The sequence below is a fragment of the Schlegelella aquatica genome (assembly GCF_026013905.1).
In the GTDB taxonomy this organism is placed as follows: Bacteria; Pseudomonadota; Gammaproteobacteria; order Burkholderiales; family Burkholderiaceae_C; genus Caldimonas; species Caldimonas aquatica.
Genome location: NZ_CP110257.1, coordinates 2,130,001 through 2,184,861, shown reverse-complemented (window position 1 = coordinate 2,184,861; position 54,861 = coordinate 2,130,001). Strand labels below are relative to the sequence as shown.

The window sequence follows — 54,861 nt, the reverse complement described above, 5'->3', positions numbered from 1 at the left end:
CGGCGCGGCTGCACATGACACAGCCGCCCCTCACGATGGCGATTCGCCAGCTGGAATCCCTGCTCGGGGTGCCACTGTTCTTGCGCACGCGGCGCTCGGTGCGCTTGACCGCGGCCGGCGAGGCCCTGCTCCCTCGTGCTCGTCGCTTGCTGGCCGAGGCCGAGGCCCTGGCGCCTTTGGCCCGCGCCGCCGCGCAGGGCGCGCTCGGTCGGCTGCGGCTGGGCTTCGTGTCCACCATCGGATTCGGCCCTCTGCCGGGCTGGCTGAAGTCGTTCCGGGAGGCGAACCCCGGCGTCGAGCTGGCCCTGCAGGAGGCCACGTTGGACGTGCAACTGCAAGCGTTTGCCGCCGGTACGCTCGATGCGGGCTTCGTGCTGCACGCGCCGGGCGCCGTGCCGCTCGGCTTCCAGGCGCTCAGCGTGCTGCGTGAGCCGCTGGTGCTGGCCGTGGCGCGCGACCACCCGCTCGCGGGGCGGCCGCGGCTGGCATTGCGCCAGGTCCTCGGCGAACCGCTCGTGATCTTTCCGAGGGAGATCACCCCCTCCCTTTATGATGCGGTGCTTTCGCTTTACAGCGCCCGGCGCATCGCGCCGCGGATCGCGCAGGAAGCCATCCAGATGCAGACCATCGTCAACCTCGTGTCGGCGGGCATGGGCGTTGCGTGGGTGCCCGAATCCGTCACGCGTCTGCAAAGGCCGGGCGTCACGTACCGGCCCATGCGAGCCGCGGCGCTGGCGTGCGAGACGAGCCTCATTTGGACGGCCTCGCCCGCCCCGGTGGTCCAACGCTTCGTGGACCACGTGCGGGCGCATGTCTGACATTCGACGACCAAGGATCTCCGATGCTCGTGCATCCCCAGTTCGACCCCATCGCCCTGCGGCTCGGCCCGGTGGCCGTGCATTGGTACGGCCTGATGTATCTGGTCGGCTTCGGGCTGTTCATCTGGCTGGCCGGCAAGCGGGTGCGGCAGCCGTGGTACGCACAGGCAGGATGGACGCGCCGTGACGTGGAGGACTTGCTGTTCTTCGGCGTGGTCGGCGTCATCCTCGGCGGCCGGCTCGGCTACGTCCTCTTCTACAAGCCCGAGTACTACCTCGCGCATCCGCTGGAGGTGTTCGCGGTCTGGAAGGGGGGGATGGCCTTTCACGGAGGGCTGCTGGGGGTGCTCGTGGCGATGGGCGTTTACGCCTGGAAGCGGCAGCGCCGCTACTTCGAAGTCACCGACCTGATCGCCCCCTGCATTCCGACGGGGCTTGCGGCCGGTCGCCTGGGCAACTTCATCAACGGAGAGCTGTGGGGACGACCGGCGGACCCGTCGCTGCCGTGGGCGATGATCTTCCCGCAATCCGGCACCGATGTCCCCCGTCACCCGTCTCCCTTGTACCAGTTCGCCCTCGAAGGGCTGCTGCTGTTCGCGCTGCTGTGGTGGTATGCCCGCAAGCCGAGAGCCACGGGGCAGGTCTCGGGCGCGTTCCTCGTCGGCTACGGCGTCTTGCGGTTCGCGGCAGAGTACTTCCGGGAGCCGGACGACTTCCTCGGCCTGCTCGCGCTGAACATGAGCATGGGGCAATGGTTGAGCCTGCCGATGGTCGTGATCGGCGCGCTCATCTGGTGGCAGGCCGCTCGGCGTGAAGATGCGCTGCGCGTGCCGTCCTGAGCCGGGTGGCCGAGCTCGCATCGGAGCGCCGCTTCGGCATCGCGGCCCGCGGGCGCGGGCCGCCGGGGGGGAATCGATCAGGAGCGGCGGATGTCGGGGGTGCCCAGCGCACGGCGCAGCCAGGGCCAGGCGAACGCGCTGCGCAAGAGGGTCGGTGCCTGAGCGTCGCTGAGACGCTCCTGCAGCACGCCCCGGTGGTCGAGTTCGGCGAGGAACTGTCGCACGAGCTCTCGGCTCAAGCCGCTGTTGCGCACGAGCTGCGAGAAGGGCACGAAGCCTTGCGACATCTGATGCAGCATGCGCTGATAGGCAGTGCGCTGATAGCTCGCGGGCAGTTCGGGCCACCCTGAAAGCTTGTATTCCTTCATTGTTCCAACGACTCGTCCTGAAGTGCGAAGGCAGGAACGCCAGCACTCTTGTGGTTGTTTTTCCCACCGGGCTGCGCAGGCTACCCGCTCCCGCAGCCCCTGCCTAGAGGATTGGCGCTGAGTCTCGTGCAAACCCCGAGATAAAAATGTGACAAAACGCAGCGTCTGCGCATTGCGGGGCTGCGGGCTCTGTCCAGGCGGCCCCGTGTGGTGCGGGCGATACACTCTCGCCATGTTGATCCTCGGTGTCGAGTCTTCGTGTGACGAGTCGGGCGTGGCGCTGGTCGAGGCCCGCGGGGAGGGTGTCCCGCGCCTGCTGGCGCACGCGCTCCACAGCCAGATCGAGATGCATCAGGCCTATGGGGGCGTCGTACCCGAACTGGCGTCGCGCGACCACATACGCCGTTTGGTGCCACTCGCGCGAGAAGTCCTTGCCCGTGCGGGTTGCGCGGCCAGCCAGATCGACGTCGTCGCCTACACCCGCGGCCCAGGGCTGGCCGGTGCGCTGCTGGTCGGCGCCGGCTTGGCGTGCGCGCTGGCGGCAGCCCTCGACCGGCCGGTGCTCGGCGTGCACCACCTCGAGGGCCATCTGCTGTCGCCCTTTCTCGGCGCCGATCCGCCGGAGTTCCCGTTCGTCGCGTTGCTCGTGTCCGGCGGGCACACCCAGTTGATGCGCGTCGACGGGGTGGGCCGGTACGAGACGCTCGGTGAGACGATCGACGATGCGGCGGGTGAGGCATTCGACAAGTGCGCCAAACTCCTGGGCCTGGGCTATCCCGGTGGCCCTCAGTTGGCGCGCCTGGCCGAGTTCGGCGACCCGGACGCCTTCGATCTGCCCCGGCCGCTGCTGCACAACGGCACGCTGGACTTCTCTTTCGCCGGCCTCAAGACCGCGGTGCTCACGCAGGTCAAGCGCCTCGGCCCGAATGTTTGCGAGCAGGACCGCGCAAATCTCGCGGCCGCCACGCAAGCGGCCATCGTCGAGGTGCTGGTGAAGAAGTCGCTGACCGCCCTGCGCCAGACCGGTCTGCGGCGCCTCGTGGTCGCGGGTGGGGTCGGGGCCAACAAGCTCTTGCGCGAGCAGCTCAACCGAGCCTGCGAGCGGCGCGGTGTCCGAGTGCACTACCCGGAGCTTGCCTTGTGCACCGACAACGGCGCCATGATCGCCCTGGCCGCCGCCATGCGGCTCCAGGCAGGGCAGGCCCAGGCGAGCAGGGACTACGCATTCGACGTGTGGCCCCGGTGGGCGCTCGAGGCGGCCTGACTCCCTACAATCGCGCCTTCGGCGGCGCGGCCGCCTGCGTTCCGCCCCACGCGCCGTCGGCTCCTGCGCTCTTTTTTTCTTCCCATCGACAGCCGGGTCGCGCCCTTGCGCGCCGCGCTGGTCGGTCGATCTCAGGGTCGTAGGTCTCATGCAGCTTCTTTCTCATACGTGGTGTGCCGCGTCGCGGTCCGTGGCTCGGCGGTACGTCGTGGGTCTCGTGGTCGCGCTGCTGGCAAGCCTCGTGGGCGCCAGCGCCGCGGCTTCCCCCGCCCGCGCTGCTCGGGTCGAGCCGATCCGCCTTGCCCTGATCGAGGGGCTGTCGGGCAGTTTCGGCAACGCCGGCGAGGCGGTGTTTCGCAACCTGGTGTGGGCGGCCGAGCGCATCAACGCCCGCGGTGGTGTGCGACTGCCGGACGGCGCCCGTCCGCTGGAGGTGCTGCGTTTCGACAGCAAGGGCACGCCGGAGGAGGCGCTCGCGATGCTGCGTGCGGCCGTCGACCAGCGCATCGCCTTCGTGCTCCAGGGCAACAGCTCCGCCACGGCGGCCGCCCTCGTCGACGCCATCAACAAGCACAACGAGCGCGAGCCGGGGCGGCGGGTGCTGTTCCTGAACTATGCGGCGGTCGACCCCGTCCTCACGAACGAGAAGTGCAGCTTCTGGCACTTCCGGTTCGACGCCCATGCCGACATGCGCCTGGCCGCGCTGATCGACGTCCTGGCAGAAGACCGCTCGGTAGGCAAGGTCTATTTGATCGGGCAGGACTACAGCTTCGGCCAGCACGTCGTGCGCAAGAGCCGGGAACTCCTCACGCAGCGCCGCCCGGAGATGCAGATCGTCGGAGAGGAGCTGCATCCCCTGGGCCGCGTCAAGGACTTCCTGCCTTACGTGGCCAAGATCAAGGCGAGTGGTGCACAGGCAGTGGTCACCGGCAACTGGGGCAACGACCTGACTTTGCTGGTCAAGGCGGCGCGCGAGGCGGGGCTCGAAGCCCGGTTCTATACCTTCTATGGCAACGCGTTGGGCGTGCCCGCAGCCCTGGGGGAGGCCGGGGTGGGCAAGGTCCTGGCGGTGGCCGAATGGCACCCGAATGTCGGCACCCCGAGTTCCGATGCGTTCTACCTGGCTTTCCGTCAGCGCTTTCCCCAGCCGGCGGATGACTATCTGCACATGCGGATGCAGGCGATGATGGAGATGCTCGCGCAGGCGATGGAGCGCGCCGGCTCTGCCGAGCCGCTCGCCGTGGCGCGGGCGCTGGAAGGCGCTCGACTCGACGCCAAGCCGTTGCAGGGGGTGCACCAGGGGCTCATGCGCGCGGCCGACCACCAGTTCATCCAGCCCCTCTACGTGAGCGTCATGCAGCGGGCCGGCTCGGCCGGCGTGCGCTTCGACAACGAGGGTTCGGGCTACGGCTTTCGCACCGTGCGCTTCCTGCCTGCGGCCGCCACGCAGCCCCCCGCACGCTGCCAGATGCGCCGTCCATGATCTACGTGGCGGTTTCCGAGGGCCGGGCGCCGTTTGTCCTATAATCCCCGGGCTTTGCTGGTCGAGGCACCGTCCGAGGGGCGGCGTTCCTCGCGCTGGCCAAGCCAAGCACGGCACCGGTCGGTTTCACCGGTGACCGCAAGTCGAACCGAAGCCGCTCGCCTGCAGCGCCGTGTCGCCCGCAGGCGGTGGCTTCCATTCAGGAAGCTCACCATGTCCATCGCCGACATCAACAAGGCCGAGATCATCAAGGCCAACGCGCGCGGGGCCAACGACACCGGCTCCCCGGAAGTCCAGGTTGCTCTGCTGACTGCTCGCATCAACGAGCTGACGCCGCACTTCCAGCAGCACAAGAAGGACCATCACGGTCGCCGTGGCCTGCTGAAGATGGTCAACCGCCGCAAGCGCCTGCTGGCCTACCTGAAGGACAAGGACGCGGACCGCTACACCGCGCTGATCCAGAAGCTGGGCCTGCGCAAGTAAGGTCGAACGCATGACGAGGAGCCTGTGTGGATCGTCCTGCACAGGCTCTTTGTTTTTTGGAGCAAGGCCAGCCGCGAGCGTTGCTGTGTCATTCCAGGGGGGTTGCCGCGCAGCCCCGCTGGAATGGCATCCCGCTCGGCGACCGAGCTCCAGGGCCGGCGCGCCGCCTGAAGGGCGCGCGACACACTGGAGACATCCATGAGCATCTTCAACAAAGTCACCAAGACCTTCCAATGGGGTCAGCACACCGTCACGATGGAAACGGGCGAGATCGCCCGCCAGGCCACCGGTGCGGTGCTCGTGAACATCGATGAGACGGTCGTCCTCGCCACCGTGGTGGCGGCCAAGGAGGCCAAGCCCGGCCAGGACTTCTTCCCCCTGACCGTCGACTACATCGAGAAGACCTACGCCGCAGGCAAGATCCCCGGCAGCTTCTTCAAGCGCGAAGGCAAGCCCAGCGAGTACGAGACGCTGACTTCTCGCCTGATCGACCGCCCGATCCGCCCGCTCTTCCCGGACGGCTTCTACAACGAGGTGCAGGTCGTCGTGCACGTGCTGTCGCTCAATCCCGAGGTGCCGAGCGACATCCCGGCGATGATCGCCACCAGCGCCGCGCTGGCGATCTCGGGCATCCCGTTCAACGGCCCGATCGGTGCCGCGCGCGTGGGCTACATCAACGGCGAGTACGTGCTCAACCCCGGCAAGACGCAGTTGACCCAGTCGCGCCTCGACCTGGTCGTGGCTGGCACCGAGGCGGCCGTCCTGATGGTGGAGTCCGAGGCCGACCAGTTGCCCGAGGACGTGATGCTCGGCGCGGTGGTGTTCGGCCATGAGCAAGGCAAGATCGCCATCGAGGCGATCCACGAGCTGGTGCGCGAGGCCGGCAAGCCCGAGTGGGATTGGCAGCCGCCCGCCAAGGACGAGGCCTTCATCGCCAAGATCAACGAGCTGGCCGAAGGCAAGCTGCGCGCCGCCTACCAGATCCGCTCCAAGCAGGCACGCACCCAGGCGGTGCGCCAAGCGTATGCCGACGTCAAGGCCGTGCTCACCGCCGAAGGGGCCGAATTCGACGAGGCCAAGCTCGACGGCCTGTTGTTCGAGCTGGAAGCGCGCATCGTGCGCAGCCAGATCCTGGCGGGCGAGCCGCGCATCGACGGCCGCGACACGCGCACCGTGCGCCCGATCGAGATCCGCACCGGCCTCTTGCCCCGCACGCACGGCTCGGCGCTCTTCACCCGCGGCGAGACGCAGGCGCTGGTCGTCGCCACTCTCGGCACCGACCGCGACGCGCAGATCATCGACGCGCTGTCGGGCGAGTACGCGGACCGCTTCATGCTCCACTACAACATGCCTCCGTTCGCCACCGGCGAGACGGGGCGCGTGGGCAGCCCCAAGCGTCGCGAGATCGGTCACGGCCGCCTGGCCAAGCGCGCGCTGATTCCGGTGCTGCCGGCCAAGGACGAGTTCGCCTATTCGATCCGCGTGGTCTCCGAGATCACCGAGTCCAACGGCTCGTCGTCGATGGCCTCGGTGTGCGGCGGCTGCCTCGCCCTGATGGACGCCGGCGTGCCGCTCAAGGCGCACGTGGCCGGCGTGGCGATGGGCCTCATCAAGGAAGGCAACCGCTTCGCGGTGCTGACCGACATCCTGGGTGACGAGGACCACCTCGGCGACATGGACTTCAAGGTGGCCGGCACCACCACCGGCGTGACCGCCCTGCAGATGGACATCAAGATCCAGGGCATCACGAAGGAGATCATGCAGGTCGCCCTCGCGCAGGCCAAGGAAGCGCGCCTGCACATCCTCGGCAAGATGCAAGAGGCGATCAGCGGCTCGCGCACCGACGTGTCGCAGTACGCGCCGCGCCTGTACACGATGAAGATCAACCCGGAGAAGATCCGCGACGTGATCGGCAAGGGCGGGGCGACGATCCGCGCACTGACCGAGGAGACCGGCACGACGATCGACATCGCCGAAGACGGCACCATCACCATCGCCTCCACCGACGTCGCGATGGCCGACCTGGCCAAGAAGCGCATCGAGGAGATCACCGCCGACGTCGAGGTGGGCAAGATCTACGAGGGCGCGGTCACCAAGATCCTCGACTTCGGCGCGCTGGTGAACCTGCTGCCGGGGCGCGACGGCCTGCTGCACATCAGCCAGATCGCCAACGAGCGCGTGAACAAGGTCACCGACTACCTGCAGGAAGGCCAGATCGTGCGCGTGAAGGTGCTCGAGACCGACGAGAAGGGCCGCGTCAAGCTGTCGATGAAGGCCATTGCCGAGCGCCCCATCGCGCCCGCTGCCGAGCAGCAAGAGCAGCAAGAGCAGCAGTGAGCGAGTGATCGCGCGGCGTCCTGTGGGCGCCGCGCGCTCCAGAAGGATCACCGATGCGAGCCATCGAGATCACACAGTACGGCGGGCCGGAGGTGCTGCGGCCTTGTGAGCGGCCCGACCCCGCGCCCGGCGCGGGCGAGGTGCTGATCCGCGTGCGCGCCAGCGGCGTGAACCGGCCGGACGTGCTGCAGCGCAAGGGGCACTACCCCGTGCCACCCGGCGCCTCGGACATCCCGGGCTTGGAGGTCGCCGGCGAGATCGTCGCGGGCGATGCTGCGGCAATGGCCGAAGCCGGCTTCAAGCTCGGCGATCGCGTCTGCGCGCTGGTGCAAGGCGGCGGCTACGCGCAGCTGTGCGTCGCCCCCGTGGGGCAGTGCCTGCCCGTGCCCGCCGGCTGGACGGACGTCGAGGCCGCCGGCTTGCCCGAGACCTTCTTCACCGTGTGGTCCAACGTGTTCGATCGCGGGCGCCTGCAGCCGGACGAGACGCTGCTGGTGCAAGGAGGCACGAGCGGCATCGGCGTCACGGCGATCCAGTTGGCCAAGGCCTTCGGTGCCACCGTCATCGCCACGGCGGGCAGCGACGAGAAGTGCAGTGCCTGCCTCAAGCTGGGCGCGGACCACGCCATCAACTACCGCACGCAGGACTTCTCCGCCGAGACGCGCCGCCTGACCGCCGAACGCGGCGCGGACGTGATCCTCGACATGGTCGCGGGCCCCTATGTGCCGCGCGAGCTGGAATGCCTGGCGGACGATGGCCGGCTGGTCATCATCGCACTGCAAGGCGGTGCCCGGGCCGAGGTGGATCTCGCCTCGCTGATGCGCAGGCGCCTGACGATCACCGGCTCGACCTTGCGGCCGCGCCCCGTGGCCTTCAAGCAGGCGATCGCCCGCGCGCTGCGCGAGCGGGTCTGGCCTTTGCTCGAGGCGCGGCGCGTGCAGCCGGTGATCTTCCGCACCTTCAAGCCGGAGGAGGCGGCGCAGGCCCATGCGCTGATGGAGTCCAACCAACACATCGGCAAGCTGCTGCTGGTGTGGTGACCCGAACAGAACAACCCCAGCCTATTCGAACTCGCATGTCTGAACGTCGCTCCCTCGTCGTCGGAAACTGGAAGATGCATGGCAGCCGGGCCGCCAACGCCGGGTTGCTCGCCGGCTTGCGCGCCGCCGAGCCTTACGCCTGCGAGGTGGGGGTGTGCGCGCCGTTTCCCTATCTGGCCGATTGCGTCGAGGCGTTGCGCGGCACGTCGATCGGCACCGGCGCGCAGGACTGCTCGGTCCACGAGCAGGGCGCCTATACGGGTGAAGTGTCGGCGGCGATGCTGGCCGACGTGGGGTGCCGCTACGTCATCGTGGGGCATTCCGAGCGCCGCGCCTACCATGCCGAGTCGGATCAACTGGTGGCCCTGAAAGCGCGTGCCGCGCTGGGGCACGGGCTGGTGCCGATCGTGTGCGTCGGCGAGACGCTTGCCGAGCGCGAGGCGGGCGAGACCGAGGCCGTCGTCCGCCGTCAACTGGGCGCGGTCATCGACCTCCTCGGGGCCGACCTCGTGCGCATCGTCGTGGCGTACGAGCCGGTATGGGCGATCGGGACGGGCCGCACCGCCACCCCCGAGCAGGCGCAGGCCGTCCACGCCGCGATGAGGGCGCAACTGCGCGAGGCGGCGTCTTCGGCGCAAGGCGTGCGCATCCTCTACGGGGGCAGCGTGAAGCCCGACAACGCGGCCTCGCTGTTCGCTCAACCCGACATCGACGGTGGCCTGATCGGGGGCGCGTCTCTCAAGGCGGCGGACTTCATCGCCATCTGCCGCGCCGCAGCCTGAAGCCCCTCGACCCTTCATCCATACGTATTCCTTCGGAGATCTTCGATGCAGTTTCTGACGACCCTGATCCTCGTGGTGCAGATGCTCACCGCGCTGGCCATGATCGGCCTGGTGCTGATCCAGCACGGCAAGGGTGCCGACATGGGCGCCTCCTTCGGCAGCGGCGCTTCTGGCAGCCTCTTCGGCGCGACGGGCAGCGCCAACTTCCTTTCACGCACCACCGCTGTGTGCGCGACGATCTTCTTCGTGTGCACGCTGGCCCTGGCTTACCTGTCGTATTCCCGCTCGGCTGCTCCCGAAGGCGGTGCGAGCGTGCTGGAACGCGCAGCCCAGCCTGCGCCTGCCGCCTCGGGTGCCGCCCAGATCCCGGCTGCGCCTGCGGCTCCGGCCCAGCCCCCGGCCTCCGGCGCGGCTCAGATTCCCACGCAGTGAGGCTCGAGCCAGTTTTTGATTGAGATAAGGGTTTTTTCGAGTTAGAATTCAAGGCTGCTCGGTAAGCAAGACCCTCACGCAAACCGAGTGCCCCGGCCTGAGGGGCGGCTCCTGGGAGCGAGTTCTCCTTGAGCCATCTCAGCAGGTCCGTGATGCCGACGTGGTGGAATTGGTAGACACGCTATCTTGAGGGGGTAGTGGCGAAAGCTGTGCGAGTTCGAGTCTCGCCGTCGGCACCAAGGATTTCGATTCATCGGTGCGGCCGTCTCCGGGGGTCGCATCGGGCGCCCTGAAAGTGGTCTGAAGGGGCAACCGCAAGGGAAAAGTGGGCGTGCTGGGCAGCGGTGTGTTTCCGCTGAAGACAGCGCGCTTTATTTTTGCCCGGGCGAGCCGGATCTCTGTAGTCTTTCGCGCAGCCAACCCACTCGAGCCACGCGTTCAAGAACATGAGCCTCGACCAGTACCTCCCCGTCATCCTCTTCATCCTGGTCGGCGCTGCGGTCGGCGTCGCGCCCCAGGTGCTCGGCTTCATCCTCGGTCCGCGCAAGCCGGATCCGGAGAAGAACTCGCCCTATGAGTGCGGCTTCGAGGCGTTCGAAGACGCGCGCATGAAGTTCGACGTGCGTTACTACCTCGTGGCGATCCTGTTCATCCTGTTCGACCTCGAGATCGCCTTTCTCTTTCCGTGGGCCGTGGCCCTGCGCGAGATCGGTCCGGCGGGCTTCTGGGCCATGATGATTTTCCTGGGCATTCTCGTCGTGGGCTTCGTCTACGAGTGGAAGAAGGGTGCCCTGGACTGGGAATGACGCGAGGAGCACCGCGATGAGCATGGAAGGCGTTCTCAAGCAAGGTTTCATCACAACCTCGGTCGACAAGCTCGTCAACTGGTCGAAGACCGGGTCGCTGTGGCCGATGACCTTCGGCCTGGCCTGCTGTGCCGTCGAGATGATGCACGCCGGCGCGTCGCGCTATGACATCGACCGTTTCGGCATGCTGTTCCGTCCGAGCCCGCGGCAATCGGACCTGATGATCGTCGCCGGCACGCTGTGCAACAAGATGGCGCCGGCGCTGCGCAAGGTCTATGACCAGATGGCCGAGCCGCGCTGGGTGATCTCGATGGGCTCGTGCGCCAACGGCGGCGGCTACTACCACTACAGCTACTCGGTCGTGCGTGGCTGCGACCGCATCGTGCCGGTCGATGTGTACGTGCCCGGCTGCCCGCCCACCGCCGAGGCGCTGCTCTACGGCATCTTGCAGCTGCAAGCCAAGATCCGCCGCGAAAACACGATCGCCCGCTGAGGAAGGGTTCATGAGCAAGATCGACACCCTGCAGACCCGGCTGCAGTCCGTGCTGGGCGACAAGCTCAAGAGCGTCAAGCTGGCCAAAGGCGAGCTGACGGCCACGGTGGCTGCCGGCGACTATCTCGAGGTGATGCGCACGCTGCGCGATCACCCCGAACTGGCCTTCGAACAGATGATCGACCTGTGCGGGGTGGACTACTCCACCTACGGAGACGGTCGCTACGAGGGGCCCCGCTACGCGGTGGTGGTGCACCTGCTGTCCGTGAGCCAGAACTGGCGCCTGCGGGTGCGCTGCTTCTGCCCCGACGACGAGTGGCCCGTGATGCCGTCGATCAACGACCTCTGGAATGCCGCCAACTGGTACGAGCGTGAAGCCTTCGACCTGTTCGGCATCATCTTCGAGGGCCACCTGGACCTGCGCCGCATCCTCACCGATTACGGCTTCATCGGCCACCCGTTCCGCAAGGACTTCCCGATCACCGGTCACGTGGAGATGCGCTACGACCCCGAGCAGAAGCGCGTGATCTACCAGCCCGTGACGATCGAGCCGCGCGAGATCACGCCGCGCGTGATCCGCGAAGAGAACTACGGCGGCCTGCACTGAAGCCGAGGCGACGATGGCAGAGATCAAGAACTACACCCTCAACTTCGGTCCGCAGCACCCGGCTGCTCACGGCGTGCTGCGTCTGGTGCTCGAGCTCGACGGCGAGGTGATCCAGCGCGCCGACCCGCACATCGGCCTGCTGCACCGGGCCACCGAGAAGCTCGCCGAGACCCGCACCTACATCCAGTCGCTGCCGTACATGGACCGTCTCGATTACGTGTCCATGATGTGCAACGAGCACGCGTACTGCCTCGCGATCGAGCGCCTGCTCGGCATCGAAGTGCCCATCCGCGCGCAGTACATCCGGGTGATGTTCGCCGAGATCACGCGCCTCTTGAACCACCTGCTGTGGCTCGGTGCGCACGGTCTGGACTGCGGCGCGATGAACATGCTCATCTACTGCTTCCGCGAGCGCGAGGACCTCTTCGACATGTACGAGGCGGTGTCCGGTGCGCGGATGCATGCAGCCTACTTCCGCCCGGGCGGCGTGTACCGCGACTTGCCGGACTCGATGCCGCAGTACAAGGTCTCGAAGATCCGCAACGCCAAGGCGCTGGCCAAGCTCAACGAGAACCGTCAGGGCTCGCTGCTCGATTTCATCGAGGACTTCACCAACCGGTTCCCGAAGCACGTCGACGAGTACGAGACGCTGCTCACCGACAACCGCATCTGGAAGCAGCGCACGGTGGGCATCGGTGTCGTGACCCCCGAGCGCGCGCTCAACCTGGGCTTCACCGGACCGATGCTGCGCGGCTCGGGCATCGCCTGGGATCTGCGCAAGAAGCAGCCGTACGACGTGTACGACCGAGTGGAGTTCGACGTGCCGGTGGGCACCAACGGCGACTGCTACGACCGCTATCTCGTGCGCGTCGAGGAGATGCGCCAGTCCAACCGGATCATCAAGCAGTGCGTGGACTGGCTGCGCAAGAACCCCGGCCCGGTCATCACCGACAACCACAAGGTGGCGCCGCCCTCGCGCGTGCAGATGAAGTCCAACATGGAAGAGCTGATCCATCACTTCAAGCTCTTCACGGAGGGCTTCCACGTGCCGGAGGGCGAAGCCTACGCGGCCGTCGAACATCCCAAGGGCGAGTTCGGCATCTACATCGTCAGCGACGGCGCGAACAAGCCGTACCGCCTGAAGATCCGCGCCCCCGGCTTCGCGCACCTGGCTGCGATGGACGAGATGTCCCGCGGCCACATGATCGCCGACGCCGTCGCCATCATCGGCACCATGGACATCGTGTTCGGAGAGATTGATCGATGATCTCGGAAGCCACCAAGCAGCGCTTCGCGCGGGAGGTTGCCAAGTACCCGGCCGATCAGAAGCAGTCGGCCGTGATGGCGTGCCTGGCGATCGTCCAGCAGGAGCAGGGTTGGGTCTCTCCGGAGGCCGAGAAGGAGGTCGCCGACTACCTCGGCATGCCGCCCATCGCGGTGCACGAGGTGGTGACCTTCTACAACATGTACAACCAGCGCCCGGTCGGCAAGTTCAAGCTGAGCGTGTGCACCAATCTGCCGTGCCAGTTGCGCGACGGCAAGAAGGCGGCCGAGCATCTGGCCGCCAAGCTCGGGATCGAACTCGGCCAGACGACGGCCGACGGGCTCTTCACCGTGCACGAGTGCGAGTGCCTGGGGGCCTGCGCGGACGCCCCGGTGATGCTCGTCAACGACCGCCAGATGTGCAGCTACATGACGCCCGAGCGCCTCGACGCCCTGGTCGACGAGCTGCGCGCCGCCGCGAAGCAGGGGGGCAAGTGATGCTGGATCTCTCCAAGTTCCAAGCCACCGGCAACGAGACGTGCTTTCACGGTCGGCACATCCAGCCGCAGATCTACGCCGGTCTGGACGGCCGCAACTGGCGCCTGAAGGACTATGAGTCGCGCGGGGGCTACCAGGCGCTGCGCAAGGTGCTCGGCTTGGATGGCAGCCCGGGCATGACGCCCGACCAGGTCATTGCCGAGGTCAAGGCGTCGGCTCTGCGCGGTCGCGGCGGTGCCGGCTTTCCGACCGGCCTCAAGTGGAGCTTCATGCCCCGTCAATTCCCGGGGCAGAAGTACCTGGTCTGCAATTCGGACGAGGGCGAGCCGGGCACCTGCAAGGACCGCGACATCCTGCGCTACAACCCGCACATCGTCATCGAGGGCATGGCGATCGCCGCCTACGCGATGGGCATCACCGTGGGCTACAACTACATCCACGGCGAGATCTTCGAGGTGTACGAGCGCTTCGAGGAGGCGCTGGAGGAGGCACGGGCGGCCGGGTATCTCGGCCAGAACATCCTGGGCAGCAACTTCAGCTTTCAGTTGCATGCCCACCATGGCTTCGGCGCCTACATCTGCGGCGAGGAGACCGCACTGCTCGAATCGCTCGAAGGCAAGAAGGGCCAGCCGCGCTTCAAGCCGCCGTTCCCGGCGAGCTTCGGCCTCTACGGCAAGCCGACGACGATCAACAACACCGAGACGTTCGCCGCCGTCCCCTGGATCATCCGCAACGGCGGGCAGGCCTATCTGGAGATCGGAAAGCCCAACAACGGCGGCACCAAGATCTTCTCGGTGGTGGGCGACGTCGAGCGCCCCGGCAACTACGAGATCCCGCTCGGCACGCCATTCTCGAAGCTGTTGGAGCTTGCCGGCGGCGTACGCAAAGGGCGCCAGCTGAAGGCCGTGATCCCGGGCGGCTCGTCGGCCCCGGTGCTGCCCGCCCACATCATGATGGACCTCACGATGGATTACGACGCCATCGCCAAGGCCGGTTCGATGCTCGGCTCGGGCGCGGTCATCGTGATGGACGACACCCGCTGCATGGTGAAGTCGCTGCTGCGCCTGTCGTACTTCTACATGCACGAGTCTTGCGGGCAGTGCACGCCGTGCCGCGAAGGCACGGGCTGGCTGTGGCGCATGGTCGAACGCATCGAGAACGGCCGCGGCCGTCCCGAGGATCTGGACTTGTTGAATTCCGTCGCCGACAACATCCAGGGGCGCACCATCTGTGCGCTGGGTGACGCGGCGGCGATGCCGGTGCGGGCGATGCTCAAGCATTTCCGCGACGAGTTCGCCTATCACGTCGAACACAAGACCTGCCAGGTCCCGGCCTACGTCTGAGGGGTTGACCCAAGATGGTTGAAATCGAAATCGACGGCAAGAAGGTCGAGGTCGCCGAAGGCAGCATGGTGATGCATGCGGCCGAGAAGGCGGGGATCTACGTTCCGCACTTCTGCTACCACAAGAAGCTCTCCATTGCGGCCAACTGCCGCATGTGCCTGGTTGACGTGGAGAAGGCGCCCAAGCCCATGCCGGCCTGCGCGACACCGGTCACGCAGGGCATGATCGTGCGCACCAAGAGCGACAAGGCCATCAAGGCCCAGCAGGGCGTGATGGAGTTCCTGCTCATCAATCACCCCCTCGACTGCCCGATCTGCGACCAGGGCGGCGAATGCCAGTTGCAGGACCTCGCGGTCGGCTACGGCGGCTCTTCCTCGCGCTACACCGAGGAAAAGCGCGTCGTGATGCCGAAGGAGGTGAGCCCGCTGCTGTCGCTCGCCGAGATGACGCGCTGCATCCACTGCACCCGCTGCGTGCGCTTCGGCCAGGAGATCGCCGGGGTGATGGAACTCGGCATGATCAACCGCGGCGAGCACTCGGAGATCACGACCTTCATCAACGGCACGGTCGATTCGGAGCTTTCCGGCAACATGATCGACTTGTGCCCGGTCGGCGCCATCACCAGCAAGCCGTTCCGCTACTCGGCCCGGACTTGGGAGCTCTCTCGTCGCAAGTCGGTGAGCCCGCACGACTCCACCGGTGCGAACTTGATCGTGCAGGTCAAGGGCAGCAAGGTGATGCGCGTCGTTCCGTACGAGAACGAGGAGGTCAACGAGTGCTGGCTGGCCGACCGTGACCGCTTCTCCTACGAGGCGCTCAACAGCGACGAGCGACTGACGGCGCCCATGCTGAAACAGGGCGGTCAATGGAAGGCCGTGGACTGGCAGACTGCGCTGGAGTACGTGGCCCACGGTCTCCAACAGATCAAGGCCCAGCACGGCGCCAAGGCGATCGGCGCGCTGGTCACGCCGCACAGCACGCTCGAGGAGCTGCATCTGCTCGCTCGCCTGGTGCGCGGGTTGGGCAGCGAGAACATCGACTTCCGCACCCGCCACGCCGAGTTCGAAGACACGGCGGCGGTGCGCTGGCTCGGCATGCCGATCGCGGCATTGTCGACGCTGCAGCGGGCGCTGGTGGTGGGCTCGTTCCTGCGCAAGGACCATCCGCTCTTTGCCCAGCGGCTGCGACAGGCCGCCAAGCACGGTGCCCAGATTCACGCGCTGCATGCGGTCGAAGACGACTGGCTGATGCCCTTGGCCAGCCGCACGACGGTGGCGCCCAGCCGTTGGCCCCAAGCGCTGGCGGCCATCGCTGCGGCCGTCGCGACCGAGCGCGGGGTGCCCGCGCCTGTGGAGGCGCAGGCCGACGACGTGGCGCGCACGGTGGCCAAGTCGCTGCTCGGCGGCGAGCGCAAGGCGATCCTGCTCGGCAATGCCGCCGCCCAGCATCCGCAGGCTTCCGCGTTGCTCGGCTTGGCGAACTGGATTGCCGAGCAAACCGGCGCCCAGGTGGGCTACTTGACCGAGGCAGCCAACACGGTGGGCGCGCAACTGGCGGGCGCCCGCCCGGGCCCCGGCGGGCTCCATGCGGGCCAGATGCTGTCGCAGCCGCTGCGAGCCTACTTGCTGCTCAACGTCGAGCCCGAACTCGATGCGGCGAATCCCGCCCAGGCCCTGCAGGCGGTGCAAGGGGCCGAGATGGTGGTCGCCATGACGGCGTTCCGCACCCGCGCGGTCGAGTATGCCGACGTGCTGTTGCCCATCGCGCCGTTCTCGGAGACATCCGGCACCTTCGTCAATGCCGAGGGGCGCGTGCAGAGCTTCTACGGCGTCGTCAGGCCCCAGGGCGAGACCCGTCCCGCCTGGAAGGTGCTGCGCGTGCTCGGCACGATGATGGGGCTGGAGGGCTTCGGTTTCGAAACCTCGGAGGAAGTGCGGGCCCAGGCGCTCGGCGACCCCGAACAACTGGCCCATCGCCTGGACAACCGAGCGCCGCTCAAGCCGTTCGCGGCCGCGCCGGCGGCTGGCGGGCTGGAGCGCGTCGCCGAAGTGCCGATCTATTCGGCCGACGCCATCGTGCGCCGGGCGCACTCGTTGCAACTGACCCGTGACGCGTTGCCCCCGGTGGCCGCGTTGCCGGCCGACTTGTGGCAGCGCCTCGGCTTGCGCGACGGCGATGCCGTGCGCCTCGTGCAGGGCAATGCCTCGGCCGTGCTGCCGGCGCGCCTGGAGCCCGGCTTGGCAGCCGGTTGTGTGCGCGTGCCCGCCGGGCATCCCGCCACGGCGGGGCTCGGCGCCATGTTCGGACCGATCGACGTGACCAAGGCTTGAGCGAGGACGCCACATCATGCTCGACACCCTGACCACCTACGGACAGAGCACGCTGGGCCCGGCCTGGCCGGTCGTCTGGAACCTCATCAAGATCGTGGCGCTGGTCCTGCCGCTGATGATCTGCGTCGCCTACCTGACCCTGTGGGAGCGCAAGGCCATCGGCTGGACGCAGGTGCGCCCCGGCCCCAACCGGGTCGGCCCCGCCGGCTTGCTGCAACCGATCGCCGATGCGGTCAAGCTGATCTTCAAGGAGATCATCGCGCCGACCGCGGCCAGCAAGGGTCTGTTCTTCCTCGCGCCGGTGATGACCATCATGCCCGCCCTCGCGGCGTGGGTGGTCGTCCCCTTCGGTCCCGAGGTGGCGCTGGCCAACATCAATGCGGGCCTGCTGTTCCTGATGGCCATCACCTCGCTGGAGGTCTACGGCGTCATCATCGCCGGCTGGGCGTCCAACTCGAAGTACGCCTTCCTCGGCGCGCTGCGGGCCTCCGCGCAGATGGTCTCCTACGAGATCGCGATGGGCTTCGCCTTCGTGGTCGTGCTGATGGTGGCCGGCAGCCTCAACATGACCGACATCGTGCTCTCGCAGGACCGGGGCTGGTTCGCGGACCGGGGCCTGAACTTCCTGTCCTGGAACTGGCTGCCCCTGCTGCCGATCTTCTTCGTCTACTTCATCGCCGGCATCGCGGAGACCAACCGTCATCCGTTCGACGTGGTCGAGGGCGAGTCGGAGATCGTCGCTGGCCACATGATCGAGTATTCGGGCATGGCCTTCGCGATGTTCTTCCTGGCCGAGTACGCCAACATGATCCTGGTGTCGGCCCTCGCGTCGATCATGTTCCTCGGGGGGTGGCTGCCGCCGATCGACAGCGCGCTGTTCAACTGGATCCCCGGCTGGATCTGGCTGGGCCTGAAGACTTTCGTGCTCGTCACCGTCTTCCTGTGGGTGCGGGCCACCTTCCCGCGCTTCCGCTACGACCAGATCATGCGCCTGGGGTGGAAGATCTTCATCCCGGTCACGCTGGTGTGGCTGGTGGTGGTCGGCCTGTGGATCCAGTCGCCCTGGAACATCTGGAAGTGATCCGCACCGTCTGAGAGGCTTACGAGATGTCTGCCGTCGCATCCATCAAGCAGTTCTTCAACAGCTTCATGCTGACGGAACTGTTCAAGGGGTTGGCCCTCACCGGCCGCCACTTCCTGTCTCCGCACATCACGGTGCAGTTCCCGGAGGAGAAGACTCCGCTGTCGCCTCGCTTCCGCGGCTTGCACGCGCTGCGCCGGTACGACAACGGTGAGGAGCGTTGCATCGCCTGCAAGCTGTGCGAGGCGGTCTGCCCGGCCTACGCCATCACCATCGAATCGGACGTGCGCGCCGACGGTACGCGCCGGACCACGCGCTACGACATCGACCTGACCAAGTGCATCTTCTGCGGCTTCTGCGAGGAAAGCTGCCCCGTCGATTCGATCGTCGAGACGCACATCTTCGAGTACCACGGCGAGAAGCGCGGAGACCTGTACTTCACGAAGGAGATGCTGCTGGCGATCGGCGACCGCTACGAGAAGGAGATCGCGGCCAGCAAGGCGGCCGACGCCAAGTACCGCTGAGCGCCCGGTGCGCCGACCGGCCGCCGCCGAGCGGCCCGACAACCCGAGAAAGACATGGATACCAAGACCGCGCTGTTCTATGTGTTCTCCGCGATCCTGCTGTTCGCAGGCTTTCGCGTGATCACCGCCCGCAGCACCGTGCATGCGGCGCTGTTCCTCGTGCTCGCGTTCTTCAATGCCGCGTGTGTGTGGATGCTGCTCAAGGCCGAGTTCCTCGCCATTTCGCTCGTGCTGGTCTACGTCGGCGCTGTGATGGTGCTGTTCCTCTTCGTCGTCATGATGCTCGATTTCAACGTGGACGCACTGCGACAGGGGTTTTGGAAGCACTTCCCGCTGGCCGGTCTGATCGGCGTCGTCATCGCGCTCGAGATGGCCGTGGTGCTCCTCGGCGGCTTCCGGCTGAGCGACGCTCCGCAGCTCACGCCTGAGCAGGCCCAGCTCGGCAACACCAAGCTCCTCGGTATCGAGATCTACACCCAGTACCTTTATCCCCTGCAGATCGCCGCGGTGCTGCTGCTGGTGGCCATCATCGCGGCCATCGCGCTGACCATGCGCAAGCGCAAGGACTCCCGCTATGTGGATCCGGCGGTGCAGATCCGGGTGCGCAAGGCCGACCGGCTGCGCGTCGTGAGGATGCCGGCCGAGACCGCTGCCGCTGGCGCCGCGCCCGCCACGACTCCGAATTCCTCGGCCGGAGGCCAAGCATGACGCTCACCCTGGGACACTATCTGTCGCTCGGCGCCATCCTGTTCGCGATGGCGGTGATCGGGATCTTCCTGAACCGGCGCAACCTGATCGTGCTGCTGATGGCGATCGAGCTGATGCTGCTCGCCGTCAACCTGAACTTCGTCGCCTTCTCGCACTACCTGGGCGACATGTCGGGACAGGTGTTCGTGTTCTTCATCTTGACGGTGGCGGCTGCCGAGTCTGCGATCGGCCTGGCCATTCTGGTCGTGCTGTTCCGCAACCGCTCCACGATCAACGTCGACGAGCTGGACGCACTCAAGGGCTGAGCCGAGCAGGCACAACAACATGGCAGAACTCTCTCAGAACATGCTGGTCGCGGTGCCGCTGGCACCGCTGGTGGGGGCGATCGTCGCGGGCTTGTTCGGCAAGTACGTCGGCCGGCGAGGGGCGCACGCGATCACGATCCTGGGCGTGCTGGTGTCGTTCATCATCTCGGCGATGGTGCTCAAGGCCGTCGCCGTGGATGGCGCGCGCTTCAACGCCACCGTGTACGAGTGGATGACGGTCGGTGGCCTCAAGATGGAGGTCGGCTTCCTGATCGACGGGCTGTCCGCGATGATGATGTGCGTGGTCACGTTCGTGTCGTTGATGGTGCACATCTACACCATCGGCTACATGGAGGACGACCCCGGCTACCAGCGCTTCTTCGCCTACATCTCGCTGTTCACGTTCTCGATGCTCATGCTCGTCATGAGCAACAACTTCCTGCAGCTGTTCTTCGGCTGGGAGGCGGTGGGCCTGGTCTCCTACCTGCTGATCGGGTTCTGGTACACACGCCCGAGCGCGATCTTCGCCAACCTCAAGGCCTTCCTCGTCAACCGGGTGGGCGACTTCGGCTTCATTCTGGGCATCGGCCTGATCGCCGCGTACGCGGGCACGCTCAACTACGGCGAGACGTTCGCCAAGGCGGGCCAGCTCGGCAGCCTCACGTTCCCGGGTACCGACTGGATGCTGATCACCGTCATCTGCATCTGTCTGTTCATCGGGGCGATGGGCAAGTCGGCCCAGTTCCCGCTGCACGTGTGGCTGCCCGACTCCATGGAAGGCCCGACGCCCATCTCTGCGCTCATCCACGCGGCGACGATGGTGACGGCCGGCATCTTCATGGTCGCACGCATGTCGCCGCTGTACGAGCTGTCGGACACGGCGCTCAACTTCGTGCTGGTGATCGGCGCGATCACGGCGCTCTTCATGGGCTTCCTCGGGATCATCCAGAACGACATCAAGCGCGTCGTCGCGTACTCGACGCTTTCTCAGCTCGGCTACATGACGGTGGCCCTCGGCGTGTCCGCCTACTCGGTGGCGGTGTTCCACCTGATGACGCACGCGTTCTTCAAGGCGTTGCTGTTCCTCGCGGCGGGCTCGGTGATCATCGGCATGCACCATGACCAGGACATCCGGAACATGGGTGGCCTGCGCAAGTACATGCCCATCACCTGGATCACCTCGTTGATTGGCTCGCTCGCGCTGATCGGCACGCCGTTCTTCTCTGGCTTCTATTCGAAGGACTCGATCATCGAGGCCGTCCACGCCAGTCATCTGCCCGGGGCGGGGTTCGCGTACTTCGCGGTGGTGGTCGGCGTCTTCGTCACGGCCTTCTACTCGTTCCGCATGTACTTCCTGGTCTTCCATGGCCAGGAGCGGTTCCACCACAAGCCGTTCCCGCCGGCCGACGACCACGGCCACCACGGCGAGGAGGATCACACGCCGCACGAGTCGCCCTGGGTCGTCACCGCCCCGCTGCTGCTGCTGGCGGCGCCCTCGGTGTTCATCGGTTTCCTGACGATCCAGCCGATGCTCTTCGGCGACTTCCTGAAGGACGCCATCTTCGTGGACGCGGCCAAGCACCCCGCCATGGCCGAGTTGGCCGAGAACTTCCACGGTGCGGTGGCGATGGCTCTGCACGGCTTGACGCTGCCCCCGTTCTGGTTGGCCTTGGCCGGCGTCGTGGTCGCCTACGTCTTCTACATGAAGAAGCCCGAGATTCCGGCCCTGCTGCGCCAACGGCTGGGCTGGCTCGTCCGCATCATGGAAAACAAGTACTACATGGATTGGATCAACGAGAACGTCTTTGCCGCGGGTGCGCGCCTGCTCGGACGGGGCCTCTGGAAGGGCGGCGACGTCGGGCTCATCGATGGGCTCGTGGTCAACGGCTCGGCCCGCGTGGTGGGTTGGGCGGCGTCAGTGGTGCGCCTGTTCCAGTCGGGCTACATCTATCACTACGCGCTGGTCATGATCGTTGGCATCTTCGCCCTGACGACTTGGCAACTGTGGCCGTACCTGCGGACGTTCCTGCAGGGCTTTCTGATCCGCTGAGCGAGGGGCATACCAAATGAGTCTGCTGAGCCTCGCCATCTGGACCCCGATCGTCTTCGGGGTGGTCCTGCTTGCCCTGGGTCGCGACCAGTACGCCGGCGCGGTGCGTTGGCTGGCCCTCGTCGGGGCTGTGGTCGGCTTCCTGCTCACGCTGCCGATCATCGCGGGATTCGACACGAGCACTGCGGCCATGCAGTTCGTCGAGAACCTCTCGTGGATCGAGCGGTTCAACGTGCGCTACCACCTGGGCGTGGACGGCTTGTCCGTCTGGTTCGTGGTGCTGACCGCCTTCATCACCGTGATCGTGGTCATCGCCGGCTGGGAGGTCATCACGGAGCGCGTCAACCAGTACATGGGTGCGTTCCTGATCCTCTCCGGTCTGATGATCGGCGTGTTCGCGGCGCTCGACGGGTTGCTGTTCTACGTGTTCTTCGAGGCGACCCTGATCCCGATGTACATCATCATCGGCATCTGGGGCGGTCCGCGGCGCGTGTATGCGGCCTTCAAGTTCTTCCTGTATACGCTGCTCGGCTCGCTGCTGATGCTGGTGGCGCTCGTCTACCTGTACTACAAGTCGGGCGGCAGCTTCGACATCCTGACGTGGCACAAGCTGCCGTTGCCGCTGGGGGCGCAGGAATTGCTCTTCTGGGCCTTCTTCCTTGCGTTCGCGGTCAAAGTGCCGATGTGGCCGGTGCACACCTGGCTGCCCGATGCGCACGTGGAGGCACCCACCGGTGGCTCGGTGGTGCTGGCCGCGATCATGCTGAAGCTCGGGGCCTACGGCTTCCTACGCTTCTCGCTGCCGATCACACCGGATGCGAGCCGCGAGATGACGTGGATCATCGTGGCTCTGTCGCTCGTGGCCGTCGTGTACATCGGCCTGGTGGCACTGGTGCAGCAGGACATGAAGAAGCTGGTGGCCTACTCGTCGATCGCCCACATGGGCTTCGTGACGCTCGGCTTCTTCCTCTTCAACGAACTCGGTGTCGCCGGCGGCATCGTGCAGATGATTTCGCACGGTTTCGTCTCCGGCGCGATGTTCCTGTGCATCGGCGTGCTGTACGACCGTGTCCATTCGCGGGAGATCGCAGCCTACGGCGGGGTGGTGAACACCATGCCCAAGTTCGCGGCGTTCGCGGTGCTGTTTGCGATGGCCAACTGCGGCCTGCCGGGCACGAGCGGGTTCGTCGGCGAATGGATGGTGATCCTGGCGACCGTCAAGGTGAACTTCTGGCTGGGCGCGCTGGCCGCCACGACGCTGATTTTCGGTGCCGCGTACACGCTGTGGATGGTCAAGCGCGTGTACTTCGGTGCCATTGCCAACTCGAACGTGCGAGAGCTGCTCGATCTCAACAAGCGCGAGTTCGTCATGCTGGCGCTCCTCGCCCTTGCGGTGTTGTGGATGGGCCTGTATCCGAAACCCTTTACCGACGTCATGCAGCAGTCGGTGGTGAACCTGCTGCAGCACGTGGCGCAGAGCAAGCTGAACTGACGAGGCCAACTCGATGAACGACATGAACTGGCTCGCCATCTATCCGGAGATCACGCTGCTCGCGCTCACCTGCGTGATCGCGATCGTGGATCTGTTCGTGACAGATCCGCGCCGCACCGTGACGTACCTGCTGACGCTGGCCACGCTGGTCATCGTCGGCGTGATGCAGGCCGGCTACGTGGCCGACAGCCTGACCGTGTACGCGATGCAGCGCATGGTCGTGAGCGACCCGATGGGCAACCTGCTGGAGCTGTTCGCCACCGTCGCAACGCTCCTGTCGCTCGTGTATGCGCGCACCTATGCGGCCGACCGCGGCATCTGGAAGGGCGAGCTCTTCACGCTGAGCTTGTTCTCGCTGCTGGGCATCATGGTGATGACCTCGGCCAACAACTTCCTCGTCATCTACCTCGGCCTCGAACTGATGTCCTTGCCGCTCTATGCGCTGGCGGCGCTGCGGCGTGACGACCTCACCGCGACCGAGGCGGCGATGAAGTACTTCGTGCTCGGCTCGCTCGCCAGCGGCTTCCTGCTGTACGGCCTTTCGATGATGTACGGCGCCACCGGCTCGTTGGACATCGGCGAGGTGTTCCGCGCGATCGGCACGGGCCAGATCAACGAGCAGGTGCTGGTGTTCGGCATCGTCTTCGTGGTGGCGGGTCTGGCGTTCAAGCTGGCGGCGGTTCCGTTCCACATGTGGGTGCCGGACGTCTACCAGGGCGCGCCGACGGCCATCACACTGCTCATCGCCGGTGCCCCGCAGCTGGGCGGCTTCGCGATGGCGATCCGGCTGCTCGTGGAGGGGATGCTGGGGCTGGCGGTGGATTGGCAGCAGATGCTCATTGTGCTGGCGGTCGCCTCGCTCGCGGTGGGCAACCTCGCCGCCATCGCCCAGTCCAACCTCAAACGCATGCTGGCGTACTCGACCATCGGTCAGATGGGCTTCATGCTGCTGGGCCTGGCCTGCGGCGTGGTGAAGGGCAACACGCTGTCGGCCGGCAATGCCTACAGCTCGGCGATGTTCTATGCGATCACCTACGTGATCACGACGCTCGGCACCTTCGGCCTCATCGCGCTGCTGGCGCGCGAGGGCCACGAGGCCGAGCAGATCGACGACCTCAAGGGGCTGAACCGCCGCAGCCCCTGGTATGCCGCCGTGATGGCGATCTTCATGTTCTCGCTGGCGGGCATTCCTCCGACGGTGGGTTTCTACGCCAAGCTGGCCGTGCTCCAGGCGCTGGTGTCCACCAACGAGGCGCTCTACGTCTGGCTGGCGGTCATCGCCGTGCTGCTTTCGCTGGTGGCGGCGTTCTACTACCTGCGCGTGGTGAAGGTGATGTACTTCGACGAGGCGGTCGACATGTCTCCGATCCGGGCGGGCACCGACGCCCGGGCGCTGCTGTCGCTCAACGGTCTGGCGGTGCTGGTGTTGGGCCTGCTGCCCGGTGGCTTGATGGCGCTGTGCGCCCAGGCCATCTCCAAAGCGCTGGCCGGCTGACGCAGTGGATCAGACGGCCTCGGTCTGGCTGGTGCTGCTGGTGGCGGCGATCGCTGCCAACCTGCCGTTCGTCAACGAACGCCTGTTCGTCATCGGTCCGCGGCGCGAGCGCAAGTCGCTCGGCTGGCGGGTGCTGGAGCTCGTGGTGGCGTTCGGCCTGACGTTGCTGGTCGGGTTCGCGCTGGAGGCGCGGCTCGGGCAGCGCCACGCGCAGGGCTGGGAGTTCTATGCCGTGTTCGCGAGCTTGTTCCTGACGCTCGCGTTTCCCGGCTTCGTGTGGCGCTACCTGCGACGCCACCGGGGGTGAGAACCGTCGTGGCGGCGACCTTCGATGACCCGCAGGATCCTGCGCTGCTCGAGAGGCGGCTGGAAAGTCGCACCGTGTATCAAGGGCATTTCCTGCAGGTGCGCCGTGACACCGTCGCGCTGCCCGACGGCCGCCATGCGGGGCGCGAGTACATCGTCCACCCCGGGGCAGTGGTGATCGTGCCCATCCTGGACGACGGGCGCCTGGTGCTCGAACGTCAGTACCGCTACCCGGTGGGGCGGGTGATGATCGAGTTCCCGGCCGGCAAGCTGGACGCGGGGGAGGCGCCACGACGTTGCGCCGAGCGCGAGCTGCGCGAAGATACGGGCTACCGGGCGCGGGAGTGGGCACGCGCCGGCGTCTTGCACAATGCCATCGCCTACTCGGACGAGGGGATCGAGATCTGGTTCGCCCGCGGGCTGGAGGCAGGATCGGCCGAGCTGGACGAGGGCGAGTTCGTCCAGGTGTTCACGGCGAGCGAGGCCGAGCTGGCGGGGTGGGTGCGAGACGGGCTCGTGACGGACGCCAAGACCCTCATCGGACTGCTGTGGTTGCAGCAATGGCGTCGTGGCGAGTGGGACTTGTCGTGGCAGCCCGCGGCCGGCGAAGCCCATCCTCGATAATCGCGGCCATGAAGGTGCTCAACCTGCAGTGCCGCCACGGGCACGCGTTCGAGGGGTGGTTCGGATCGGACGAGGATTTCCGTTTGCAGCAGGAGCGCGGGCTGCTGGAATGCCCCCTGTGCGCGGACACCGAGATCCAGAAGATGCCCAGTGCGCCGCGCCTCAACCTCTCCGGTGCGAAAGAGGAGGCGCCCGCCGCACCGGCCGAGACCCGGGCTTTGTCGCCGGAGGCTCAGACGCTGCAGGCGATGTGGCTGCGCGCGGTTCGGCATGTGATGGAGCACACCGAGGACGTGGGTGAGCGCTTCGCCGAGGAGGCGCGTCGCATCCACTACGGCGAGGCCGAGGCACGCAACATCCGAGGCCAGGCGAGCCGCGAAGACACCGAAGCCTTGCTCGAGGAGGGCATCGAGGTGTTGCCGCTGCCCGTGCCGGCCGCCCTCAAGGGGCCCGTGCAGTAGGCCGCGAGTCCGTTTTCCGCTCGCATCCGGCCGGTCGCGCCGACCCCGGCTGGGATCACACCCTCAGGACCCGACCGGGGTTGAGCAAGCCTTCGGGATCGAGCGCCTGCTTGATCGCCCGCATCAACCCGAGCGCCACGGGCGACTTGCGCGCTTCCAGTTCGTCGCGCTTGAGTGCGCCGATGCCGTGCTCGGCGGAAATCGAACCGCCGTGGCGCACGACGGCGTCGTACACGACGGCGTTGATCTCGTGCTCGTGCTCGCGCAGGAATGCGGCCGGATCGGCTCCCTCGGGCGCCTGGACGTTGTAGTGGAGATTGCCGTCGCCGAGGTGGCCGAAGTCCACCAGGCGGGCTCCCGGGAACCGGCGAGCGATCTCGGCGTCCGTCTCGGCGACGAATGCCGGGATGCGTGAGACGGGCACGGAGATGTCGTGCTTGATGTTGAGTCCCTCCTCGGCCTGGGCGAGGGGGATCGACTCGCGCAGATGCCACAGCTGGCGGGACTGCTCGATGCTCTCGGCGATCGCAGCGTCCTCGATGAGACCCTGTTCGAGCGCCGCCTCGAGCGTCGCCTCGAAAAGCGAGCGCGCATGCTCGGTCGACTCGGTGTCCGACTGCTCCAGCAGCACCGTCCATGCCGCGGGCGGCAGCGGACGGGGAATCTGCGGGAAGTGCTTGGCGACCAGTTCCAGCGAGAAGGCGTTCATCACCTCGAAACCGGTGAGCCCCGCACCCAAGCGGGCTTGGGTGAGTTGCAGCAGGTCGACGGCGGCCGCGAGGCTGGGCAGCGCGGCCAACGCGGTGAGCCGCGCCGCGGGCTGCGGGTAGAGCTTCAGGGTGGCGGCCGTGATGATGCCCAGGGTGCCTTCGCTGCCGATGAAGAGATGCCGCAGGTCGTAGCCGGTGTTGTCCTTGCGCAGGCCGGCCAGCCCCGACCAGATGTCGCCCGACGCGGTGACGACCTCCAGCCCGAGGCACAGCTCGCGCGCATTGCCGTAGCGCAGCACCTGCGTGCCGCCGGCGTTGGTCGCGAGGTTACCGCCGATGGTGCAACTGCCCTCGGCGGCCAGGCTCAGCGGCAGCAGCAGACCCTGCTGGGCGGCGGCTTCCTGTGCGGCTTGCAGCACGCAGCCGGCCTCCACGGTCATCGTGAGGTTGGCGGGGTCGATCGAGCGCACACGGTGGAGCCGCTGCAGGCTCAGTACGACCTGACGGCCGCTCGCATCCGGCACGGAGCCGCCGACCAGGCCGGTGTTGCCTCCCTGCGGCACGATGGAGGTGCGGTGAGCTGCGCATGCCCGCACCACGGCGGCGACTTCGTCGGTGGAGCCGGGCCGCACCACGGCGAGGGCCTTGCCGCGGTAGCGGCGGCGCCAATCGAGTTCGTAGGCGGTGAGGTCGCCTTCGGTCAGCACGTGGGCAGGGCCCACCGCGGCGCGCAGCGCCTCGAGCAGGGCAGGGGCGGAAGGAGGGATGTTCATGGGGCGACGGCAGACGGGGCAGGGGAACGCAGCCTGGTACGCACATGCCACGCGCAGGCCGCAAAAAGCAGGAGCGACAGCAGCGCTTCGACCAGGGCCAGCCACCGCACGGGGGAAGGTTCGGTCGTGGCACGCACCACGCCCTCGGCGAAGTAGAGCCACACGAGCAGGCTCGTCCAACGGTAGGTGTAGAGCCGGCGCTTGAGCAGGCCGGTCAAAGGCAGCGTCAGGGGCAGCACCTTGAGGGCCAGCATCGAGCCGCCCGGGCGCAGAGGCGCCCACCACAGCTCCCAGGCCAGGCCGAGCGCGACGAGGGCGAGCACGCTGCCCACTGCCAGCGCGCGGCTCGCATCGATGGAAGTCGCACGATCCATCTTTGGCATGATACCGGCCATGAATTTCCCCAAGGGACTGCCGCTCTCGTGGCGTGCGCGGGTGGCCGCCGGGCTCCAGGCCCTGCAGCAGTGGCCCTGGCTGCAGACGCTCAAGACGCTGCGCGAGCGATTCCGCGAGGACCGCCTGGGCGTGACGGCCAGCAGCCTGACCTTCACCACGACGATCGCGCTGGTACCGCTGTTCACGGTCACGCTGGCCGTCTTCACGGCGTTTCCGACGTTCGCGCGCTTCCAGGCTTCGCTCGAGAAGTACTTCGTCCAGAGCCTGGTGCCCGATGCGATCGCCAAGCCGGTGCTGCGCGCGTTGACCCAGTTTGCGGCCAATTCCAACCGGCTTGGCACCGTCGGCTTCATCATCCTGGTGCTGACCGCGCTGGCGTTGATGCTCACGATCGACCGCACGCTCAACGCCATCTGGCGGGTGCGCCAGCCACGGCCGCTCACGCAACGGGTCCTGATCTACTGGGCGGCGGCCACGCTTGGGCCACTGCTCGTGGGCATCAGCCTCACGCTCACCTCGTACGCGCTCACCGCTTCGCGTGGCTGGGTGGACGCGTTGCCGGGTGGGGTGAGCTTCCTGCTCAACGTCGTCGAGTTCTGTCTCTTTGCCGCAGCCGTGGCGGCGCTTTTCCGGTATGTGCCCAACACACACGTGCAGTGGCGGCACGCTCTGGCGGGCGGGTTCTTCGTGTCGGTCGGCTTCGAGGTGGCCAAGGCCGTGCTGGCGTGGTACGTGCGCAAGGTGCCGACCTACTCGGCCCTGTACGGCACGTTCGCCACGGTGCCCATCCTGCTCGTGTGGATCTACGCGGGGTGGGTCATCGTGCTGCTGGGCGCGGTGATTGCCGCTTACGCCCCCAGCCTGCAGATGCGCGTCGTGCGCCGGGCCGCGACGCCCGGGCACCAGTTCCATCTGGCGGTGCTGATCCTGCGCGAACTGGACTTGGCACGCCACCAGCCCATTCATGGGTGGCCGGCTGCCGCGCTGGCCGAGAGGCTGCGCACCGATCCTCTCCAGATCGAGCCGGTGCTGGAGACGCTCGTCGCGCTCGATTGGGTCGGGCGCCTCGAGGAGGAGGGGGCGGCTCGCTACGTGCTGCTGGCGGACCTCGACCTCACACTCGCACAGCCCCTCCTCGCGCAACTGCTGCTCGACCCCGTGCCGGGCCTGCGCGGCTTCTGGGAGCGGGCAGGCTTCGCCCGCATGACCTTGGCCGACGTGCTGCGGGCTTGAGGGGCCCAGGACCCCGGGGCCTCATATCTTTGCCCCCGGGGCCTACGCCCCACCCCCCACGCGGGTGTCGGCCCGGCTCCGGGCGGCCGAGCGCCGAGCCTCAGAACGGGATCTTGCCCGTCCAGATGTCCTTGTACATCACCCAGTCGCCCATGAAGCTGTAGAGCGGGCGCTTGAAGGAGGCGGGCTTGTTCTTCTCGAAGCCGAAATGCCCGATCCAGGCGAAGCCGTAGCCGGCCACGAGGCCCAGCAGGAACCAATACGGACGGCCCGTGGCCAGGAGCATCGCCAGGCACACGAGGGCCAGCGTGGAGCCGAGGAAATGCAACCGCCGGCAGGTGCGGTTGCTGTGCTCGGCCAAGTAGAAGGGGTAGAACTCGGCGAAGCTGCGGAACGAGCGGGGGTCGACGCGATGGCCGGCCGGCCCGTGCGCACCGGAGGGGGTGGCGGTGCTCATGATGGCGTCCTGGACGAAAGAAGGGCCTTGAGGGCATTCAACACGTCGTCCGGGGCTTCGGCCATCAGGGAATGCCCGGCCTCGATCCAGGCCACCGTGGCGTGCAGCCGCTCCCTCAGTTCGGCGGCGGCCTTGGGCGACGTCATCTGGTCCTTCCGTCCGAGGATCAGTTGCACCGGGCACTTCACGCGGGCGGCCGCCTCCCACGCCCCTTCGTAGCGGTCGCAGACCTGGAAGTCGTGCAGGAACAGGTTGGCGCCGCCCTCGCGCTGGGCGTAGAGCGTTTGCAGACGCCGCATCAGCGCCCGGCTGGCGCCCGGCACCCAGCTGCCCGGCCCCGGCGCGGCCGGTTTGGGGGCCAGCGTGGAATGCGAGAACGCGTTGACCATGTCGATCGCGCGCCAGGGGTCGCGCGCGGCGGTCTCCAGCAGGGCGGGCGAGACCTTCATGGGGTAGGCGGTGCCCACCAGCCCGAGGTGCGTGGCCCGCTCTCCGAGCGCCGCGGCGGCTTCCAGCGCGATCAGGGACCCCATGCTGTGGCCGACCAGGGCGGCGCGCGGGGCGCCCAGGGCGTCCAACCAGTCGACCACCCAGCGGGCACAGGCCTGCACATCGGGCAAGGCGGGCCCGGCGCTGCGGCCGTGCCCGGGCAGATCGACCGCCAGGACCGACCAGCCATGGTGCGCCAGGTAGCGGCTCTGCAGACCCCAGACGCTGTGATCGTTCAAGGCGCCGTGGATCAGCACAACGCACGGCCGAGCCGGGTCGAAGAGCTTGCCGCCGGTGTAGGCAAAGGCCGTCTTGCCGTGGAGTTCGATGTTCATCGGGCTTCTCCCGCTTTCTGGGCCGCCTTGAGAGCCCGGCCGAGATCGTCGATCAGGTCGTCGGCCTCTTCCAGCCCGATGGACAGGCGGATCGTGCCCGGGCGGATGCCGGCCTGGGCGAGCGCTGCGTCGTCCATGCGGAAGTGGGTGGTGGAGGCGGGGTGGATCACGAGGGATCGGCAGTCGCCGACGTTGGCCAGGTGAGAGAACACCTTGAGCGCCTCGATGAAGGCGCGCCCTTGGGCGCGGCTGCCCTTGAGATCGAAGCTGAACACCGAGCCGCAGCCGCGCGGCAGGAGCCGCTGCGCCAGCGCGTGGCTGGGATGCTCGGGCAACTCGGGGTAGGCGATGCTCTCGACCATGGGATGCTTGCTGAGGAACTCCACCACGCGCCGGGTGTTCGCGACGTGGCGCTCCATGCGCAGGGACAGCGTCTCGATGCCCTGCAGGATCAGCCATGCGGTGTGCGGGCTCATGCAGGCGCCGAAGTCGCGCAGTCCCTCTCGCCGCGCCCGCAGCAAGAAGGCGCCGACGGTGCTTTCTTCGCTGAAGACCATGCCGTGGAAGCCGGCGTACGGCGCGGTGAGTTCCGGAAAGCGGCCCGACGCCTCCCAGTCGAAGCGGCCGCTGTCCACCAGCACGCCGCCCACCACCGTCCCGTGGCCGGACAGGAACTTGGTGGCCGAGTGGTAGACGAGGTCGGCGCCGTGATCGAAGGGGCGTAGCAGATAGGGTGTGGTGAACGTGGCGTCCACCAGGAGCGGCAAGCCGTGCTCATGGGCGATCTGGCTCACGGATGGGATGTCGAGCACGTCCAGTCCGGGGTTGCCCAGCGCCTCGCCGAACAGCAGGCGCGTCTGCGGCCGGATGGCGGCCCGCCAGGCATCCAGGTCGCCGGGCGCCACGAAGGTGGTCTCGATGCCGAAGCGGCGCAGCGTGTAGTGCAGCAGGTTGTGGGAGCCCCCGTAGAGCGCGGTGCTCGCAACGATATGCCCGCCCGCGCCCGTCAGCGTGACGATGGCCAGGTGCAGAGCCGCCTGGCCGCTGGCCGTCGCGATCGCCCCGCAACCGCCTTCCAGCGCGGCGACGCGCTCCTCGAGCACGGCGGTGGTCGGGTTCGAAATGCGCGAATAGACGTGGCCTGCGCGCTCCATGTTGAACAGCGCCGCGGCATGGTCGGCATCCTCGAACACGAACGACGTGCTCAGGTACAGGGGGACGGCGCGGGCGCCGAAGGCAGGGTCGGGGCCGGCGCCGGCGTGCAAGGCCAGCGTATCGAAGCCGGGGTCGGAATAGCCGGGCATGAAGAGTCTCCTCGAGGCCGATTCTTGGGGTCGCCCCGGTGCTCGGCGCAGGGGCCGCGAGCGTGTGCAGCCGGGCGCCGGCCTCGAGGGCGCTGACCCCGCGGCGAGACGGCCGGGGCGTTTCAACCTCGGCATTGTGGGCTATATTGGGACATCGGTTCCGCGCGTTTGCAGTGGCGTGGCCCCGACATCAAGGAGACAGCCATGAAAGTCAGCGACATCCTGCGCGTCAAGGGGGGCACCTTGTTCACCGTCTCGCCCGACCAGCCGCTCGGCGAGGCGATCAAGACGATGGCCGAGCACGACATCGGCTCGCTCGTGGTGATGGAGCACGGCGACCTCGTGGGCATGCTGACCTTCCGGGAAGTGATCCAGGCCATCGTCAACAACGGGGGCACGGTCGGCGAGACGCTCGTGCGCAGCGTGATGGACAATGCCCCGCTGACCTGCACCCTGGAGACCGAGATCGATGAGGTGCGCCGCATGATGCTCGGTCGCCATGCGCGCTACATGCCGGTGATGAACCAGCGCACCTTGATGGGGGTCATCTCCTTCTACGACGTCGCCAAGGCGGTGGTGGACAGCCAGGACTTCGAGAACCGCATGCTCAAGGCCTACATCCGCGACTGGCCCGGCGCCGACGGCGGCGAGCCGGTGCAAACGCTGTGAGGGCACGCGGCGCTGTCATCTCGGGCAGCGCGAGGGGCCGCGTAGAATCGAAGGCTTCTTTCGGCCCCCTTCTTCGGTGACCGGCATGTGCGTGCCGGCGCCCGCGCGACATGTCCGGCAGCACCTTCGGTCTACTCTTTCGCGTCACCAATTTCGGTGAGTCCCACGGCCCGGCCATCGGCTGCGTGATCGACGGCTGCCCGCCGGGGCTCGCGCTGTCGGAGGCCGACATCCAGCCCGATCTGGACCGGCGGCGCCCCGGCACCTCGCGCCACGTGACCCAGCGCAACGAGCCCGATGCGGTCGAGATCCTCTCCGGCGTGTACGAGGGGCGCACCACGGGCGCGCCGATCTGTCTGCTGATCCGCAACACCGATCAGCGCAGCAAGGACTACGGGAACATCCTGCAGACCTTCCGTCCCGGTCACGCCGACTACACCTACTGGCACAAGTACGGCATTCGCGATCCGCGCGGCGGCGGGCGCTCCTCCGCGCGCCTGACGGCGCCGATGGTGGCGGCCGGCGCGGTGGCCAAGAAGTGGCTGCGCGAGCACCACGGCACCGAGTTCCGCGGCTGCATGACGCAACTGGGCGAGATCGAGATTCCGTTCGAGTCCTGGGAGCACGTGCCGAACAACCCGTTCTTCGCGCCCAACGCCAGCATCGTGCCGCAACTGGAGGCCTACATGGATGGGCTGCGCAAGTCCGGCGATTCCGTCGGCGCGCGCATCTATGTGGAGGCGCGCGGCATGCCCGTGGGCCTCGGTGAGCCGCTCTTCGACAAGCTCGACGCCGAGGTCGCCTACGCGATGATGGGCATCAACGCGGTCAAGGGCGTGGAGATCGGCGCCGGCTTCGCCTCGGTGGCGCAGAAGGGCACGCAGCACGGCGATGAACTCACGCCCGAGGGCTTCGTCTCCAACAACGCGGGCGGCGTGCTGGGCGGCATCAGCACGGGGCAGGACCTGACCGTCTCCATCGCCATCAAGCCCACCAGCTCGATCCGCACGCCGCGGCACTCGATCGACATCGAAGGCCGGCCGACGATGGTCGAGACGCACGGCCGTCACGATCCGTGCGTCGGCATCCGGGCCACGCCCATTGCCGAGGCCATGCTGGCGCTGGTGGTGATGGACCATGCGCTGCGTCATCGCGCGCAGTGCGGCGACGTGCGCGTCTCGACGCCACGCATCCCCGCCGCTCGCCGCTGACACTCTACATCCCACGCAGGCCGCATCGCGAGAGGCGATGCGGGGTTGGCTGGGCCGGGACGGCCCCGAGTGAGATCAGGCCGCCGCCAGCCGGCGCTCAGTGGCCTTGTCGAAGAGGTGGGCCGCATGCGGCGCCCACTGCAGCCGCACAGGATCGCCCGCCCGGTGCGAGACCTTGCCCGGCACGCGGGCCGTCAAGACGCCCAGCGGCGTGTCCACCAGCACGTAGGTCTCCGGCCCCGTCGGCTCGATCATCGTGATGCGGCCCGCCACGCCGTCGCTGGCCAGTTCGATCGCCTCGGGCCGCAGCCCGTAGATGACCTCGTCGCCCGGCGCGCCGGCCACGGCGGCGCGGTCCCTCTCGGCCACGGGTAGCGGGGTGCCGTGCGCCGACAACGCGCCGTCGGCCTGCCTGCGCACTTCGACCATGTTCATCGCGGGCGAGCCGATGAACTCGGCGACGAAGCGGTTGACGGGGCGGCAGTAGATGTCGTCCGGGGTGCCGAACTGCTGGACCTGGCCGTCTTTCATGACGGCGATGCGGTCGCCCAAGGTCATCGCCTCGACCTGGTCGTGGGTGACGTAGACGGTGGTCGTGCGGGTGCGCTGGTGCAGCAGCTTGATCTCGGCGCGCATCTCCACCCGCAGCTTCGCATCCAGGTTGGAAAGCGGCTCGTCGAAGAGAAAGAGTTTGGGCTCGCGCGCGAGCGCCCGCCCCATCGCGACGCGCTGGCGCTGGCCGCCCGACAGCTGCCCCGGTTTGCGGTCGAGCAGATGCTCGATCTGGAGCATCTTGGCCACGCGCTTGACGGCCTCGTCGCGTCGGGCCTTGGGCACGCCGCGCATCTCCAGCCCGAAGCTGATGTTCTGCGCGACGTTCATGTTGGGGTAGAGCGCATAGCTCTGGAAGACCATCGCGATGTCGCGGTCCTTCGGCAAGGCATGGGTGACGTCGCGCCCGCCGATGAGGATCTGTCCCGAGGTCGGGACGTCCAGCCCCGCAATCATCGACAAGAGCGTGGATTTGCCGCAGCCCGAGGGGCCGACGAGGATGAGGAACTCGCCGGCCTCGACCTCCAGGTCGATGCCTTTGAGGATCTCGATGTGGTGGTAGGTCTTGCGGACCTGGCGGATGGAGAGTGCGCCCATGGTGTGAGAGTCGTTCGTTCAGCCCTTGACCGCGCCGGCCGTCAGCCCGCGCACGAAGTACTTGCCGGCCAGGATGTACACGAGGAGCGTCGGCAGTGCGGCGATCAGCGCCGCGGCCATGTCCACGTTGTATTCCTTGACCACGCTGGAGGTGTTGGCGAGGTTGTTGAGCCCCACTGTGACCGGCTTGGAGTCGGCCCCGGAGAACACGACGCCGTAGAGGAAGTCGTTCCAGATCGCCGTGAACTGCCAGATGAGCGTGACGACGAGGATCGGCGTGGACAGCGGCAGCACGATGCGCCAGAGGATTCTCCAGAAGCCCGCGCCGTCCAGCATCGCGGCCTTGATCAGCTCGTCGGGCAGGCCCACGTAGTAGTTGCGGAAGAAAAGGGTCGTCGACGGAATCCCCGCGAGCACGTGTACGAGCACCAGGCCGCCCACGGAGCTGGACAGTCCCAGCCAGCCGAGCACCTGCGACATCGGCAGCAGGACGACCTGCATCGGCATGAAGACGCCGAACAGCATCAGCGCGAACATGAGCTCGCTGCCCCGGAAGCGCCACTTGCTGAGCACGTAGCCGTTGACGGCGCCCAGCACGGTGGAGATCGCGACGGCGGGGACCACCATCCACACGGAGTTGAGGAAGAAGGGTTGCAGCCCGTGGCACTCGGTGCCGGTGCAGGCGGAGGACCACGCCTTGGACCAGGCCTCGAGGCTGGGCCGCACGGGCCAATCGAGCAGGCCGCCGGCGCGGATCTGTTCCATGTCCTTGAGCGATGTGACGATCATCACGTACATCGGCGCGAGGAACACGGCCGCGAACAGCAGCAGCGACGACCAGATGACGAAGCGATGGAAGTGGTGCATGGCGGAGGGCGTCTTTCGTCGGGTGGCGCGGGAGATCCGCAAGGAGCCGGGTACCGTGCTCAGCGTCGCGTGCGAAGTTCCGAGTAAAGGTAGGGGACGACGATGGCGGCCACCGTGGCCAGCATGATCGTGGCCGAAGCGGCTCCCAGCCCGATCTGCCCGCGCGTGAAGGCCATCGCGTACATGAAGGTGGCCGGCACGTCGGTGGCGAAACCGGGGCCGCCGTTGGTGAGCGCCACCACCAGGTCGAAGCTCTTGATCGCCAGGTGGGCGAGCACCATCAGGGTGCTGAAGAACACCGGCCGCAGGCTCGGGATGATGATGCGCCAGTAGATGCGGGGCAGCGAAGCGCCATCGACCTGCGCGGCCTTGATGATGGAGTCGTCGATGCCGCGCAGGCCGGCCAGGAAGAGCGCCATCACGAACCCGGCGGACTGCCAGATGCCAGCGATGACCACCGTGTAGATCGCGCGGTCCGGGTTGACCAGCCAGTCGAAGGTGAAGCCGTCGAAACCCCAGTCCTGCACGACCTTCTCCAGGCCCAGTCCCGGGTTCAGGATCCACTTCCACGCCGTGCCGGTCACGATGAAGGACAGGGCCATCGGATAGAGGTAAATGGTCCGCAGCACGCCTTCGGCACGGATCTTCTGGTCGAGCAGGATGGCCAGCAGGAGGCCCAGCACCATGCCGCCGCCGATGAAAAGGGTGCCGAAGATCGCGAGATTGGTGAGCGCCACCCACCACCGTTCGCTCTCGAAGAGCGTCACGTACTGCTCCAGGCCGACGAACTCGTAGTTCGGCAGCAGCCGCGAGGCCGACAGCGACAGATAGCCGTTCCACGCGATGAGGCCGTAGATGAACAGGAACGACAGCACGAACGACGGCGCGAGGACGAGCTTGGGCAGCCAGTGCTGACGGGGCAGGGTCATGGGGAGAGCAGACATGGTGGGAGGCTGCAGGCAGCGCGAGCAGGCTCGCGAAGGCCGCGACTGGCGCGGCGCGAAGTACGGCGAGAAACGCGGCCAAGCAGGGCGCACGCACCGGCCCACGGCACTGCGCCGCAGGCCGGACGTGGGCGCCTTACTTGACCTTGGCGGCGGAGGCGATGCGCTCCATCGCTTCCTTGGCGGTCATCTTGTCGCTGTTCCAGAACTGTGACACGGCGTCCTTGATCGCACCCTCCGCGGCCGACGGGACGGCCATGCCGTGGGCGATCGAGGGTACGAGCGAGCCCGCCTTGGACGACGCCACGAAGTCGGCCGAGGACTGCTTGGCGCAGTCGTCGAACTTGGCCAGGTCCATGTTCAGGCGCACGGGGATGGAGCCCTTGTTGAGATTGAACGCCTCCTGGAACTCGGGCGACATGATCGCCGTCGCCAGGTCCTTCTGCGCCTTGACGTTCGCGTCGTTCTTGATCTTGAACATCGCGAAGCTGTCGACGTTGTAGGTGAAGGCCTTGCTGGTGCCCGGCGCCGGCGCGCAGACGAAGTCCTTGCCCGGCACCTTGCCCGCCGCCAGGAACTCGCCCTTGGCCCAGTCGCCCATGATCTGCATGCCGGCCTGGCCGTTGATCACCATCGCCGTGGCGAGGTTCCAGTCACGCCCCGGTGCGTTCTTGTCGGTGTAGTCCTTCACCCGCTTGAAGGTGGTGAGCACCTTCTCCATCGTGGGGCTCTTGAGGGTGGCCGCATCCAGTTGCACCAGCGCCTTCTTGTAGAAGTCGACCCCGCCCACGCCGAGCGCAACTGCTTCGAACGTGGTGAAGTCTTGCCAGTTCTGGCCGCCGTGCGCCACCGGGATGACGCCCACCTTCTTCAGCGCCTCGGCAGCCGCGAAGAATTCGTCCCAGGTGGTGGGCACCTTGGCGTTGGCCTTCTTGAACACCTCAGGGTTGACCCAGAGCCAGTTCACGCGGTGCACGTTGACGGGCACGGCCACGTAGCTGCCCTTGTACTTGAGGCCGTCGGCGATGGGCTTGGGAATCAGCGCGTCCCAGTTGTTGGCCTTGGCCGTGTCGTCGATGCTGGCAAGCACGCCTTCGCGTGCCCACTCCTGGATCGAGGGCCCCTTGATCTGCGCTGCGGCCGGTGCGTTGCCCGACACCACGCGGGACTTGAGCACCGTCATGGCCGAGTCGCCGCCGCCTCCGGCCACGGCGAAGTCCTTCCAGGTGTGGCCCAGCGTCTGCAGCTTGGCCTTCAAGGCGGCAGCGGCTTTGGCCTCCCCGCCCGAGGTCCACCAGTGCAGCACCTCCACTTCACCGGCGCAAGCGGCCCCGGCGGCCAGCATGCCCGCGGTGGCCAGCGCGCGGGCCAGGCGGCGCGCGCGGAGTTGGGAAATCGACGACATCAGCGTTGCTCCTCTCTTTGGACTGTGTTGAGCCACCGCGGGATCGCGGAGCAGCCGTGATGTTAAGGGTGTGTTAATGTTGCCGCAATAATTCTTTAATATAGGATTTTCCCTAGGGCGCGCGGTCCGCAGCCACCGGCAAGCGCACCGTGACGCGCACCCCGTGAGGCGTCACCGGCTCCAGCCGCACCTGGCCGCCGTGCCGTTCGATGATCTCGCGCACGATGGCCAGGCCCAGCCCGCAGCCGTGGCCGTCGTTGGTCACACGCACGAAGCGTTCGAACACCCGCTCGTAGATGTCGGGGTCGCGGGGCAGCCCCGGGCCGTCGTCCTCCACCTGCACCAGGGCCGACGGGCCGTCCCGCCCGAGCCGCACCGTGACGGTGGCCCCCCGCCCGGCGTAGCGGATGGCGTTGTCGATCAGGTTGGACAGCGCCTCGCGCAGCAGCAGCGGGTGGCCCAGCACGGGCAGAGGTGCCTCGGCCTCGGCGGAGTCGCGGGCGTCCTCGCAGCCCAGGTCCATGCCGGCCTGCAACGCCCGCGGCACCTGCTCGGCGGTCAGTTCCTTGGCGAGGCGGGCCAGGTCCAGCCGGGTACGCGCCTGGGCCAGGGCGGACTCGGGCTCGGCGCGCGCGAGCGTGAGCAGCTGCGCGACCAGGTGGGCGGCCCGTGCGGCACTCTCGTGGACTCGTGCGAGGCGGGCCCGCAGGGCCGGGTCTTGCGCCTCCGCGAGCGCCAGTTCGGTCTGCGACTTGAGCCCTGCGAGCGGCGTGCGCAGTTGGTGCGCGGCGTTGCTGATGAACCGCTTCTGCGCGCTCACGCTCTCATGCACCTCGGCCAGCAGGGTGTTCAGCGCCTGCACCAGCGCGCGCACCTCGGCGGGGGCCGACTCGATCTCGATGGGAGTGAGGTCGTTCGGGGCGCGATCTTCCACGGCCGAGCGCAGCCGGGCCAAGGGCGCCAGCCCCGTGCGGATCCCGGCCCACACGATGAGCGACATCAGCACGATGAGGCCGGACAGGGGCAGGGCGGTGTCGATGAGAATCTGCCGGGCCAGTTCCTCCCGCGTCGCTCGGCTTTTGGCCAGCTGCACCAGCAACTGCTGCGGCGAGTCGTCCTCGCCGTAGGCCAGGTACAGCGCCGAGACTCGCACCGGCACATCGCCCACCATGCCGTCGTAGAAGTAGGGGCGCTCCAGCTCGATCTGCGGCAGCGGCGGTGGCGGCGGCAGGTTCTTGTTGCCCAGAATGAAGTGGCCCGGCGGGGTGCTCACCATGTAGTAGACGGTGTCGTCCGGGTCCGTCTCGATGATCGCCTGCGCCGACTTGGGGAAGTCGATCAGCAGCCCATTGCCGATGGGCTTGACCTGCTGTGCCAATGCGCGCGAGGTCTGGTAGAGACTGCGGTCGATCGCCATGTTGGTGTAGCGCGCCGCAAGGTGGTAGGTGACGAAGGCCGCCGCCAGCCACAACACGAGTTGGGGCACCAGCAGCCACAGGAGCAGGTGACGCCGCAGCGAACGTTGGCCGGGCGCCAGGCCGACCTGGGCGCCCCAGCGCTGCCATCGGGTGGGCTTCAAGACGCCGCCCCCGTCACGCCGGCAGCTCGAGCAGGTAGCCCAGCCCGCGCACCGTGCGGATGCCCAGGCCGGAGGGTTCGAGCTTGCGTCGCAGCCGGTGGATGTACACCTCGATGGAGCCGGTGCCGCCTTCGCCGCGGGTGGCATCGGCGCGGTCGGCGCCCCAGGCCTGGGCGATCTGTTCCTTCGTCACCACCTTGTCGCGCTGGCTCAGCAGCAGGTCCAGCAGCGCCCATTCACGGGGCGAGAAGTCCACGGGCTCGTTGGCGATGGTCGCGCGCCGCGCATCGCGATCGAATCTGAGCTTGCCGAGCTGGACCACTGCCGACGCCGTCGGTTTGGCGCGGCGCAGCAGGGCGCGCACGCGGGCTTCCAATTCGGGGAAGTCGAACGGCTTGGCGAGGTAGTCGTCGGCCCCCGCGTTGAGGCCGTCCACACGGTGCTCCAGGTCGCACAGGGCGGTGAGCAGGAGGATCGGCTGCTCCGGCTTGGCGGCCCGCACTCGGCGCAGCACGATCAAGCCGTCGACCATCGGCAGCCCGATGTCCAGCACGGCGACGTCGAAGGCCTGGCGCAGCAGCAGGTACTCCGCCACGGCGCCGTTGTCCGCCACTTCCACGTCGAACCCGGCCTGCTGGAGCTTGGCGCTCAGGGCATCGGCCAGGATGGCATCGTCTTCGGCAAGCAAAAGGCGCATGCCGAGAGCTTAACGAATGCTTTACAGCTTTAACACCCGGGGCGGCCCGGGGTCAGCATTCCACGATGTTGACCGCCAGCCCGCCGCGGGCGGTTTCCTTGTACTTGGTCTGCATGTCGGCGCCCGTCTCGCGCATCGTCTTGATGACCTTGTCGAGGGACACCCGGTGGGTGCCGTCGCCGCGCAGGGCCATCCGGGCCGCGTTCAGAGCCTTGACCGAGGCGATGGCGTTGCGTTCGATGCACGGGATCTGCACCAGACCGCCCACCGGGTCGCAGGTCAGGCCCAGGTGGTGCTCCATCGCGATCTCGGCTGCGTTCTCCACTTGCGCCGGCGTGCCGCCGAGCACTGCACACAAGGCGCCGGCGGCCATGGAGCAGGCCACGCCGACCTCGCCCTGGCAGCCCACCTCGGCGCCGCTGATGGAGGCGTTCTCCTTGTAGAGGATGCCGATCGCCCCGGCCGTGAGCAGGAAGTCGATCACGCCGCGCTCGCTGGCGCCCGGCACGAAGCGGCTGTAGTAATGCAGTACCGCGGGGACGATACCCGCGGCCCCGTTCGTCGGAGCGGTGACGACCCGGCCGCCGGCGGCGTTCTCCTCATTGACCGCAAGCGCGTAGAGGTTCACCCAATCGATGATCTGCAGGGGATCGCGCAGTGCCGCCTCGGGGTTGCTCGTGAGCTGGCGATGAAGCTGCGGCGCGCGGCGCTGCACCTTGAAACCGCCGGGCAGCACCCCCTCGGTACGGCAGCCTCGCTGCACGCAGGCCTGCATCACCTCCCAGATGTGCAGCAGCCCGGCATCGATCGCCTCATCGCTGCGCCAGTGACGTTCGTTGCGCCGCATGATCTCCGCGATCGAGCAGCCTTCGCGCGCGGTGAGGGCGAGCAACTCCTCCGCGCTATGGAAGGGGTAGGGCAGCACGGTGGTGTCGGGTGCGACGACCTTGTGCTTGGTGCCATCGGCAGCGACTTCCTCGCTCACCACGAAGCCGCCGCCGACCGAATAGTAGGTGCGACTGGCCAGCATCGCGCCGTCCGCGTCGAAGGCGTGGCACCGCATGCCGTTGGCATGGAAGGGCAGGGTCTCGCGCCGGCGAAACTCCAGGTCGCGGCTCTCTTCGAACTCCACCGCGTGCTCACCCATGAGCACGATACGCCGTTCCCGGCGCATCGCCTCGAGCATCTGCGGCACCGCATCCACGTCCACGGTGTCGGGCTCATGGCCCGCCAGGCCCAGCATGACGGCCTTGTCGCTGCCGTGCCCTTTGCCTGTGGCGCCGAGCGAGCCGTACAGCTGCGTCTGCACGCGCACGGTGCGTGGGAGCAGGCCGTCTTGCTTGAGCCGGGCCACGAACATGCGCGCGGCGCGCATCGGGCCCACCGTGTGCGAGCTGGACGGCCCGATGCCGACCTTGAAGAGATCGAAGACCGAAACCGCCATCGCAGCTCCTGACTCGGCTTCAGGCCCGTGCGAGAGCGCGCACGTCCGCCGCGAACGCGTCCACCGCCGCCTCGGTCGTGTCCCAGGCGCACATGAAGCGACAGCCCCCGCCCGCGATGAACTGATAGAACCGCCAACCGCGCGCGTAGAGCGCATCGATCACGGGCTTGGGCAGCCGCGCAAACACCGAGTTGGCCTGCGGCTCGTGCAGCAACTCCACGCCCTCGATGCCCTGCAACGCCCGGTACAGCCGCTGCGCCATGGCGTTGGCGTGGCGCGCGTTGCGCAGCCACACATCGTCTTCCAGCAGACCCACCCACGGCGCCGAGATGAACCGCATCTTCGAGGCCAGCTGGCCTGCTTGCTTGACGCGATAGGCGAAGTCTTCCGCCAGATCGCGGTCGAAGAACACGACCGCCTCGCCGACCGGCAGGCCATTCTTGGTGCCTCCGAAGCACAGCACGTCCACGCCCGCGCGCCACGTGATCTCGCTCGGGTGGCAGCCGAGGCTGGCGACGGCGTTGGCGAATCGAGCGCCGTCCATGTGCACTTTCAGGTGGCGGCGCTTGGCAATGGCGGCGATCGCGCGTACCTCCTCGACGGTGTAGACCGTGCCGAGTTCGGTCGCTTGCGTCAGGCTCACCACCTTCGGCTTGGGGTAGTGGATGTCGTCGCGCTTGGTCACCAGCTGCTCGACGGCGTCCGGCGTGAGCTTGCCCAGCCGGGCGGCGGGGCTCTCGCTCTCCGAGACGAGCAGCTTCGAGCCGTTCGAGAAGAACTCGGGCCCGCCGCACTCGTCGGTCTCGACGTGTGCGACCGGGGTGCAGATGACCGAGTGGTAGCTCTGGCACATCGCGGCCAGCGCGAGCGAGTTGGCGGCCGTGCCGTTGAAGACGAAGTACACGTCGCAGTCGGTCTGGAACAGTTCGCGGATCATGTCCGTCGATCGCTGCGTCCAGACGTCTTCGCCGTAAGCGGGCTGATGGCCGCTGCGGTTGGCCTCCATGAACCAGTGCATCGCCTCCGGGCACATGCCGGCGTAGTTGTCGCTGGCGAAGTGCTGGCGGTGGGTCTCGATGCTCGGGTTCGTGAGGCTCATGCAAGGCTCCTGGGGTTATCGGTACTCGGCGACCGGCACGCACGCGCAAAACAGGTTGCGGTCGCCGTACACATTGTCGACACGCCCGACCGGCGCCCAGTATTTCTGACGCCGCAGCGAGGGCACCGGATAGGCTGCCTGCTCGCGCGTGTAGGGGTGGGTCCACGGGTCCTTCAGCAAGGACTCGGCCGTGTGAGGCGCGTTCTTCAGCGGGTTGTCGTCCTGGGGCCACTGGCCCTGTTCGATGCGACGGATCTCCTCGCGGATGGCGATCATCGCCTCGCAGAAACGGTCCAGCTCCGCGAGCGACTCGCTCTCGGTCGGCTCCACCATCAGCGTGCCGGCCACCGGGAAGCTGAGGGTCGGCGCGTGGAAGCCGTAGTCGATCAGGCGCTTGGCTACGTCCTCGGCCGTCACGCCGCTCGTGTCCTTCAGCGGGCGCAGGTCGAGGATGCACTCGTGCGCCACCCCGCCGCCGTGGATGTCCTTGCCACCGTGGTAGAGCACCGGGTAGTGCGGCGCGAGCCGCGCGGCGATGTAGTTCGCGTTGAGGATGGCGGTTTCCGTCGCGCGGCGCAGGCCCTCGGCCCCCATCATGCGGATGTACATCCACGAGATCGGCAGTACCGCGGCATTGCCGAGCGGCGCCGCGCTCACCGCGCCCACCGGGCCGTCCTGCCCCACGCCCGCGGTGCGGTGACCGGGCAGGTAGGGCACGAGGTCCTCGACCACGCACACCGGGCCCACGCCGGGGCCACCGCCGCCGTGAGGGATGCAGAAGGTCTTGTGCAGGTTCAGGTGCGAGACGTCGCCGCCGAATTCGCCCGGCGCCGCGATGCCCACCAGCGCGTTCATGTTCGCGCCGTCCACGTACACCCGCCCGCCATGGCGGTGCACCAGCGCGCACAGCTCCTTCACCTCGGCCTCGAACACGCCGTGCGTGGAGGGGTAGGTGATCATCACCGCCGCCAGCCGGTCGCCGTACTGCTCGCACTTCGCGGCCAGATCCTGCAGATCCACGTTCCCGTCGCGGTCGCACTTGGTGACCACGACCTGCATGCCCACCATCTGCGCGCTGGCCGGGTTCGTTCCATGGGCGGATTCGGGGATCAGGCACACGTTGCGGTGGCCTTCGCCGCGCGCACGGTGGTACGCGCGGATGGCGAGCAGGCCGGCGTACTCCCCCTGGGATCCCGCATTGGGTTGCAGCGAGATGCCGGCGTAACCCGTGGCCTGGCACAGCCACTGCTGCAGTTGCTGATCCAGCAGCTCGTACCCCGCCAACTGGTCCCGCGGCGCATAGGGGTGCACGTGGGCGAACTCGGGCCACGTGATCGGGATCATCTCGCTCGTGGCGTTCAGCTTCATGGTGCACGAGCCCAGAGGGATCATCGTGCGGTCCAGCGCCAAGTCCTTGTCGGAGAGCGAGCGCAGGTAGCGCAGCATCTCCGTCTCCGAGTGGTAACGGTTGAACACCGGGTGCGTGAGGTAGGCGCTCGTGCGCCGCAGGCTCTCGGGCAGTAGGTCCTTGATGCCCGTCTCGAACCGCTCGAACCCCGGCAGCGGCTGCCCGTGCGCCGTCACCTCGGCGAACACCTGCCACAGCGCCAGCAGGTCCTCGCGGGTGGTGGTCTCGTCCAGCGTGATGCCGATGGCGTCGTGGGAGGCGCGCCGCAGGTTCATGCCGCGCCCTACGGCGTCGAGCAGCAGGGGCTCCGTCTTGTGGCCGGTGCGCACCGTGATGGTGTCGAAGGCCGTCTCGTGCACCAGGCTCCAGCCCAACGCCTTCAGCCCTTCGGCCAGCACGGCCGTGTAGCTCGCCACCCGCTCGGCGATGCGCTTGAGGCCGTGCGGCCCGTGATACACCGCGTACATGCTGGCCACCACGGCAGGCAGCACCTGCGCCGTGCAGATGTTGGACGTCGCCTTCTCGCGGCGGATGTGCTGCTCGCGCGTTTGCAACGCCAGCCGGTACGCCGGTTGCCCCTGGCTGTCCACGCTGACGCCGACCAGGCGGCCCGGCAGCGAGCGCTTGTGCTCGTCCCGGCAGGCCATGTAGGCCGCGTGCGGTCCCCCGTTGCCCATCGGCATGCCGAACCGCTGGGTCGTGCCGATGGCGATGTCGGCGCCCATCTCACCGGGCGGGGTGAGCAGCGTCAGCGCGAGCAGGTCGGCCGCCACGATGGCCAGCCCTGCCCGGGCATGCACCGCCTCGATCAGCGGACGCAGGTCGCGCACTTCACCCGTGACGCCCGGGTACTGGAACAGGGCCGCGAAGCAGTCCGTCTGCGCTGCTGCATCGGCCGGGCCGCACACCACGGTCAGCCCGAGCGGCTCGGCGCGCGTGCGCACCACCTCCAGCGTCTGCGGCAGCACGTCCTCGGCCACGAAGAAGGTGGTGCTCTTGGACTTGCCGACCCGTGCCGCGAGCGTCATCGCCTCGGCCGCGGCGGTGGCTTCGTCGAGCAGCGAGGCGTTGGCGATCGCCAGCCCCGTGAGGTCGCACACCATGGTCTGGAAGTTGACCAACGCCTCCATCCGGCCTTGCGAGATCTCGGCTTGGTACGGCGTGTAGGCGGTGTACCAGGCGGGGTTCTCCAACACGTTGCGCAGGATGACGCCAGGCGTGTGCGTGCCGTGGTAACCCTGACCGATGAAGCTCTTGAGCAACCGGTTGCGCTGCGCGATGCCCTTCAGCTCGCGCAAGGCCTCCGCTTCGGAGGCCGGGGCCGGCAGCTGCATGCCCTGCAGGCGACGGATCGCGCCCGGTACGACGCTATCGATCAAAGCCTGGCGCGAGGCGGCGCCGATCGTCGAGAGCATGCGCTCCTCGTCGGCGGGGGTGATGCCGATATGGCGCTCGACAAAGTCGTCGTGAGCCTCGAGGTCGGCGAGCGGGGTGGGGGCGTGCATCAACATGGTCGTACTGCGCGTGGAGGTGGGGCCGGCCGCCGGCGCCCGCGAGGTGCGGCAGCGCCGGCGCGCAAGGGGGCAAGGGCTCAGCTGTTCTTGACGAGGTCGTCGTACGCGGTCTTGTCCATCAAGCCGTCCAGCTCCGTGCGGTCGGCCAGGCGGACCTTGAAGAACCAGCCTTGGCCCAACGGGTCGCTGTTGGCGAGCGAGGGATCGGCGCGCAGTGCCTCGTTCACCTCGACCACTTCGCCGCTGACCGGCGCGTACACGTCGGCCGCCGCCTTGACCGATTCGACCACCCCGGCCACGTCCTTCTGCTTGAGCTGCGTACCGACGGCGGGCAGATCCACGAACACCACGTCGCCCAAGGCGTCCTGGGCGTGGTGAGTGATGCCGACCGTCACGACGTCCGCGTCGCCGATCGAGACCCATTCGTGGTCTGCGGTGTACTTGATGCTCATGCAGGGCTCCTAGAGTGCTTGGAAAAACGCAATCGAATGAACTCGCAGGCTCGGCCACGTCCCGTGCTCGGCCGGCCTCGGCGTCGCAGGCGCGGGGCTCAGCCGCGGTGGTAGCGATGGGGCACGAAAGGCATCGGCACCACGCGCATCGGCAGCTTCTTGTCGCGCACCACGGCGTGCACGATGCCACCCGGCGCGGCATGGTTGACGGGCAGGTAACCCATCGCGATCGGCTCGTTGGCGGTCGGCCCCAGGGTGCCGCTCGTCACCCGGCCGGCAGGATGCCCGTGCGCATCCAGCAGCTGGGCCCCCTCGCGCACCGGCGCGCGTTCCAGGCCCACGAGGCCGACTCGCTTGTGCGTCGGCCCGTGGGCGAACTGCGCGTCGATCACATGAGCTCCTGGATAGCCGCCCGCGCGCGCGCCACCGGCTCGCCGCACTTTCTGGATGGCCCAGCCCAGGCCCGCTTCCACGGGTGTGGTCTGGGTGTCGATATCGTGCCCGTACAGGCACAAGCCCGCCTCCAGCCGCAACGTGTCCCGGGCGCCGAGACCGGCGGGCTGCACTTCCGGTTGCTGAAGCAGCGCGCGCGCCAGGCCTTCGGCATCGGCCGCCGGGACGGAGATTTCGAAACCATCCTCTCCGGTGTAGCCGGAGCGGGTGACGAAGCACTGGCTGCCCGCCAGCTCGAACCAGCCCCCGCCCATGAACGAGAGCCGCGCCACGCCCGGGGTCAAGCGCGCCAGCGCATCGGCCGCTTTCGGCCCCTGGAGGGCGAGCAGGGCACGGTCCGCCAGGAGCTCGATGCGGCATCGATGCCCGATGTGGGTGTTCAGATGCGCGAGGTCAGCGGTCTTGCAGGCTGCGTTGACGACCAAGAGCAGGTCGTCCTCGCGGCGGGCGATCATCAGGTCGTCCAGGATGCCGCCGCTGGCGTTGGTGAAGAAGCCATAGCGTTGCTTGCCCACCGGCAGGTCCACCACATCCACCGGTACGAGCGACTCCAGCGCCCGGGCGGCATCGTCGCCCACCAGCCGCACCTGCCCCATGTGCGACACGTCGAACAGCGCCGCGGACGCGCGGCAGTGACGGTGCTCGGCGATGATGCCCGCTGGGTACTGCACCGGCATCTCGTAGCCGGCGAAGGGAACCATGCGCGCACCCAGTTCCAAGTGCAGCGCATACAGCGGCGTCTTGAGCAATTCGTTGGCGGACATCGTCGTCTCCGAGGGCATTGGGTGACACCGCTGCCGTGCAACGGTGGTGCCCTCGCTGTCCGCTTTACCTGAGAGATTGGCCGCGGCACCGTTTCGATGCGAGGCGGCTTGCCCCTTCGGTGGGCCTGCTCGGGGCAGGCCTCTCTCCAGTGAGGTTCGCCCCGCTTTCGAGGCGATCGTCAGTCCTTTTGCCTGAGCGTTCGAGCTTCGCTCTGCGCCTTCGGCGGCTCCGCGGGGGAGCTCTCTCCTGACTGCCGGGCAGTATAGCCGCCCGCCGGCCGGCCACCAAGCCTCATCGCAACCGGCGAGGCGCGGGCCGACCCGCAACCCGCCCGCCCGGTCAAGGTACGGGCGCAAGCCCGAATCCGGGCCCAGAGCGGCCCGGCCCGGACGTCACATGCCCGCGTAGTTCGGGCCCCCGCCACCTTCGGGCGTCACCCACACGATGTTCTGGGTCGGGTCCTTGATGTCGCAGGTCTTGCAGTGGACGCAGTTCTGCGCGTTGATCTGCAAGCGGTCGCTGCCGTCCTCGCCCTTGACGAACTCGTACACGCCGGCCGGGCAGTAGCGGCTTTCCGGCCCCGCGTACTGGGCCAGATTGATGCGCACCGGTACCGTCGGGTCCTTCAGCGTCAGGTGCGGCGGCTGGTTCTCCTCATGGTTGGTGTTGCTGATGAACACCGAACTCAGCCGGTCGAAGGTCAGCGTGCCATCGGGCTTGGGGTACGTGATCTGCCGGCACTCCGAGGCCGGCTTCAGGTAGGCGTGGTCCGGCTTGTCGCGATGCAGCGTCCAGGGCGGGTTCTTGATGCCCAGCTTGGGCAGCAGCCACTGCTCGACGCCCGTCATCACGGTGGCCACCGTGCGGCCCTTCTTGAACCACTGCTTGAAGTTCTTGGCCTGCAGCAGCTCGGCGTACAGCCAGCTCTTTTCGAAGGCTTCGGGGTAGGCCGTCAGCTCGTCGAGCTGGCGGCCGGCGGCCAGCGCCTCGGCCAGCGCCTCGGCGCACAGCATGCCGGTCTTGATCGCCGCATGGCTGCCCTTGATCCGCGAGGCATTCAGGTAGCCGGCGTCGCAGCCCACCAGCGCGCCGCCGGGGAATACGGTCTTCGGCAGGCTCAGCAGCCCCCCCGCCGTGATCGCCCGCGCCCCGTAGGACAGGCGCTTGCCGCCTTCGAGGTACTTGCGGATCTCGGGGTGCGTCTTCCAGCGCTGGAACTCCTCGAACGGGCTCAGCCACGGGTTGCTGTAGTCCAGGCCCACGACGAAGCCGATTTCGACCTTGTTGTCCGCGTCGTGATACATGAACGAGCCGCCGTAGGTGTCCGGGTCGAGGGGCCAGCCGGCGGTGTGGATCACCAGGCCCGGCTTGTGCTTGCTCGGGTCGATCTCCCACAGCTCCTTGATGCCGATGCCGTAGCTCTGCGGGTCACGCCCTTCGTCGAGCTTGAACTTGGCGATCAGCTGGCGGCCCAGGTGCCCGCGGGCGCCCTCGGCGAAGATGGTGTACTTGCCGAGCAGCTCCATGCCGAGCTGGAAGTTCTCGGTCGGCTGCCCGTCCTTGCCGATGCCCAGGTTGCCGGTGGCCACGCCCTTGACCCGCCCCTGCTCGTCGTACAGCACCTCGGCCGCCGGAAATCCGGGGAAGATCTCCACCCCGAGCGATTCCGCCTGCTGCGCCAGCCACTTGACGAAGTTGCCGAGGCTCAAGATGTAGTTGCCGTGGTTCTTGAAGCAGTCCGGCAGGAAGAAGTCCGGCGTGGCTTTCGCGCCCGTCTCGTCGAGGAACAAGAACTTGTCCTCGGCCACCGGTTGGGTCAGCGGGGCGCCCAGCTCCTTCCAGTTCGGGAACAACTCGTTCAGTGCACGCGGATCCATGATCGCGCCGGACAGGATGTGCGCCCCGGGCTCCGAGCCCTTTTCGAGCACGACGACCGAGATGTCGCTGTTGAGCTGCTTCAGCCGGATCGCGGTGGCGAGGCCCGCCGGCCCGGCGCCGACGATGACGACGTCGTACTCCATCGACTCGCGCGGTCCGTACTGCTCCAGGATCTCTTGTGGGGTCATCGTTTCTTCCTTCGAGTGGGTGATGCGGGCCGGGCCCGTGGCAGCATTGACGCGATTCTATCGAGTCGCAAGAAAAAATCGAACGGTCGTTCTATTTTTGTCTGCCCCTCGCCACGGCGGCGCCGCTCGCGGCCCGAGTGTCCTGCACGAGACACACCGACACCACCCGGCTTCGCTATCCTTGGCACCATACCGAGCGTCGCGCGCCGTGAGGGTCGGCCCCACCGTCCTCGCGGCTTCCTGTTGTCTTCATCCGAGGTCCTCATGGCATACACGATCGATCTGTCGGGGCGCGTGGCGCTGATCACCGGCGCTTCCAGTGGCTTGGGCATGCAGTTCGCCCGCACCTTGGCCAAAGCAGGCGCGGCCGTCGTGCTGGGCGGGCGCCGGGTCGAGCGGCTCAAGACGCTGCGTGCCGAGATCGAGGGGGCGGGCGGCGACGCCCACGTGGTCGGGGTGGACGTCACCGACCCCCACAGCATCCGCTCCGCCGTCGCCCACGCCGAAACCGAAGTCGGCCCGATCGACATCCTCATCAACAACTCCGGCGTCAGCACCACCCAGAAGCTGACCGACGTGACGCCCGAGGACTACGACTACGTCTTCGACACCAACACCCGCGGCGCCTTCTTCGTCGCGCAGGAGGTCGGCAAGCGGATGCTCGCCCGCGCGCGCGGTGCCGCGCCGGGCACCTACACCGGTGGGCGCATCGTCAACATCGCCTCGATGGCTGGCCTGCGGCCCCTCGGGCAGATCGGGGTCTATGCGATGAGCAAGGCTGCCGTGATCCACATGACCCGCGCCATGGCCCTGGAGTGGGGACGCTACGGCATCAACGTCAACGCCGTGTGCCCGGGCTACATCGACACCGAGATCAACCACCATCACTGGCAGACGGAACAAGGGCAGAAGCTGATCCAGATGCTGCCGCGCAAGCGGGTCGGCCAACCGCAGGACCTGGACGCGCTCATCGTGATGCTCTGCTCCAACGAGAGCCACTTCATCAACGGCGCCGTCATCGCGGCCGACGACGGGTTCGGGGTGTAAGGTGAGATTCGAGATCCCCGACGAGAAGAAGCTCGTCTACGAAATGCGCATCCCCATCCGCTGGGGCGACATGGACGCGATGGGCCACGTCAACAACGCGATGTACTTCCGGTATCTGGAGGTCGTCCGGATCGAGTGGATGCGCTCGCTCGGCGCGCAGCCCGACCCGCGCGGCGAAGGCCCGGTGATCGTCAACGCGTTCTGCAACTTCTATCGCCAGTTGGAGTACCCGGGCGAGGTGCTGGCCCGGCACTACGTGGCCAACCCCGGTCGCAGCAGTTTCGACACGTACATCACCCTCGAGCGCGTGGATCGCCCCGGCGAGATCTACGCGGCAGGCGGGGCCACCACGGTGTGGGTGGACTTCCCCAACCAGAAGTCCAAGCCCTTGCCGCAGTGGCTGCGCGACGCGATCGAATAGGAGGGGCGGGCGCGAGCCCGGCACGCCAGGCGGTGCGGGGGCGACTCAAGCGGCCAGCAGTCGCTGCACCAGCTCGGCCGTGGTCGCGGCGTTGAACTTGCGCATCAGTCGGGCCCGGTAGATGTCCACCGTGCGGTGGCTGATGTCCAGGGCCTTGCCGATCTGCTTGCTCGTGCGCCCTTCGATCAGGAGCGCGGCCACCTCCCGTTCGCGCCCGGTCAACTCGGCCTTCACCGGCCGCCGCGAGGACAGATCCTCGAACGACCAGATCCCGGCCGCATGCGGCGCCTCCCGCTGCATCGCCCGGCCCGTCACATGGCACCAGAACAGCTCGCCGTCGGATCGCTTCATGATGCGGTCATCGGCATAGCGCCCGCTCGCATTGAGGATCGGCGCGATGCGCTCTCCGGTGCGCTCGAACTCGGCGGCCGTCGGGTAGAGCACCTGAAACGACTGCCCGACCAGCAGCTCGCGCGAGGTGCGGAACATCTCCGCCAGCGCCCGATTGCAGTCCACGATGATGCGCTGCCGGGAGATGACCAATCCCACCGGGGCCAGCTCGAACGCCGTGCGGTAGTCCAGTTCCATGCGCTGCGCAGGGCTAAGGGGTTTCCTTAGGCGATTCTACGTATGTCGATACGTAGTACGCTTCGGCCGTTCGACATCCTCCGAAGGAGACAGGCATGAACAAGGTGTATCCCAGCGCCGCCGAGGCGCTGAAGGACATCGTCAAGGACGGCCAGATGCTCGCCGTGGGCGGCTTCGGCCTGTGCGGCATCCCCGAGGCGCTGATTGACGCGCTGCAGGCCTCCGGCGTCAAGAACCTGACGGTGATCTCCAACAACGCCGGTGTGGACGGCTTCGGCCTGGGCAAGCTGCTCGCCACGCGGCAGATCCGCAAGATGATCTCCAGCTACGTGGGTGAGAACAAGGAGTTCGAGCGCCAGTACCTGTCGGGCGAACTCGAACTCGAATTCACCCCGCAGGGCACCTTGGCCGAGAAGCTGCGCGCCGGTGGCGCCGGTATTCCCGCCTTCTACACCCGCACGGGCGTCGGCACCATCGTGGCCGAAGGCAAGGAAGTGCGCGAGTTCGACGGCGTCAAGTACGTGATGGAGCGCTCGCTCGTCCCCGACGTGTCGCTGGTCAAGGCGTACATCGCCGACACGGCGGGCAACCTCGTCTTCCGCCGCACGGCGCGCAATTTCAACCCCAACGTCGCGATGGCGGGCAAGATCACCATCGTCGAGGTCGAGAAGCTGGTCGAAAAGGGCGCACTCGACCCCGACGAGATCCATCTGCCGGGCATCTTCGTCCACCGCATCGTCGTCAATCCGAACCCCGAGAAACGCATCGAGCAGCGCACCGTGCGCGCCGCTGCCTGAGGAGCACACCATGGCCTGGACCCGAGACGAAATGGCGGCCCGCGCCGCCCGTGAACTGAAAGACGGCTACTACGTCAACCTCGGCATCGGTCTGCCCACCCTCGTGGCCAACCACGTGCCCGAAGGCATGGAGGTGTGGTTGCAAAGTGAGAACGGCCTGCTCGGCATCGGTCCGTTCCCGACCGAGGATGAAGTCGATCCAGACCTCATCAACGCCGGCAAGCAGACGGTGACCACGCTGCCCGGCTCCTCCATCTTCTCGTCGGCCGATTCGTTCGCCATGATCCGAGGCGGGAAGATCAACCTCGCCATCCTCGGCGCGATGCAAGTCAGCGAAAAGGGGGATCTCGCGAACTGGATGATCCCCGGCAAGATGGTCAAGGGCATGGGCGGCGCGATGGATCTCGTCGCCGGCGTGGGCCGCGTCGTGGTCCTCATGGAGCATTGCGCCAAGAACGGCGAGCACAAGCTCCTGCAACAGTGCACCTTGCCGCTCACCGGGGTCGGGGTCGTCAACCGCGTCATCACCGACCTGTGCGTGCTCGACATCACCCCGCAAGGCTTCCGTTGCGTCGAACTGGCCCCCGGTGTCACGCAAGAGGAGGTGCGGCTCAAGACGGGCGCCCACGTCGAGTTCGCCCAGGCCGCGGCCTGAGCCGTCGCCACCTCCTTGCGCACACGACAACAAGGGACCGAACCGGTCCCTTGTCGCTGTCCAGGGCTGCCTAAGGCTGTGCCTGCGCCTGCCAGCGCCCGTCGATCAGCAGTTCGTGCGGGCGGAACTGGGCCTTGTAGGCCATCTTGCGGCTGTCTGCGATCCAATAGCCCAGGTACAGATACGGCAACTCGAGTTCGCGCGTCTGCTCGATCTGCCACAGCACGTTGTACGTGCCATAGCTCGCGCCCGCCTCGGGCTCGTAGAAGGTGTAGACGGCCGACAAGCCGTCGTTGAGCACGTCCACCACCGACACCATCTTCACGGCGCCCGCACTGCCGTCCTCGCGCCGCTCGCGAAACTCCACCAGGCGGGAGTTCACCCGGCTTTGCAGCAGGAACTGCGTGTACTGATCCACGCTGTCGTGGTCCATGCCTCCGCCCGCGTGTCGGTGGCACTGGTAGCGCAGATACAACTCGTAGTGCTCGGGCACGAACCCCAGGCGCAAGACCCGCGCCTGCAGGTTGCCGTGGGCCTTCCAGGCCCGCCGCTGGCTGCGGTTCGGCTTGAACCGGTCCACGGGCACTCGCAGCGGCACGCACGCGCGGCAGCCGTCGCAGTAGGGTCGATAGGTAAACATCCCGCTGCGCCGGAATCCACGGGTCACCAGGTTCGAGTAGGTGTCGGCATGGATCAGGTGGCTGGGTGTGGCCACTTGCGATCGCGCGAGGCGCCCCGGCAGGTAACTGCAGGGGTAGGGCGCCGTCGCATAGAACTGCAGCGACGCGAGGGGCAGCTCTTTCGGGTGGGTCATCGTCCGTCACGCCGGGGCGGCCAGGTTCAACCCCAGCGCATCCCACATCGAGCGATCATAGTGCCAGGTCCCCACGGGCGGTTGGCGCACAGCCCGGCGCACATGCGCCAGGAACTGTGCCCGAGGTATTTCTCTCGCGCCCAGGGAGGCCAGATGGCTGGTCCGCTGTTGGCAATCGATGAGCCCGATCCCCTGCACGCGGCAGAAGGCAACGAGCGCCGCGAGCGCGATCTTCGAGGCATCCGTCTCCCACGAGAACATGGACTCCCCGAAGAACATCCGTCCGAGGCTCACACCGTACAACCCCCCCACGAGCCGCCCGTCCATCCAAGTCTCGAAGGAATGGACGTCGCCACACGCGTGCCAGGCTTCATACGCGGCGATCATCTCCGGGACGATCCAAGTGCCGTCCTGCCCCGCGCGGGGCGTGCGCGCGCAGGCCCGGATCACATCGCCGAAGGCCGAATCGATGCGCACCTCGCACCGCGGGTCCCGCAAGAACCGGTGCAGCACCTTGCGAAACGAGCGCCTCACGCGGAACTCGCCGACGTGCAGCACCATGCGGGGGTCGGGGCTCCACCAGAGCACCGGTTGGCCCGTGCTGTACCAGGGGAAAATCCCGTTGCTGTAGGCATGCCGCAGCCGAGGCACCGAGAGATCGGCGCCCGCCGCCAGCAGGCCCGGCGCGTCGCTGTCCTCGCGCAGCGCCGCTTCAGGGGGCGGAAAGCCGTCGTTCTCGTCGAGCCACGCGATCGGCAAGATGCTCATGTAGCTATCCTGCCCAGAAATCCGCCCACCACGCAATGAGAGGGGGCGCACTCCTGGAGGGGGCTCCGGCCCCCGACTCACCGGCAACTGCGCTACCACTTGCGCCCTCCAGATTTTTCG

54 protein-coding genes, 1 tRNA gene and 2 riboswitches (1 of these 57 only partly in view) are annotated in these 54,861 nt (G+C 67.5%); of the genes, 34 read left to right on the top strand and 21 right to left on the bottom strand.

Features of this window, described 5'->3' with window-relative positions:
* A protein-coding gene (locus OMP39_RS09900; RefSeq protein ID WP_264891561.1) for a LysR family transcriptional regulator crosses the window boundary here: on the top strand, window positions 1–818 show its 3' portion. It extends 64 nt beyond the left edge of the window; only the last 818 of its 882 coding nucleotides appear in the window; the start codon falls outside the window, past its left edge; the stop codon is at window positions 816–818.
* A 23-nt stretch (window positions 819–841) separates the two neighbouring features.
* Window positions 842–1,657, top strand: coding sequence for a prolipoprotein diacylglyceryl transferase (gene lgt, locus OMP39_RS09895; protein WP_264891560.1), 816 nt, complete (start codon window positions 842–844; stop codon window positions 1,655–1,657).
* A gap of 77 nt (window positions 1,658–1,734) precedes the next feature.
* On the opposite strand, the gene OMP39_RS09890 is transcribed toward lgt, so the two are convergent.
* Window positions 1,735–2,025, bottom strand: coding sequence for a hypothetical protein (locus OMP39_RS09890; RefSeq protein WP_264891559.1), 291 nt, complete (start codon window positions 2,023–2,025; stop codon window positions 1,735–1,737).
* Window positions 2,026–2,257: 232 nt separating this feature from the next.
* On the opposite strand from OMP39_RS09890, the gene tsaD reads away from it, so the two are divergent.
* The 25 genes from tsaD to OMP39_RS09765 all read left to right on the top strand — a co-directional run bounded on the left by tsaD (window position 2,258) and on the right by OMP39_RS09765 (window position 26,232).
* Window positions 2,258–3,289: a tRNA (adenosine(37)-N6)-threonylcarbamoyltransferase complex transferase subunit TsaD gene (tsaD, locus tag OMP39_RS09885; protein WP_264891558.1), complete on the top strand. Its 1,032-nt coding sequence runs from the start codon at window positions 2,258–2,260 to the stop codon at window positions 3,287–3,289.
* A gap of 148 nt (window positions 3,290–3,437) precedes the next feature.
* Window positions 3,438–4,772 (top strand): branched-chain amino acid ABC transporter substrate-binding protein, encoded by a 1,335-nt coding sequence (locus tag OMP39_RS09880; protein WP_425340624.1) that lies wholly within the window; start codon window positions 3,438–3,440, stop codon window positions 4,770–4,772.
* Between the two features lie 213 nt (window positions 4,773–4,985).
* The gene (gene rpsO / locus OMP39_RS09875; RefSeq protein ID WP_264891556.1) at window positions 4,986–5,255 is read left to right on the top strand and encodes a 30S ribosomal protein S15; all 270 of its coding nucleotides are present in this window, start codon (window positions 4,986–4,988) and stop codon (window positions 5,253–5,255) included.
* Between the two features lie 198 nt (window positions 5,256–5,453).
* Window positions 5,454–7,592: a polyribonucleotide nucleotidyltransferase gene (pnp, locus tag OMP39_RS09870; protein WP_264891555.1), complete on the top strand. Its 2,139-nt coding sequence runs from the start codon at window positions 5,454–5,456 to the stop codon at window positions 7,590–7,592.
* Window positions 7,593–7,645: 53 nt separating this feature from the next.
* Complete coding sequence (locus tag OMP39_RS09865) at window positions 7,646–8,632, top strand: NAD(P)H-quinone oxidoreductase (protein ID WP_264891554.1); 987 nt, start codon at window positions 7,646–7,648, stop codon at window positions 8,630–8,632.
* A 35-nt stretch (window positions 8,633–8,667) separates the two neighbouring features.
* Window positions 8,668–9,414, top strand: coding sequence for a triose-phosphate isomerase (gene tpiA / locus OMP39_RS09860; protein WP_264891553.1), 747 nt, complete (start codon window positions 8,668–8,670; stop codon window positions 9,412–9,414).
* A gap of 45 nt (window positions 9,415–9,459) precedes the next feature.
* On the top strand, window positions 9,460–9,846 hold the full coding sequence (gene secG, locus OMP39_RS09855; RefSeq protein WP_264891552.1) for a preprotein translocase subunit SecG: 387 nt from the start codon (window positions 9,460–9,462) through the stop codon (window positions 9,844–9,846).
* 154 nt (window positions 9,847–10,000) lie between these two features.
* Window positions 10,001–10,085 (top strand) — tRNA-Leu (locus tag OMP39_RS09850).
* A 207-nt stretch (window positions 10,086–10,292) separates the two neighbouring features.
* Window positions 10,293–10,652 (top strand): NADH-quinone oxidoreductase subunit A, encoded by a 360-nt coding sequence (locus OMP39_RS09845; RefSeq protein WP_264891551.1) that lies wholly within the window; start codon window positions 10,293–10,295, stop codon window positions 10,650–10,652.
* 16 nt (window positions 10,653–10,668) lie between these two features.
* Window positions 10,669–11,145 (top strand): NuoB/complex I 20 kDa subunit family protein, encoded by a 477-nt coding sequence (locus OMP39_RS09840; protein WP_264891550.1) that lies wholly within the window; start codon window positions 10,669–10,671, stop codon window positions 11,143–11,145.
* Between the two features lie 10 nt (window positions 11,146–11,155).
* The gene (locus tag OMP39_RS09835) at window positions 11,156–11,752 is read left to right on the top strand and encodes an NADH-quinone oxidoreductase subunit C (protein WP_264891549.1); all 597 of its coding nucleotides are present in this window, start codon (window positions 11,156–11,158) and stop codon (window positions 11,750–11,752) included.
* Window positions 11,753–11,765: 13 nt separating this feature from the next.
* Window positions 11,766–13,019 carry an NADH-quinone oxidoreductase subunit D gene (locus OMP39_RS09830; RefSeq protein ID WP_264891548.1) on the top strand — a complete coding sequence of 418 codons (1,254 nt, stop codon included), beginning with the start codon at window positions 11,766–11,768 and terminating at the stop codon, window positions 13,017–13,019.
* Complete coding sequence (gene nuoE, locus OMP39_RS09825; protein WP_264891547.1) at window positions 13,016–13,513, top strand: NADH-quinone oxidoreductase subunit NuoE; 498 nt, start codon at window positions 13,016–13,018, stop codon at window positions 13,511–13,513. The genes OMP39_RS09830 and nuoE overlap by 4 nt, the downstream gene beginning before the upstream one ends.
* Entirely contained in the window at window positions 13,513–14,856 is a 1,344-nt protein-coding gene (gene nuoF / locus OMP39_RS09820) for an NADH-quinone oxidoreductase subunit NuoF (RefSeq protein WP_264891546.1), read from the top strand. Before nuoE ends, nuoF begins: the two co-directional genes overlap by 1 nt.
* Window positions 14,857–14,870: 14 nt before the next feature.
* Window positions 14,871–17,186: an NADH-quinone oxidoreductase subunit NuoG gene (gene nuoG, locus OMP39_RS09815; RefSeq protein WP_264891545.1), complete on the top strand. Its 2,316-nt coding sequence runs from the start codon at window positions 14,871–14,873 to the stop codon at window positions 17,184–17,186.
* A 16-nt stretch (window positions 17,187–17,202) separates the two neighbouring features.
* On the top strand, window positions 17,203–18,267 hold the full coding sequence (nuoH, locus tag OMP39_RS09810; protein ID WP_264891544.1) for an NADH-quinone oxidoreductase subunit NuoH: 1,065 nt from the start codon (window positions 17,203–17,205) through the stop codon (window positions 18,265–18,267).
* Window positions 18,268–18,293: 26 nt separating this feature from the next.
* Window positions 18,294–18,791 carry an NADH-quinone oxidoreductase subunit NuoI gene (gene nuoI / locus OMP39_RS09805; RefSeq protein ID WP_264891543.1) on the top strand — a complete coding sequence of 166 codons (498 nt, stop codon included), beginning with the start codon at window positions 18,294–18,296 and terminating at the stop codon, window positions 18,789–18,791.
* 54 nt (window positions 18,792–18,845) lie between these two features.
* Complete coding sequence (locus OMP39_RS09800; RefSeq protein WP_264891542.1) at window positions 18,846–19,499, top strand: NADH-quinone oxidoreductase subunit J; 654 nt, start codon at window positions 18,846–18,848, stop codon at window positions 19,497–19,499.
* Complete coding sequence (gene nuoK / locus OMP39_RS09795) at window positions 19,496–19,804, top strand: NADH-quinone oxidoreductase subunit NuoK (RefSeq protein WP_264891541.1); 309 nt, start codon at window positions 19,496–19,498, stop codon at window positions 19,802–19,804. The genes OMP39_RS09800 and nuoK overlap by 4 nt, the downstream gene beginning before the upstream one ends.
* A gap of 19 nt (window positions 19,805–19,823) precedes the next feature.
* The gene (gene nuoL, locus OMP39_RS09790) at window positions 19,824–21,854 is read left to right on the top strand and encodes an NADH-quinone oxidoreductase subunit L (protein ID WP_264891540.1); all 2,031 of its coding nucleotides are present in this window, start codon (window positions 19,824–19,826) and stop codon (window positions 21,852–21,854) included.
* 16 nt (window positions 21,855–21,870) lie between these two features.
* Window positions 21,871–23,346, top strand: a complete 1,476-nt coding sequence (locus OMP39_RS09785) for an NADH-quinone oxidoreductase subunit M (protein WP_264891539.1) — start codon at window positions 21,871–21,873, stop codon at window positions 23,344–23,346.
* Window positions 23,347–23,359: 13 nt separating this feature from the next.
* The gene (gene nuoN, locus OMP39_RS09780; RefSeq protein ID WP_264891538.1) at window positions 23,360–24,841 is read left to right on the top strand and encodes an NADH-quinone oxidoreductase subunit NuoN; all 1,482 of its coding nucleotides are present in this window, start codon (window positions 23,360–23,362) and stop codon (window positions 24,839–24,841) included.
* Between the two features lie 4 nt (window positions 24,842–24,845).
* The gene (locus tag OMP39_RS09775) at window positions 24,846–25,148 is read left to right on the top strand and encodes a DUF2818 family protein (RefSeq protein WP_264891537.1); all 303 of its coding nucleotides are present in this window, start codon (window positions 24,846–24,848) and stop codon (window positions 25,146–25,148) included.
* Complete coding sequence (locus tag OMP39_RS09770) at window positions 25,145–25,771, top strand: NUDIX domain-containing protein (RefSeq protein ID WP_425340623.1); 627 nt, start codon at window positions 25,145–25,147, stop codon at window positions 25,769–25,771. Before OMP39_RS09775 ends, OMP39_RS09770 begins: the two co-directional genes overlap by 4 nt.
* Window positions 25,772–25,779: 8 nt before the next feature.
* Window positions 25,780–26,232, top strand: a complete 453-nt coding sequence (locus OMP39_RS09765; RefSeq protein ID WP_264891536.1) for a DUF1178 family protein — start codon at window positions 25,780–25,782, stop codon at window positions 26,230–26,232.
* 55 nt (window positions 26,233–26,287) lie between these two features.
* On the opposite strand, the gene OMP39_RS09760 is transcribed toward OMP39_RS09765, so the two are convergent.
* Window positions 26,288–27,715, bottom strand: coding sequence for an FAD-binding oxidoreductase (locus OMP39_RS09760; protein WP_264891535.1), 1,428 nt, complete (start codon window positions 27,713–27,715; stop codon window positions 26,288–26,290).
* A complete protein-coding gene (locus OMP39_RS09755; protein ID WP_264891534.1) occupies window positions 27,712–28,089 on the bottom strand; it encodes a DUF2069 domain-containing protein in 378 nt (125 codons plus the stop codon). The genes OMP39_RS09760 and OMP39_RS09755 overlap by 4 nt, the downstream gene beginning before the upstream one ends.
* A 19-nt stretch (window positions 28,090–28,108) precedes the next feature.
* Between OMP39_RS09755 and OMP39_RS09750 the strand changes: the two genes are divergently transcribed.
* Window positions 28,109–29,344: a YihY family inner membrane protein gene (locus OMP39_RS09750; RefSeq protein ID WP_264891533.1), complete on the top strand. Its 1,236-nt coding sequence runs from the start codon at window positions 28,109–28,111 to the stop codon at window positions 29,342–29,344.
* Between the two features lie 100 nt (window positions 29,345–29,444).
* Here OMP39_RS09750 and OMP39_RS09745 read toward each other — a convergent pair whose 3' ends face one another.
* Genes OMP39_RS09745 through OMP39_RS09735 form a run of 3 tightly spaced genes read right to left on the bottom strand, consistent with a single transcriptional unit; the run spans window position 29,445 to window position 31,929 of the window.
* Window positions 29,445–29,801 carry an Mpo1-like protein gene (locus tag OMP39_RS09745; RefSeq protein WP_264891532.1) on the bottom strand — a complete coding sequence of 119 codons (357 nt, stop codon included), beginning with the start codon at window positions 29,799–29,801 and terminating at the stop codon, window positions 29,445–29,447.
* Window positions 29,798–30,625, bottom strand: coding sequence for an alpha/beta fold hydrolase (locus OMP39_RS09740; RefSeq protein ID WP_264891531.1), 828 nt, complete (start codon window positions 30,623–30,625; stop codon window positions 29,798–29,800). The genes OMP39_RS09745 and OMP39_RS09740 overlap by 4 nt, the downstream gene beginning before the upstream one ends.
* Complete coding sequence (locus OMP39_RS09735) at window positions 30,622–31,929, bottom strand: O-acetylhomoserine aminocarboxypropyltransferase (protein ID WP_264891530.1); 1,308 nt, start codon at window positions 31,927–31,929, stop codon at window positions 30,622–30,624. The genes OMP39_RS09740 and OMP39_RS09735 overlap by 4 nt, the downstream gene beginning before the upstream one ends.
* Window positions 31,930–32,133: 204 nt before the next feature.
* Here OMP39_RS09735 and OMP39_RS09730 point away from each other — a divergent pair, with 204 nt between their 5' ends.
* Window positions 32,134–32,598: a CBS domain-containing protein gene (locus tag OMP39_RS09730; RefSeq protein WP_264891529.1), complete on the top strand. Its 465-nt coding sequence runs from the start codon at window positions 32,134–32,136 to the stop codon at window positions 32,596–32,598.
* A 110-nt stretch (window positions 32,599–32,708) separates the two neighbouring features.
* Window positions 32,709–33,809, top strand: a complete 1,101-nt coding sequence (aroC, locus tag OMP39_RS09725) for a chorismate synthase (protein ID WP_264891528.1) — start codon at window positions 32,709–32,711, stop codon at window positions 33,807–33,809.
* A gap of 75 nt (window positions 33,810–33,884) precedes the next feature.
* Here aroC and OMP39_RS09720 read toward each other — a convergent pair whose 3' ends face one another.
* The 12 genes from OMP39_RS09720 to OMP39_RS09665 form a co-directional block, all read right to left on the bottom strand.
* A complete protein-coding gene (locus OMP39_RS09720) occupies window positions 33,885–34,958 on the bottom strand; it encodes an ABC transporter ATP-binding protein (RefSeq protein ID WP_264891527.1) in 1,074 nt (357 codons plus the stop codon).
* Between the two features lie 18 nt (window positions 34,959–34,976).
* Window positions 34,977–35,825 carry a carbohydrate ABC transporter permease gene (locus OMP39_RS09715; protein WP_264891526.1) on the bottom strand — a complete coding sequence of 283 codons (849 nt, stop codon included), beginning with the start codon at window positions 35,823–35,825 and terminating at the stop codon, window positions 34,977–34,979.
* A 59-nt stretch (window positions 35,826–35,884) separates the two neighbouring features.
* A complete protein-coding gene (locus OMP39_RS09710) occupies window positions 35,885–36,769 on the bottom strand; it encodes a carbohydrate ABC transporter permease (RefSeq protein WP_264891525.1) in 885 nt (294 codons plus the stop codon).
* A 136-nt stretch (window positions 36,770–36,905) separates the two neighbouring features.
* A complete protein-coding gene (locus OMP39_RS09705; protein WP_425340622.1) occupies window positions 36,906–38,174 on the bottom strand; it encodes an ABC transporter substrate-binding protein in 1,269 nt (422 codons plus the stop codon).
* A 112-nt stretch (window positions 38,175–38,286) separates the two neighbouring features.
* Window positions 38,287–39,753 (bottom strand): sensor histidine kinase, encoded by a 1,467-nt coding sequence (locus tag OMP39_RS09700; protein ID WP_264891524.1) that lies wholly within the window; start codon window positions 39,751–39,753, stop codon window positions 38,287–38,289.
* Window positions 39,754–39,766: 13 nt separating this feature from the next.
* Window positions 39,767–40,450 (bottom strand): response regulator transcription factor, encoded by a 684-nt coding sequence (locus OMP39_RS09695; RefSeq protein ID WP_264891523.1) that lies wholly within the window; start codon window positions 40,448–40,450, stop codon window positions 39,767–39,769.
* Window positions 40,451–40,502: 52 nt separating this feature from the next.
* On the bottom strand, window positions 40,503–41,894 hold the full coding sequence (locus OMP39_RS09690) for an L-serine ammonia-lyase (protein ID WP_264891522.1): 1,392 nt from the start codon (window positions 41,892–41,894) through the stop codon (window positions 40,503–40,505).
* 19 nt (window positions 41,895–41,913) lie between these two features.
* The gene (locus OMP39_RS09685) at window positions 41,914–42,993 is read right to left on the bottom strand and encodes a threonine aldolase family protein (protein ID WP_264891521.1); all 1,080 of its coding nucleotides are present in this window, start codon (window positions 42,991–42,993) and stop codon (window positions 41,914–41,916) included.
* A 15-nt stretch (window positions 42,994–43,008) separates the two neighbouring features.
* Window positions 43,009–45,912 carry an aminomethyl-transferring glycine dehydrogenase gene (gcvP, locus tag OMP39_RS09680; RefSeq protein ID WP_264891520.1) on the bottom strand — a complete coding sequence of 968 codons (2,904 nt, stop codon included), beginning with the start codon at window positions 45,910–45,912 and terminating at the stop codon, window positions 43,009–43,011.
* A gap of 80 nt (window positions 45,913–45,992) precedes the next feature.
* Window positions 45,993–46,367 (bottom strand): glycine cleavage system protein GcvH, encoded by a 375-nt coding sequence (gene gcvH / locus OMP39_RS09675; RefSeq protein ID WP_264891519.1) that lies wholly within the window; start codon window positions 46,365–46,367, stop codon window positions 45,993–45,995.
* A 98-nt stretch (window positions 46,368–46,465) separates the two neighbouring features.
* Complete coding sequence (gcvT, locus tag OMP39_RS09670) at window positions 46,466–47,584, bottom strand: glycine cleavage system aminomethyltransferase GcvT (protein ID WP_264891518.1); 1,119 nt, start codon at window positions 47,582–47,584, stop codon at window positions 46,466–46,468.
* Between the two features lie 45 nt (window positions 47,585–47,629).
* A riboswitch (glycine riboswitch) is annotated at window positions 47,630–47,744 on the bottom strand.
* A 10-nt stretch (window positions 47,745–47,754) separates the two neighbouring features.
* Window positions 47,755–47,844, bottom strand: a riboswitch (glycine riboswitch).
* Window positions 47,845–47,977: 133 nt separating this feature from the next.
* Complete coding sequence (locus OMP39_RS09665; protein ID WP_264891517.1) at window positions 47,978–49,651, bottom strand: electron transfer flavoprotein-ubiquinone oxidoreductase; 1,674 nt, start codon at window positions 49,649–49,651, stop codon at window positions 47,978–47,980.
* 264 nt (window positions 49,652–49,915) lie between these two features.
* On the opposite strand from OMP39_RS09665, the gene OMP39_RS09660 reads away from it, so the two are divergent.
* Window positions 49,916–50,698 (top strand): SDR family oxidoreductase, encoded by a 783-nt coding sequence (locus tag OMP39_RS09660; RefSeq protein ID WP_264891516.1) that lies wholly within the window; start codon window positions 49,916–49,918, stop codon window positions 50,696–50,698.
* A 1-nt stretch (window position 50,699) separates the two neighbouring features.
* Window positions 50,700–51,119: an acyl-CoA thioesterase gene (locus tag OMP39_RS09655; protein WP_264891515.1), complete on the top strand. Its 420-nt coding sequence runs from the start codon at window positions 50,700–50,702 to the stop codon at window positions 51,117–51,119.
* A 45-nt stretch (window positions 51,120–51,164) separates the two neighbouring features.
* Here OMP39_RS09655 and OMP39_RS09650 read toward each other — a convergent pair whose 3' ends face one another.
* On the bottom strand, window positions 51,165–51,707 hold the full coding sequence (locus OMP39_RS09650) for a PAS and helix-turn-helix domain-containing protein (RefSeq protein ID WP_264891514.1): 543 nt from the start codon (window positions 51,705–51,707) through the stop codon (window positions 51,165–51,167).
* Between the two features lie 95 nt (window positions 51,708–51,802).
* Between OMP39_RS09650 and OMP39_RS09645 the strand changes: the two genes are divergently transcribed.
* Window positions 51,803–52,504, top strand: coding sequence for a CoA transferase subunit A (locus OMP39_RS09645; RefSeq protein ID WP_264891513.1), 702 nt, complete (start codon window positions 51,803–51,805; stop codon window positions 52,502–52,504).
* A gap of 10 nt (window positions 52,505–52,514) precedes the next feature.
* On the top strand, window positions 52,515–53,159 hold the full coding sequence (locus OMP39_RS09640; protein WP_264891512.1) for a CoA transferase subunit B: 645 nt from the start codon (window positions 52,515–52,517) through the stop codon (window positions 53,157–53,159).
* A 70-nt stretch (window positions 53,160–53,229) separates the two neighbouring features.
* On the opposite strand, the gene OMP39_RS09635 is transcribed toward OMP39_RS09640, so the two are convergent.
* Both OMP39_RS09635 and aat read right to left on the bottom strand, forming a co-directional pair.
* A complete protein-coding gene (locus OMP39_RS09635) occupies window positions 53,230–53,973 on the bottom strand; it encodes an arginyltransferase (protein WP_264891511.1) in 744 nt (247 codons plus the stop codon).
* Between the two features lie 6 nt (window positions 53,974–53,979).
* Complete coding sequence (gene aat / locus OMP39_RS09630; protein ID WP_264891510.1) at window positions 53,980–54,741, bottom strand: leucyl/phenylalanyl-tRNA--protein transferase; 762 nt, start codon at window positions 54,739–54,741, stop codon at window positions 53,980–53,982.
* Window positions 54,742–54,861 lie beyond the last annotated feature (120 nt).

Excerpts from the sequence above, each read along its gene's own strand:
- nuoI (WP_264891543.1), top strand. The coding sequence starts at position 18,294 with ATGTCTGCCGTCGCATCCATCAAGCAGTTCTTCAACAGCTTCATGCTG.
- OMP39_RS09750 (WP_264891533.1), top strand. The coding sequence starts at position 28,109 with ATGAATTTCCCCAAGGGACTGCCGCTCTCGTGGCGTGCGCGGGTGGCC.
- lgt (WP_264891560.1), top strand. The coding sequence starts at position 842 with ATGCTCGTGCATCCCCAGTTCGACCCCATCGCCCTGCGGCTCGGCCCG.
- pnp (WP_264891555.1), top strand. The coding sequence starts at position 5,454 with ATGAGCATCTTCAACAAAGTCACCAAGACCTTCCAATGGGGTCAGCAC.
- OMP39_RS09660 (WP_264891516.1), top strand. The coding sequence starts at position 49,916 with ATGGCATACACGATCGATCTGTCGGGGCGCGTGGCGCTGATCACCGGC.
- OMP39_RS09880 (WP_425340624.1), top strand. The coding sequence starts at position 3,438 with ATGCAGCTTCTTTCTCATACGTGGTGTGCCGCGTCGCGGTCCGTGGCT.
- aat (WP_264891510.1), bottom strand. The coding sequence starts at position 54,741 with ATGAGCATCTTGCCGATCGCGTGGCTCGACGAGAACGACGGCTTTCCG.
- nuoH (WP_264891544.1), top strand. The coding sequence starts at position 17,203 with ATGCTCGACACCCTGACCACCTACGGACAGAGCACGCTGGGCCCGGCC.
- tpiA (WP_264891553.1), top strand. The coding sequence starts at position 8,668 with ATGTCTGAACGTCGCTCCCTCGTCGTCGGAAACTGGAAGATGCATGGC.
- gcvP (WP_264891520.1), bottom strand. The coding sequence starts at position 45,912 with ATGTTGATGCACGCCCCCACCCCGCTCGCCGACCTCGAGGCTCACGAC.
- aroC (WP_264891528.1), top strand. The coding sequence starts at position 32,709 with ATGTCCGGCAGCACCTTCGGTCTACTCTTTCGCGTCACCAATTTCGGT.
- OMP39_RS09650 (WP_264891514.1), bottom strand. The coding sequence starts at position 51,707 with ATGGAACTGGACTACCGCACGGCGTTCGAGCTGGCCCCGGTGGGATTG.
- gcvH (WP_264891519.1), bottom strand. The coding sequence starts at position 46,367 with ATGAGCATCAAGTACACCGCAGACCACGAATGGGTCTCGATCGGCGAC.
- OMP39_RS09640 (WP_264891512.1), top strand. The coding sequence starts at position 52,515 with ATGGCCTGGACCCGAGACGAAATGGCGGCCCGCGCCGCCCGTGAACTG.
- OMP39_RS09710 (WP_264891525.1), bottom strand. The coding sequence starts at position 36,769 with ATGTCTGCTCTCCCCATGACCCTGCCCCGTCAGCACTGGCTGCCCAAG.
- OMP39_RS09695 (WP_264891523.1), bottom strand. The coding sequence starts at position 40,450 with ATGCGCCTTTTGCTTGCCGAAGACGATGCCATCCTGGCCGATGCCCTG.
- nuoE (WP_264891547.1), top strand. The coding sequence starts at position 13,016 with ATGATCTCGGAAGCCACCAAGCAGCGCTTCGCGCGGGAGGTTGCCAAG.
- OMP39_RS09830 (WP_264891548.1), top strand. The coding sequence starts at position 11,766 with ATGGCAGAGATCAAGAACTACACCCTCAACTTCGGTCCGCAGCACCCG.
- nuoK (WP_264891541.1), top strand. The coding sequence starts at position 19,496 with ATGACGCTCACCCTGGGACACTATCTGTCGCTCGGCGCCATCCTGTTC.
- gcvT (WP_264891518.1), bottom strand. The coding sequence starts at position 47,584 with ATGTCCGCCAACGAATTGCTCAAGACGCCGCTGTATGCGCTGCACTTG.
- OMP39_RS09845 (WP_264891551.1), top strand. The coding sequence starts at position 10,293 with ATGAGCCTCGACCAGTACCTCCCCGTCATCCTCTTCATCCTGGTCGGC.
- OMP39_RS09740 (WP_264891531.1), bottom strand. The coding sequence starts at position 30,625 with ATGAACATCGAACTCCACGGCAAGACGGCCTTTGCCTACACCGGCGGC.
- OMP39_RS09715 (WP_264891526.1), bottom strand. The coding sequence starts at position 35,825 with ATGCACCACTTCCATCGCTTCGTCATCTGGTCGTCGCTGCTGCTGTTC.
- OMP39_RS09840 (WP_264891550.1), top strand. The coding sequence starts at position 10,669 with ATGAGCATGGAAGGCGTTCTCAAGCAAGGTTTCATCACAACCTCGGTC.
- OMP39_RS09720 (WP_264891527.1), bottom strand. The coding sequence starts at position 34,958 with ATGGGCGCACTCTCCATCCGCCAGGTCCGCAAGACCTACCACCACATC.
- OMP39_RS09690 (WP_264891522.1), bottom strand. The coding sequence starts at position 41,894 with ATGGCGGTTTCGGTCTTCGATCTCTTCAAGGTCGGCATCGGGCCGTCC.
- nuoN (WP_264891538.1), top strand. The coding sequence starts at position 23,360 with ATGAACGACATGAACTGGCTCGCCATCTATCCGGAGATCACGCTGCTC.
- OMP39_RS09745 (WP_264891532.1), bottom strand. The coding sequence starts at position 29,801 with ATGAGCACCGCCACCCCCTCCGGTGCGCACGGGCCGGCCGGCCATCGC.
- OMP39_RS09760 (WP_264891535.1), bottom strand. The coding sequence starts at position 27,715 with ATGAACATCCCTCCTTCCGCCCCTGCCCTGCTCGAGGCGCTGCGCGCC.
- rpsO (WP_264891556.1), top strand. The coding sequence starts at position 4,986 with ATGTCCATCGCCGACATCAACAAGGCCGAGATCATCAAGGCCAACGCG.
- OMP39_RS09685 (WP_264891521.1), bottom strand. The coding sequence starts at position 42,993 with ATGAGCCTCACGAACCCGAGCATCGAGACCCACCGCCAGCACTTCGCC.
- nuoF (WP_264891546.1), top strand. The coding sequence starts at position 13,513 with ATGCTGGATCTCTCCAAGTTCCAAGCCACCGGCAACGAGACGTGCTTT.
- OMP39_RS09730 (WP_264891529.1), top strand. The coding sequence starts at position 32,134 with ATGAAAGTCAGCGACATCCTGCGCGTCAAGGGGGGCACCTTGTTCACC.
- OMP39_RS09800 (WP_264891542.1), top strand. The coding sequence starts at position 18,846 with ATGGATACCAAGACCGCGCTGTTCTATGTGTTCTCCGCGATCCTGCTG.
- OMP39_RS09765 (WP_264891536.1), top strand. The coding sequence starts at position 25,780 with ATGAAGGTGCTCAACCTGCAGTGCCGCCACGGGCACGCGTTCGAGGGG.
- tsaD (WP_264891558.1), top strand. The coding sequence starts at position 2,258 with ATGTTGATCCTCGGTGTCGAGTCTTCGTGTGACGAGTCGGGCGTGGCG.
- nuoG (WP_264891545.1), top strand. The coding sequence starts at position 14,871 with ATGGTTGAAATCGAAATCGACGGCAAGAAGGTCGAGGTCGCCGAAGGC.
- OMP39_RS09785 (WP_264891539.1), top strand. The coding sequence starts at position 21,871 with ATGAGTCTGCTGAGCCTCGCCATCTGGACCCCGATCGTCTTCGGGGTG.
- nuoL (WP_264891540.1), top strand. The coding sequence starts at position 19,824 with ATGGCAGAACTCTCTCAGAACATGCTGGTCGCGGTGCCGCTGGCACCG.
- OMP39_RS09835 (WP_264891549.1), top strand. The coding sequence starts at position 11,156 with ATGAGCAAGATCGACACCCTGCAGACCCGGCTGCAGTCCGTGCTGGGC.
- OMP39_RS09705 (WP_425340622.1), bottom strand. The coding sequence starts at position 38,174 with ATGTCGTCGATTTCCCAACTCCGCGCGCGCCGCCTGGCCCGCGCGCTG.
- OMP39_RS09890 (WP_264891559.1), bottom strand. The coding sequence starts at position 2,025 with ATGAAGGAATACAAGCTTTCAGGGTGGCCCGAACTGCCCGCGAGCTAT.
- OMP39_RS09635 (WP_264891511.1), bottom strand. The coding sequence starts at position 53,973 with ATGACCCACCCGAAAGAGCTGCCCCTCGCGTCGCTGCAGTTCTATGCG.
- OMP39_RS09755 (WP_264891534.1), bottom strand. The coding sequence starts at position 28,089 with ATGGATCGTGCGACTTCCATCGATGCGAGCCGCGCGCTGGCAGTGGGC.
- OMP39_RS09865 (WP_264891554.1), top strand. The coding sequence starts at position 7,646 with ATGCGAGCCATCGAGATCACACAGTACGGCGGGCCGGAGGTGCTGCGG.
- OMP39_RS09665 (WP_264891517.1), bottom strand. The coding sequence starts at position 49,651 with ATGACCCCACAAGAGATCCTGGAGCAGTACGGACCGCGCGAGTCGATG.
- secG (WP_264891552.1), top strand. The coding sequence starts at position 9,460 with ATGCAGTTTCTGACGACCCTGATCCTCGTGGTGCAGATGCTCACCGCG.
- OMP39_RS09735 (WP_264891530.1), bottom strand. The coding sequence starts at position 31,929 with ATGCCCGGCTATTCCGACCCCGGCTTCGATACGCTGGCCTTGCACGCC.
- OMP39_RS09645 (WP_264891513.1), top strand. The coding sequence starts at position 51,803 with ATGAACAAGGTGTATCCCAGCGCCGCCGAGGCGCTGAAGGACATCGTC.